This window comes from Enterobacter sp. Y17 (genome assembly GCF_019730495.1).
GTDB classification, from domain to species: domain Bacteria; phylum Pseudomonadota; class Gammaproteobacteria; order Enterobacterales; family Enterobacteriaceae; genus Enterobacter; species Enterobacter asburiae_B.
The window spans coordinates 57,672-114,940 of the sequence record NZ_JAASKP010000003.1 but is presented as its reverse complement, the minus strand read 5'-3'; the positions used below and the strand labels follow the sequence as shown (position 1 = coordinate 114,940).

Annotated in this window: 52 protein-coding genes and 3 tRNA genes (2 of these 55 cut by a window edge); 16 read left to right on the top strand and 39 right to left on the bottom strand. The window is 56.3% G+C overall.

Annotated features, from left to right (window positions below; genetic code table 11):
- Positions 1 to 130 carry the final stretch of a DUF4440 domain-containing protein gene (locus tag HCH49_RS16715; RefSeq protein WP_221703026.1) on the top strand. Its footprint begins 248 nt before the window's first position, so 130 of the gene's 378 nt are visible here — the last part of the coding sequence; its start codon lies beyond the left edge, outside the window; its stop codon occupies positions 128 to 130.
- A 52-nt stretch (positions 131 to 182) separates the two neighbouring features.
- Here HCH49_RS16715 and rpoS read toward each other — a convergent pair whose 3' ends face one another.
- From rpoS to cysG, 13 genes are all read right to left on the bottom strand, one after another.
- Positions 183 to 1,175 carry an RNA polymerase sigma factor RpoS gene (gene rpoS / locus HCH49_RS16710; RefSeq protein WP_008499600.1) on the bottom strand — a complete coding sequence of 331 codons (993 nt, stop codon included), beginning with the start codon at positions 1,173 to 1,175 and terminating at the stop codon, positions 183 to 185.
- A 59-nt stretch (positions 1,176 to 1,234) separates the two neighbouring features.
- Complete coding sequence (nlpD, locus tag HCH49_RS16705; RefSeq protein WP_033146405.1) at positions 1,235 to 2,359, bottom strand: murein hydrolase activator NlpD; 1,125 nt, start codon at positions 2,357 to 2,359, stop codon at positions 1,235 to 1,237.
- A gap of 116 nt (positions 2,360 to 2,475) precedes the next feature.
- Positions 2,476 to 3,102: a protein-L-isoaspartate(D-aspartate) O-methyltransferase gene (locus HCH49_RS16700; RefSeq protein ID WP_023333224.1), complete on the bottom strand. Its 627-nt coding sequence runs from the start codon at positions 3,100 to 3,102 to the stop codon at positions 2,476 to 2,478.
- On the bottom strand, positions 3,096 to 3,857 hold the full coding sequence (surE, locus tag HCH49_RS16695; protein WP_069303244.1) for a 5'/3'-nucleotidase SurE: 762 nt from the start codon (positions 3,855 to 3,857) through the stop codon (positions 3,096 to 3,098). The genes HCH49_RS16700 and surE overlap by 7 nt, the downstream gene beginning before the upstream one ends.
- Positions 3,838 to 4,887 (bottom strand): tRNA pseudouridine(13) synthase TruD, encoded by a 1,050-nt coding sequence (gene truD, locus HCH49_RS16690; RefSeq protein WP_033146407.1) that lies wholly within the window; start codon positions 4,885 to 4,887, stop codon positions 3,838 to 3,840. Before truD ends, surE begins: the two co-directional genes overlap by 20 nt.
- Positions 4,884 to 5,363: a 2-C-methyl-D-erythritol 2,4-cyclodiphosphate synthase gene (gene ispF / locus HCH49_RS16685; protein ID WP_221703025.1), complete on the bottom strand. Its 480-nt coding sequence runs from the start codon at positions 5,361 to 5,363 to the stop codon at positions 4,884 to 4,886. The genes truD and ispF overlap by 4 nt, the downstream gene beginning before the upstream one ends.
- Positions 5,363 to 6,073: a 2-C-methyl-D-erythritol 4-phosphate cytidylyltransferase gene (gene ispD, locus HCH49_RS16680; RefSeq protein ID WP_033146408.1), complete on the bottom strand. Its 711-nt coding sequence runs from the start codon at positions 6,071 to 6,073 to the stop codon at positions 5,363 to 5,365. Before ispD ends, ispF begins: the two co-directional genes overlap by 1 nt.
- A gap of 19 nt (positions 6,074 to 6,092) precedes the next feature.
- Entirely contained in the window at positions 6,093 to 6,404 is a 312-nt protein-coding gene (ftsB, locus tag HCH49_RS16675; protein WP_008499609.1) for a cell division protein FtsB, read from the bottom strand.
- A gap of 166 nt (positions 6,405 to 6,570) precedes the next feature.
- Positions 6,571 to 6,897, bottom strand: a complete 327-nt coding sequence (locus tag HCH49_RS16670; RefSeq protein WP_008499610.1) for a DUF3561 family protein — start codon at positions 6,895 to 6,897, stop codon at positions 6,571 to 6,573.
- Positions 6,898 to 6,955: 58 nt separating this feature from the next.
- Complete coding sequence (gene cysC / locus HCH49_RS16665) at positions 6,956 to 7,561, bottom strand: adenylyl-sulfate kinase (protein ID WP_028014242.1); 606 nt, start codon at positions 7,559 to 7,561, stop codon at positions 6,956 to 6,958.
- Positions 7,561 to 8,985: a sulfate adenylyltransferase subunit CysN gene (gene cysN / locus HCH49_RS16660; RefSeq protein ID WP_221703024.1), complete on the bottom strand. Its 1,425-nt coding sequence runs from the start codon at positions 8,983 to 8,985 to the stop codon at positions 7,561 to 7,563. Before cysN ends, cysC begins: the two co-directional genes overlap by 1 nt.
- Before the next feature lie 9 nt (positions 8,986 to 8,994).
- Positions 8,995 to 9,903, bottom strand: a complete 909-nt coding sequence (gene cysD / locus HCH49_RS16655; protein ID WP_010434549.1) for a sulfate adenylyltransferase subunit CysD — start codon at positions 9,901 to 9,903, stop codon at positions 8,995 to 8,997.
- Positions 9,904 to 9,912: 9 nt separating this feature from the next.
- Positions 9,913 to 11,271: a siroheme synthase CysG gene (gene cysG, locus HCH49_RS16650; RefSeq protein WP_039263355.1), complete on the bottom strand. Its 1,359-nt coding sequence runs from the start codon at positions 11,269 to 11,271 to the stop codon at positions 9,913 to 9,915.
- Positions 11,272 to 11,508: 237 nt separating this feature from the next.
- On the opposite strand from cysG, the gene HCH49_RS16645 reads away from it, so the two are divergent.
- Complete coding sequence (locus HCH49_RS16645; protein ID WP_221703023.1) at positions 11,509 to 12,552, top strand: aminopeptidase; 1,044 nt, start codon at positions 11,509 to 11,511, stop codon at positions 12,550 to 12,552.
- 116 nt (positions 12,553 to 12,668) lie between these two features.
- Here the strand turns inward: HCH49_RS16645 and cysH are convergent, their stop codons facing one another.
- The 3 genes from cysH to cysJ are packed head-to-tail and all read right to left on the bottom strand — an operon-like array spanning position 12,669 to position 16,936.
- Complete coding sequence (gene cysH / locus HCH49_RS16640) at positions 12,669 to 13,403, bottom strand: phosphoadenosine phosphosulfate reductase (RefSeq protein WP_221703022.1); 735 nt, start codon at positions 13,401 to 13,403, stop codon at positions 12,669 to 12,671.
- Positions 13,404 to 13,418: 15 nt separating this feature from the next.
- Positions 13,419 to 15,131 carry an assimilatory sulfite reductase (NADPH) hemoprotein subunit gene (gene cysI, locus HCH49_RS16635; protein WP_048979255.1) on the bottom strand — a complete coding sequence of 571 codons (1,713 nt, stop codon included), beginning with the start codon at positions 15,129 to 15,131 and terminating at the stop codon, positions 13,419 to 13,421.
- Positions 15,131 to 16,936, bottom strand: coding sequence for an NADPH-dependent assimilatory sulfite reductase flavoprotein subunit (cysJ, locus tag HCH49_RS16630; protein ID WP_219940181.1), 1,806 nt, complete (start codon positions 16,934 to 16,936; stop codon positions 15,131 to 15,133). The genes cysI and cysJ overlap by 1 nt, the downstream gene beginning before the upstream one ends.
- A 306-nt stretch (positions 16,937 to 17,242) precedes the next feature.
- Here cysJ and queD point away from each other — a divergent pair, with 306 nt between their 5' ends.
- A complete protein-coding gene (gene queD, locus HCH49_RS16625) occupies positions 17,243 to 17,605 on the top strand; it encodes a 6-carboxytetrahydropterin synthase QueD (protein ID WP_023309002.1) in 363 nt (120 codons plus the stop codon).
- Between the two features lie 28 nt (positions 17,606 to 17,633).
- On the opposite strand, the gene queE is transcribed toward queD, so the two are convergent.
- The 3 genes from queE to HCH49_RS16610 are packed head-to-tail and all read right to left on the bottom strand — an operon-like array spanning position 17,634 to position 20,626.
- Positions 17,634 to 18,305: a 7-carboxy-7-deazaguanine synthase QueE gene (gene queE, locus HCH49_RS16620; RefSeq protein ID WP_023333236.1), complete on the bottom strand. Its 672-nt coding sequence runs from the start codon at positions 18,303 to 18,305 to the stop codon at positions 17,634 to 17,636.
- 54 nt (positions 18,306 to 18,359) lie between these two features.
- A complete protein-coding gene (locus HCH49_RS16615; protein WP_087823267.1) occupies positions 18,360 to 19,067 on the bottom strand; it encodes an N-acetylmannosamine-6-phosphate 2-epimerase in 708 nt (235 codons plus the stop codon).
- Positions 19,067 to 20,626 (bottom strand): PTS transporter subunit EIIC, encoded by a 1,560-nt coding sequence (locus tag HCH49_RS16610; RefSeq protein WP_221703021.1) that lies wholly within the window; start codon positions 20,624 to 20,626, stop codon positions 19,067 to 19,069. Before HCH49_RS16610 ends, HCH49_RS16615 begins: the two co-directional genes overlap by 1 nt.
- 165 nt (positions 20,627 to 20,791) lie before the next feature.
- Between HCH49_RS16610 and HCH49_RS16605 the strand changes: the two genes are divergently transcribed.
- Complete coding sequence (locus HCH49_RS16605; protein ID WP_029741550.1) at positions 20,792 to 21,616, top strand: MurR/RpiR family transcriptional regulator; 825 nt, start codon at positions 20,792 to 20,794, stop codon at positions 21,614 to 21,616.
- 358 nt (positions 21,617 to 21,974) lie between these two features.
- Positions 21,975 to 23,084, top strand: coding sequence for an SDR family oxidoreductase (locus HCH49_RS16600; protein ID WP_087823265.1), 1,110 nt, complete (start codon positions 21,975 to 21,977; stop codon positions 23,082 to 23,084).
- 53 nt (positions 23,085 to 23,137) lie between these two features.
- Here HCH49_RS16600 and eno read toward each other — a convergent pair whose 3' ends face one another.
- From eno to rlmD, 5 genes are all read right to left on the bottom strand, one after another.
- On the bottom strand, positions 23,138 to 24,436 hold the full coding sequence (gene eno, locus HCH49_RS16595) for a phosphopyruvate hydratase (protein WP_023309012.1): 1,299 nt from the start codon (positions 24,434 to 24,436) through the stop codon (positions 23,138 to 23,140).
- Positions 24,437 to 24,527: 91 nt separating this feature from the next.
- Positions 24,528 to 26,156: a glutamine hydrolyzing CTP synthase gene (pyrG, locus tag HCH49_RS16590; RefSeq protein WP_221703020.1), complete on the bottom strand. Its 1,629-nt coding sequence runs from the start codon at positions 26,154 to 26,156 to the stop codon at positions 24,528 to 24,530.
- Positions 26,157 to 26,379: 223 nt separating this feature from the next.
- On the bottom strand, positions 26,380 to 27,171 hold the full coding sequence (mazG, locus tag HCH49_RS16585; protein WP_048976024.1) for a nucleoside triphosphate pyrophosphohydrolase: 792 nt from the start codon (positions 27,169 to 27,171) through the stop codon (positions 26,380 to 26,382).
- A gap of 67 nt (positions 27,172 to 27,238) precedes the next feature.
- Complete coding sequence (gene relA / locus HCH49_RS16580; protein ID WP_221703019.1) at positions 27,239 to 29,470, bottom strand: GTP diphosphokinase; 2,232 nt, start codon at positions 29,468 to 29,470, stop codon at positions 27,239 to 27,241.
- A gap of 51 nt (positions 29,471 to 29,521) precedes the next feature.
- The gene (rlmD, locus tag HCH49_RS16575; RefSeq protein WP_221703018.1) at positions 29,522 to 30,820 is read right to left on the bottom strand and encodes a 23S rRNA (uracil(1939)-C(5))-methyltransferase RlmD; all 1,299 of its coding nucleotides are present in this window, start codon (positions 30,818 to 30,820) and stop codon (positions 29,522 to 29,524) included.
- A gap of 57 nt (positions 30,821 to 30,877) precedes the next feature.
- On the opposite strand from rlmD, the gene barA reads away from it, so the two are divergent.
- Positions 30,878 to 33,637, top strand: coding sequence for a two-component sensor histidine kinase BarA (barA, locus tag HCH49_RS16570; protein WP_069303255.1), 2,760 nt, complete (start codon positions 30,878 to 30,880; stop codon positions 33,635 to 33,637).
- 95 nt (positions 33,638 to 33,732) lie between these two features.
- Here the strand turns inward: barA and HCH49_RS16565 are convergent, their stop codons facing one another.
- From HCH49_RS16565 to syd, 8 genes are all read right to left on the bottom strand, one after another.
- Complete coding sequence (locus HCH49_RS16565; RefSeq protein ID WP_221703017.1) at positions 33,733 to 34,872, bottom strand: glycerate kinase; 1,140 nt, start codon at positions 34,870 to 34,872, stop codon at positions 33,733 to 33,735.
- A 77-nt stretch (positions 34,873 to 34,949) separates the two neighbouring features.
- A complete protein-coding gene (gene gudD, locus HCH49_RS16560) occupies positions 34,950 to 36,287 on the bottom strand; it encodes a glucarate dehydratase (protein ID WP_221703016.1) in 1,338 nt (445 codons plus the stop codon).
- 15 nt (positions 36,288 to 36,302) lie between these two features.
- On the bottom strand, positions 36,303 to 37,643 hold the full coding sequence (locus tag HCH49_RS16555; protein ID WP_217071778.1) for an enolase C-terminal domain-like protein: 1,341 nt from the start codon (positions 37,641 to 37,643) through the stop codon (positions 36,303 to 36,305).
- Positions 37,643 to 38,998 carry a galactarate/glucarate/glycerate transporter GudP gene (gene gudP / locus HCH49_RS16550; RefSeq protein ID WP_023309021.1) on the bottom strand — a complete coding sequence of 452 codons (1,356 nt, stop codon included), beginning with the start codon at positions 38,996 to 38,998 and terminating at the stop codon, positions 37,643 to 37,645. Before gudP ends, HCH49_RS16555 begins: the two co-directional genes overlap by 1 nt.
- Positions 38,999 to 39,333: 335 nt before the next feature.
- On the bottom strand, positions 39,334 to 39,783 hold the full coding sequence (locus HCH49_RS16545) for a flavodoxin (protein WP_023294459.1): 450 nt from the start codon (positions 39,781 to 39,783) through the stop codon (positions 39,334 to 39,336).
- 24 nt (positions 39,784 to 39,807) lie between these two features.
- Positions 39,808 to 40,584, bottom strand: a complete 777-nt coding sequence (gene truC, locus HCH49_RS16540) for a tRNA pseudouridine(65) synthase TruC (RefSeq protein ID WP_023309023.1) — start codon at positions 40,582 to 40,584, stop codon at positions 39,808 to 39,810.
- Positions 40,581 to 40,910 carry a YqcC family protein gene (locus HCH49_RS16535; protein ID WP_221703015.1) on the bottom strand — a complete coding sequence of 110 codons (330 nt, stop codon included), beginning with the start codon at positions 40,908 to 40,910 and terminating at the stop codon, positions 40,581 to 40,583. Before HCH49_RS16535 ends, truC begins: the two co-directional genes overlap by 4 nt.
- A gap of 630 nt (positions 40,911 to 41,540) precedes the next feature.
- Positions 41,541 to 42,086, bottom strand: coding sequence for a SecY-interacting protein (gene syd / locus HCH49_RS16530; protein WP_167819059.1), 546 nt, complete (start codon positions 42,084 to 42,086; stop codon positions 41,541 to 41,543).
- A 69-nt stretch (positions 42,087 to 42,155) separates the two neighbouring features.
- On the opposite strand from syd, the gene queF reads away from it, so the two are divergent.
- The 5 genes from queF (at position 42,156) to xni (ending at position 48,590) form a co-directional block, all read left to right on the top strand.
- Complete coding sequence (gene queF / locus HCH49_RS16525; protein ID WP_039263341.1) at positions 42,156 to 42,998, top strand: NADPH-dependent 7-cyano-7-deazaguanine reductase QueF; 843 nt, start codon at positions 42,156 to 42,158, stop codon at positions 42,996 to 42,998.
- Between the two features lie 116 nt (positions 42,999 to 43,114).
- Positions 43,115 to 44,479 (top strand): nucleotide 5'-monophosphate nucleosidase PpnN, encoded by a 1,365-nt coding sequence (gene ppnN / locus HCH49_RS16520; RefSeq protein WP_023309027.1) that lies wholly within the window; start codon positions 43,115 to 43,117, stop codon positions 44,477 to 44,479.
- 514 nt (positions 44,480 to 44,993) lie between these two features.
- Positions 44,994 to 46,289: an HAAAP family serine/threonine permease gene (locus HCH49_RS16515; RefSeq protein WP_029741560.1), complete on the top strand. Its 1,296-nt coding sequence runs from the start codon at positions 44,994 to 44,996 to the stop codon at positions 46,287 to 46,289.
- Positions 46,290 to 46,354: 65 nt separating this feature from the next.
- Positions 46,355 to 47,722: an L-serine ammonia-lyase gene (locus HCH49_RS16510; protein WP_221703014.1), complete on the top strand. Its 1,368-nt coding sequence runs from the start codon at positions 46,355 to 46,357 to the stop codon at positions 47,720 to 47,722.
- Positions 47,723 to 47,834: 112 nt separating this feature from the next.
- Positions 47,835 to 48,590 carry a flap endonuclease Xni gene (xni, locus tag HCH49_RS16505; RefSeq protein ID WP_221703013.1) on the top strand — a complete coding sequence of 252 codons (756 nt, stop codon included), beginning with the start codon at positions 47,835 to 47,837 and terminating at the stop codon, positions 48,588 to 48,590.
- Between the two features lie 54 nt (positions 48,591 to 48,644).
- Here the strand turns inward: xni and rlmM are convergent, their stop codons facing one another.
- The 4 genes from rlmM to HCH49_RS16485 all read right to left on the bottom strand — a co-directional run bounded on the left by rlmM (position 48,645) and on the right by HCH49_RS16485 (position 51,667).
- On the bottom strand, positions 48,645 to 49,745 hold the full coding sequence (gene rlmM / locus HCH49_RS16500) for a 23S rRNA (cytidine(2498)-2'-O)-methyltransferase RlmM (protein WP_221703012.1): 1,101 nt from the start codon (positions 49,743 to 49,745) through the stop codon (positions 48,645 to 48,647).
- Entirely contained in the window at positions 49,738 to 50,133 is a 396-nt protein-coding gene (locus HCH49_RS16495; protein WP_023309031.1) for a DUF423 domain-containing protein, read from the bottom strand. The genes rlmM and HCH49_RS16495 overlap by 8 nt, the downstream gene beginning before the upstream one ends.
- 39 nt (positions 50,134 to 50,172) lie before the next feature.
- Complete coding sequence (gcvA, locus tag HCH49_RS16490; protein ID WP_023309032.1) at positions 50,173 to 51,090, bottom strand: glycine cleavage system transcriptional regulator GcvA; 918 nt, start codon at positions 51,088 to 51,090, stop codon at positions 50,173 to 50,175.
- A gap of 349 nt (positions 51,091 to 51,439) precedes the next feature.
- On the bottom strand, positions 51,440 to 51,667 hold the full coding sequence (locus HCH49_RS16485) for a YgdI/YgdR family lipoprotein (RefSeq protein WP_008499648.1): 228 nt from the start codon (positions 51,665 to 51,667) through the stop codon (positions 51,440 to 51,442).
- 192 nt (positions 51,668 to 51,859) lie between these two features.
- On the opposite strand from HCH49_RS16485, the gene csdA reads away from it, so the two are divergent.
- Together csdA and csdE are read left to right on the top strand one after the other, a co-directional pair.
- Positions 51,860 to 53,065 (top strand): cysteine desulfurase CsdA, encoded by a 1,206-nt coding sequence (csdA, locus tag HCH49_RS16480; RefSeq protein WP_047743884.1) that lies wholly within the window; start codon positions 51,860 to 51,862, stop codon positions 53,063 to 53,065.
- Entirely contained in the window at positions 53,065 to 53,511 is a 447-nt protein-coding gene (gene csdE / locus HCH49_RS16475; RefSeq protein ID WP_033146434.1) for a cysteine desulfurase sulfur acceptor subunit CsdE, read from the top strand. The genes csdA and csdE overlap by 1 nt, the downstream gene beginning before the upstream one ends.
- On the opposite strand, the gene tcdA is transcribed toward csdE, so the two are convergent.
- Together tcdA and mltA are read right to left on the bottom strand one after the other, a co-directional pair.
- Positions 53,502 to 54,308, bottom strand: coding sequence for a tRNA cyclic N6-threonylcarbamoyladenosine(37) synthase TcdA (gene tcdA / locus HCH49_RS16470; RefSeq protein WP_048979243.1), 807 nt, complete (start codon positions 54,306 to 54,308; stop codon positions 53,502 to 53,504). The two genes, csdE and tcdA, sit on opposite strands and share 10 nt — an antisense overlap.
- 75 nt (positions 54,309 to 54,383) lie before the next feature.
- Entirely contained in the window at positions 54,384 to 55,481 is a 1,098-nt protein-coding gene (mltA, locus tag HCH49_RS16465) for a murein transglycosylase A (protein WP_033146436.1), read from the bottom strand.
- Between the two features lie 208 nt (positions 55,482 to 55,689).
- On the opposite strand from mltA, the gene HCH49_RS16460 reads away from it, so the two are divergent.
- The 3 genes from HCH49_RS16460 to HCH49_RS16450 all read left to right on the top strand — a co-directional run bounded on the left by HCH49_RS16460 (position 55,690) and on the right by HCH49_RS16450 (position 56,008).
- Positions 55,690 to 55,766, top strand: a tRNA-Met gene (locus HCH49_RS16460).
- Between the two features lie 44 nt (positions 55,767 to 55,810).
- Positions 55,811 to 55,887: transfer RNA gene (locus tag HCH49_RS16455), tRNA-Met, on the top strand.
- Between the two features lie 44 nt (positions 55,888 to 55,931).
- Positions 55,932 to 56,008 (top strand) — tRNA-Met (locus HCH49_RS16450).
- 88 nt (positions 56,009 to 56,096) lie between these two features.
- On the opposite strand, the gene amiC is transcribed toward HCH49_RS16450, so the two are convergent.
- Positions 56,097 to 57,269, bottom strand: the 3' portion of a protein-coding gene (gene amiC, locus HCH49_RS16445; protein WP_033146437.1) for an N-acetylmuramoyl-L-alanine amidase AmiC. The gene runs 81 nt beyond the window's last position; 1,173 of the gene's 1,254 nt are visible here — the last part of the coding sequence; its start codon lies beyond the right edge, outside the window; it ends in the stop codon at positions 56,097 to 56,099.

Here is a 57,269-nt window from a genome sequence, read left to right as displayed (position 1 = left end):
GGTGCTCCACTACCAGGAGACGCAAACCCGGCCGGACCTGCCCGTCAACGTGCGCTGGTCAACCTCGGTGCTCAATCAGGAAGGCGATCGGATAGTGTGGCGTCTGCTGCACGAAACGGCTAAGCCGTAGCGCAAAAGAAAAAGGCCCGTCTCACGACGGGCCTTTTTTGACGAAAGGTTGCTTATTCGCGGAACAGCGCTTCGATGTTCAGACCTTGCCCCTGCAGGATTTCACGCAGGCGGCGCAGACCTTCAACCTGAATCTGACGAACACGTTCACGGGTCAGGCCAATTTCGCGGCCGACGTCTTCCAGTGTCGCAGCTTCATACCCCAGTAAACCGAAACGACGTGCCAGCACTTCACGCTGTTTGGCGTTCAGCTCGAACAGCCATTTGACGATGCTCTGCTTCATGTCATCGTCCTGCGTGGTGTCTTCCGGACCGTTGTCTTTTTCATCGGCCAGGATGTCCAGCAGCGCTTTTTCGGAGTCGCCACCCAGCGGGGTGTCAACGGAGGTAATGCGCTCGTTGAGACGCAGCATACGGCTTACGTCATCAACCGGTTTATCGAGTTGCTCAGCAATTTCTTCTGCGCTTGGCTCGTGGTCCAGTTTATGGGACAACTCGCGCGCGGTGCGCAGATAAACGTTCAACTCTTTGACGATGTGAATCGGCAGGCGGATCGTACGGGTCTGGTTCATAATAGCCCGTTCGATGGTCTGACGAATCCACCAGGTCGCGTAGGTTGAGAAACGGAACCCGCGTTCCGGGTCAAACTTCTCAACTGCGCGGATGAGACCTAAGTTGCCCTCTTCAATCAGATCCAGCAGAGCCAGACCACGATTGCCGTAACGGCGGGCAATTTTCACGACCAGTCGCAGGTTACTTTCAATCATGCGACGACGCGAGGCGACATCACCACGCAAAGCACGACGTGCGAAATAGACTTCTTCTTCGGCCGTTAGCAGTGGGGAGTAACCAATCTCCCCAAGGTAAAGCTGAGTCGCGTCCAGTACACGCTGTGTGGCACCCTGCGATAACAGCTCTTCTTCAGCCAAATCGTTATCACTGGGTTCCTCTTCTACTAAGGCTTTTTCGTCAAAAGCCTCTACTCCGTTCTCATCAAATTCCGCGTCTTCATTTAAATCATGAACTTTCAGCGTATTCTGACTCATAAGGTGGCTCCTACCCGTGATCCCTGAACGAGACACCCTGGCTGGCATGCCCCGTCAAATTATCGCTGCGGCAAATACTGCAGCGGGTTTACGGATTTCCCCTTGTAACGAATTTCAAAATGCAAGCGTGTAGAACTGGTTCCGGTGCTACCCATGGTAGCGATTTTTTGCCCCGCCTTAACTTCTTGTTGTTCCCGGACCAGCATTGTGTCGTTATGGGCGTAGGCACTCAGGTAATCATCGTTATGTTTGATGATAATAAGATTACCGTAACCGCGCAGAGCGTTACCGGCATACACAACGCGCCCGTCTGCGGTCGCGATGATAGCCTGTCCTTTACTCCCTGCGATGTCGATCCCTTTATTTCCCCCCTCGGAGGAAGAGAAGTTCTCGATAACCTTGCCGTCAGTTGGCCAGCGCCATGCAGAAATTGGCGAACTGGAGGTCATACTGCTGGCAGTCGGTTCAGTAGAGCTAACCACAGGTGCCGTAACCGGTGCTGTGACAACAGTCGCAGTACCTTTATTATTCGGCAACATTTTGTTAGCAGTCTGATCACCTGAATCCTCAGAATACGTAATTACAGGTTGTGAAGCAACCACCGTGGTGGATTTTTGTGCAGGCTTAACGCTGTTATTTTGAGCCGTCACATCGGCCGCTGAAACGGTGTTGCCAGGCGTAAGCGGCGTGCCCGTCGCGTTGCCAACCTGGAGCGTTTGCCCGACTTCCAGACCGTATGGGGCCTGGACGTTATTGCGCTGCGCGAGGTCACGGAAATCGTTCCCGGTAATCCACGCAATGTAGAACAGCGTATCCCCGCGTTTCACGGTATAGGTGCTGCCACCGGTATAGCTGCCTTTCGGAATGTTCCCATACTGACGGTTATAGACTATGCGGCCATTCTGGGTCTGAACAGGCTGTTCCACTGGCTGAATCTGCGTCGGCTGCGTCATTGGACGCTGAACCGGCTGGATTGGCGGATTTTGTTGCGCCGTAGAGGTACCCATTTTAGGCGGAGGAGTGATCAACATTCCGCCGGACGTGTTACCCGAGCCGCTGTTTCCGCCGACAGAACTGACGGGCGCAGGCGCGTTATTAGAACTTGTACAGCCTGCCAGCCAGAGCGAAACCAGTGATAATGCCGCAACACGGCTGATGGTGAATTTAGGGCTTCCCGCGCTCATTTATCCCCCAGGAATGTGTTAACTACCAGTGACTTAAAATTTACCGTGATGGCACGAATCTTTCGCGCCACACCATACGCTGAATTTGCCTTAATAACCCTGGATAATTCCGAGTCTCAGGCCAACTCCCCCTTTACCAGAGGCACAAAGCGCACGGCTTCCACGGTGTCGATAATAAACTCGCCGCCGCGCCGACGAACGCGCTTCAAAAGCTGCTGCTCGTCCCCGACGGGCAGAACAAGAATGCCCCCCTCATCCAGCTGCGACAACAGGGCCGCAGGAATTTCAGGCGGGGCCGCCGTCACGATGATCGCGTCAAACGGCGCGCGCGCCTTCCAACCCTGCCATCCATCACCGTGTCGTGTCGAAACATTATGTAAATCAAGTTGTTTCAGGCGACGACGCGCCTGCCACTGTAAACCTTTAATCCGCTCAACGGAGCATACATGATGAACCAGATGCGCCAGGATCGCGGTCTGATACCCCGACCCGGTGCCAATCTCCAGCACGCGGGAGTCAGGCGTCAGCTCCAGCAGCTCCGTCATGCGCGCCACCATGTAAGGCTGCGAAATCGTCTGGCCCTGTCCGATGGGCAGCGCCACGTTTTCCCACGCTTTGTGTTCAAACGCCTCATCTACAAATTTCTCACGCGGAACCTGAGCAAGCGCTTCAAGCACGTGCTCGTCGCGGATCCCCTGCGCGCGGAGTTGTTCCAGAAGAGTTTGTACACGTTTGTTTACCATTGCGCGTTCACTCCTGCGCGTTCCAGCCAGCTCGATACCACATCATGCGCGCTATACGCGGTTAAATCTACGTGCAGCGGGGTAACCGAAACATAGCCTTCCTCCACGGCGGCAAAGTCGGTATCCGGACCCGCATCGCACTTATCGCCGGGAGGGCCAATCCAGTAAAGCGTGTTGCCGCGAGGATCCTGCTGCGGGATCACCTGATCGGCAGGATGTCGGCTTCCGCAACGGGTGACGCGAATGCCTTTAATTTCATCGAGAGGAAGATCCGGCACGTTGATGTTGAGGATGCGCCCGGTACGCAACGGCTCGCGGCCGAGCGCCCGCAGGATCGAACAGGTCACCGCGGCGGCGGTGTCGTAGTGCGTGTGGCCGTTTAACGAGACCGCCAGCGCCGGGAACCCCAGATGGCGCCCTTCCATTGCGGCCGCCACGGTGCCGGAGTAAATCACGTCATCGCCGAGGTTAGGACCGGCGTTAATGCCGGAAACAACGATATCCGGACGCGGCCGCATCAGCGCGTTCACGCCCAGAAAAACGCAGTCGGTTGGCGTGCCCATCTGCACGGCAATATCGCCATTTTCAAAGGTAAAGGTGCGAAGCGACGACTCCAGCGTCAGAGAGTTAGACGCTCCACTGCGGTTACGATCGGGCGCCACGACCTGCACGTCCGCGAATTCGCGGAGGTGTTTCGCCAGGGTCTGAATGCCTGGCGCGTGGATCCCGTCATCGTTACTCAGCAATATTCGCATAATCACCCGAGGTGTTGATAAGTTCCCTGACAACACTGGTGGCAAAGCTACCTGCCGGTAGCCAGAAGCGTAACTCGACGGTCACGTCATCCCACCAGTTCCAGCTTAACTGCTGCGGGTAGAGCAGCATCGCGCGGCGTGCCGCCTCGACTTTTTCCCGCACCAGCAAGGATTGCAATTCTGGCGCATCCGCTACGGCTAACTGCTCGGCAGCCAGCGCGTCGCCCTGCGTTCCCCAGTCGCCCGTACCGGGCAGCGCGGCGGTAATCATCAGCGCTTTTGCGTCCACGCGCGACTGCACATCGGCCATTTCTTCGGCCGTTGCCACAAACCAGCTTCCGCGTCCCGCTAATTGTAGCGCATCGCCAACAACAACTTGATTCGCGTCCGGTTTTTTCAGCCTTTCGCTCACAATCTGATTAAACAACGCGCTGCGGGCCGCCGACAACCAAAAACTGCGTTTATTCCTGTCGCGCACCGGGGCATCGCTTTGCGCCCAGCGCAGCGCACCCTGCAGGTTGCTGCCGCCAATGCCAAAGCGCTGCGCGCCAAAGTAGTTCGGTACACCGCGTTCACTGATCGCGTTCAGACGTTTTTCAACATCTTCGCGGTGGGACACTTCACGCAGCACCAGCGTAAAGTCGTTCCCCTTCAACGCCCCCAGACGCAGTTTGCGCTTGTGGCGGGCGAATTCCAGTACCTTACAGCCTTCAAGCTCAAATTTGCTTAAATCAGGCATCGTATTGCCGGGAACGCGCGCGCAGAGCCACTGTTCCGTGACGGCGTGTTTATCTTTCTGTCCGGCAAAGCTCACTTCGCGGGCATGGATTTTGAGGAATTTTGCCAGCGCGTCGGCCACAAAGCGGGTATTGCAGCCATTTTTCAGAATACGCACCAGGATATGTTCGCCTTCGCCATCCGGCTCAAAGCCCAGATCCTCCACCACGAGGAAATCTTCCGGGCTGGCTTTCAGCACCCCGTTCCCCTGCGGTTTACCGTGCAGGTACGTCAGGTTGTCGAAGTCCGTCATTTGCTCGCCTTCAGCAGTAGCGCTACGGCTTCACAGGCAATCCCTTCGCCACGCCCGGTAAAGCCCAGCTTCTCGGTCGTCGTCGCTTTGACGTTCACGTCGTCCATATGGCAGCCCAGATCTTCTGCAATAAACACGCGCATCTGCGGAATATGCGGCAGCATTTTCGGGGCCTGGGCAATAATCGTCACGTCGACGTTGCCGAGGATGTAGCCTTTCGCCTGAATGCGGCACCACGCTTCGCGCAGCAGCTCGCGGCTGTCCGCGCCTTTAAATGCCGGGTCGGTGTCCGGGAACAGCTTGCCGATATCGCCCAGCGCGGCAGCGCCCAACAGCGCGTCGGTCAGCGCATGCAGTGCCACGTCGCCATCAGAATGCGCCAGCAGTCCTTTTTCATAAGGAATGCGCACGCCGCCAATGATAATTGGGCCTTCTCCGCCAAAGGCGTGTACATCAAAACCGTGTCCAATTCGCATTATGCCTTCTCCTGATGGGTCGAACGGGTAAGATAAAATTCCGCAAGCTGTAAATCTTCCGGACGCGTCACTTTAATATTATCAGCGCGTCCTTCGACAAGCTCAGGGTGGAAACCGCAATACTCCAGCGCGGAGGCTTCGTCCGTGATGGTCGCACCTTCTTTAAGCGCTCGCGTTAAGCAGCCGTGGAGTAATTCGCGGGGGAAAAATTGTGGCGTCAGCGCGTGCCATAAATCGACGCGATCGACGGTGTGGGCGATAGCCTGTTTGCCCGGCTCGGCGCGCTTCATAGTGTCGCGCACCGGCGCAGCCAGAATCCCGCCAACCTTGCTTGTTTCGCTTAGCGCCAGCAGGCGCGCAAGATCGTCCTGATGCAGGCACGGACGCGCCGCGTCATGTACCAGCACCCACGACGCGTTTCCGGCGGCCTGAATACCCGCCAGAACGGAATCGGCGCGTTCGGCGCCACCGTCAACGACGGTAATATGTGGATGATTTGCCAGCGGCAGCTGCGCGAAGCGCGCATCGCCAGGGCTGATAGCGATGATCACACGCGTCACCCGCGGGTGCGCCAGCAGCGCCGCCACGGCGTGCTCGAGGATCGTTTTATCGCCAATAGAGAGGTACTGCTTGGGACATTCTGTCTGCATGCGCCGGCCAAAACCTGCGGCCGGCACCACGGCGCATACGTCCGAAAAAGTTACTGCCATGTCGTAATCCTGGGCCTGATTATCGATTGTTTTGTGCTGAGCCCTGATTGCGTTTAGACGCATCCGGAACCAGACGATAAAAGGTTTCGCCCGGCTTAGTCATACTGAGTTCATTGCGTGCGCGTTCCTCAATCGCCTCTTGCCCGCCATTGAGGTCATCAATTTCAGCAAAGAGTTGATCGTTTCGCGCCTTAAGTTTGGCGTTTGTTGCCTGCTGAGCCGCGACGTCATCGCTCACCCGGCTATAGTCGTGCAGTCCGTTCTTACCGAACCACAGCGAATATTGCAGCCAGATTAGCAAAGCCAGCAACAGCAGCGTTAGTTTACCCATCCTGCCCCCTGAAAAACGGCATCATCATCCCAAGACTTCCCCAGAGCACTACGCCGGGGTAACAGAGATGCCGCAACATCGCGGGCAAATGTACCACATTTTTTCCGCAGAATCGTCCTGCTCAATATCGTTACACAGTTGGTTACGGTTTGAATTATGGCTGAAGTTAGCCCATGAGCCACAAAAATAACAGACCAAACATGAGAACCACCGTCACAATCGTGACCACGGTGCTGTAGAGGAGCTTACCGTTGAGCAGCGAGTGCAGCGCAATGCCGACGACAACCGCCACGGGCATCAACGCCAGAAAGAAAGGCCAGGTGTAGAGAAAGAAGAACAGCGTGTTGCCGCCGTAGATGAGAAACGGAATGCCAAGCGCCAGCAGCCATGAGACGAAGCCAATGATGGCCCCAGGAAATGACCAGGTCGTTTCGTCGTCGGTCGCTAGCGGCTCCGACCCGGTGGTGGTGATGTAATGTTCACTGTTGCGCATAGCTAATCCTGTGACCGTGACTGATCGTTCGGGAAGACAGCTCCCGAACGATACCGCCTCAGGATCTGATAATATCGTCCCGTCTGAGCAGGTCTAATAATTGGCTTACTAAATTTGTTACCAATTGTTGACCTTCCAGGTGAATTTCAGGCGATTCAGGCGCTTCGTATACCGAGTCAATTCCGGTGAAGTTGCGCAGTTCTCCGGCACGCGCTTTCTTGTATAGCCCTTTCGGGTCGCGCGCTTCGCAAATCTCCAGCGGCGTATCGACAAACACCTCGATAAAGCGATCCTGGCCCACGCGTTCGCGCACCATCTGGCGCTCGGCGCGGTGCGGAGAGATAAACGCGGTCAGCACCACCAGCCCGGCGTCAGCCATCAGGCTGGCGACTTCGCCCACCCGGCGGATGTTCTCTTTGCGGTCATCGTCGCTAAACCCTAAATCGCTGCACAGGCCGTGACGCACGTTGTCGCCATCCAGCAGGTACGTGCTTACGCCCTGCTGATGCAACGCCTCTTCCAGCGCGCCTGCCACCGTCGATTTACCCGAGCCGGACAGCCCGGTAAACCACAGCACAACCCCACGGTGACCGTGGAGCTGTTCGCGCTGGGCGACGGTGACCGGATGAGGATGCCAGACGACGTTCTCATCATGGGCAGCCATTACTTGCCTCCCAGCAGGTCGCGTGCGCCCCAGTGCGGGAAGTGTTTACGCACCAGCGCGTTCAGTTCCAGCTCGAAGGCGCTGAATTCAGACGTCGCGGCAGCCTGTTTAATCGGTTCGCGAACCATACCGGCCCCGACGGTAACGTTGGCCAGCCTGTCGATAAAGATAAGACCTCCCGTGACCGGGTTCTGCTGATACGGATCCAGCACCAGCGGTTCGTCGAAGGTCAGATCGACTAGACCAATGCCGTTCAGCGGCAGCTCGGTGACGTCACGCTGGGTCAGGTTGTTGATATCCACCTGGAACTGAATACCGTCCACGCGGGCGCGGGTTTTCTTGCCGGCAATTTTGATGTCATAGCTCTGGCCAGCGGTCAGCGGCTGTTCGGCCATCCACACCACGTCCACGGAAGCCCCCTGCACTGCCGCCAGCGTTTCCTGCGCGTCGACCAGCAGGTCGCCCCGGCTGATATCAATTTCGTCTTTCAGCACCAGCGTTACGGCTTCACCGGCGCCCGCTTCCTGCAGGTCACCGTCGAAGGTGACGATACGGGCGATAGTCGATTCCACGCCGGATGGCAGCACCTTGACGCGCTGACCTACCTTCACGGAACCTGACGCGAGGGTGCCTGAGAAGCCGCGGAAATCGAGGTTTGGACGGTTCACGTACTGCACCGGGAAGCGCATCGGCTGGGTATCGACCACGCGCTGAATTTCAACGGTTTCCAGCACTTCCAGCAGCGTCGGACCGCTGTACCACGGCATGTTCGCGCTCTGGGAGGCGACGTTATCCCCTTCCAGCGCCGAGAGCGGTACAAAGCGAATATCCAGGTTGCCCGGCAGCTGTTCGGCAAAGGTCAGATAGCTCTGGCGGATCTCCTCGAACTTCTCTTCGCTGAAGTTGACCAGATCCATCTTGTTGACCGCCACCACCAGGTGTTTGATCCCCAGCAGCGTCGAGATAAAGCTGTGGCGACGGGTCTGATCCAGCACGCCTTTACGCGCGTCCATCAGCAGGATCGCCAGGTCGCAGGTAGACGCGCCGGTCGCCATGTTGCGGGTGTACTGCTCGTGCCCCGGGGTATCGGCGATAATAAATTTGCGCTTCTCGGTAGAGAAGTAGCGGTAGGCCACGTCGATGGTGATGCCCTGCTCGCGCTCCGCCTGCAGGCCGTCCACCAGCAGCGCCAGGTCGAGTTTTTCACCCTGGGTGCCGTGACGTTTACTGTCGTTATGCAGGGAAGAGAGCTGATCTTCATAAATCTGGCGCGTATCGTGCAGCAGGCGGCCAATCAGGGTACTTTTCCCGTCATCCACGCTGCCGCAGGTCAGAAAACGCAGCAGGCTTTTGTGTTGTTGCGCGTGCAGATACGCTTCCACGCCGCCTTCGTTGGCAATTTGTTGAGCAATAGTGGTATTCATGGCGGCTCCTTAGAAATAACCCTGACGTTTCTTCAGCTCCATGGAGCCTGCCTGGTCGCGGTCAATCACGCGCCCCTGTCGCTCGCTGGTGGTGGACACCAGCATCTCTTCGATGATCTCCGGCAGCGTCTGCGCGCTGGATTCCACCGCCCCGGTCAGCGGCCAGCAGCCGAGGGTACGGAAGCGCACCATCTGTTGTTTGATCACTTCGCCCGGCTGCAGGTCGATACGATCGTCGTCGATCATCATCAGCATGCCGTCGCGCTCAAGCACCGGGCGCTCGGCGGCCAGATACAGCGGAACGATTTCAATGTTTTCCAGATAGATGTACTGCCAGATATCCAGCTCGGTCCAGTTGGAGAGCGGGAAGACGCGAATGCTTTCGCCTTTGTTGATCTGACCGTTGTAGTTGTGCCACAGCTCCGGACGCTGGTTTTTCGGATCCCAGCGGTGGAAGCGGTCGCGGAAGGAGTAGATACGTTCTTTGGCGCGGGATTTCTCCTCGTCACGGCGCGCGCCGCCGAAGGCCGCGTCAAAACCGTATTTGTTCAGCGCCTGCTTCAGCCCTTCGGTTTTCATGATATCGGTGTGCTTGGCGCTGCCGTGCACGAACGGGTTAATGCCCATCGCCACCCCTTCCGGGTTTTTATGCACCAGCAGCTCGCAGCCGTAGGCTTTCGCGGTACGGTCGCGGAACTCGTACATTTCGCGGAATTTCCAGCCGGTATCCACGTGCAGCAGCGGGAACGGCAGCGTGCCCGGATAAAACGCTTTACGCGCCAGATGCAGCATGACGCTGGAATCTTTACCGATGGAGTACATCATCACCGGGTTAGAAAACTCGGCGGCCACTTCGCGGATAATATGGATACTCTCCGCTTCGAGCTGCCGCAGGTGTGTAAGACGTTTTTGGTCCATAACCGTTCCTTAAGCCAAATTTACGACAGAAGAACCAAAGCCTTCTGTATCGGTTGTGTGTTGGAACCAGGCGAGCGTGCTGTGCAGCTGCACCACTTCACCCACCACGATCAGGGCGGGCATCGGGGCGTCTTTCGCCAGGGTTGCAAGATGTTCCAGCGTGCCCGTCGCAACGTGCTGATCGACGCGCGTGCCGCGAGAAATGACGGCAACGGGCGTCGTCGCCTCGCGACCGTGCTGAATAAGCTGTTCGCTGATGTCCGCCGCCTTCATCGTGCCCATGTATATCGCCAGCGTCTGGCGGCTCTGGGCGAGATGCGACCAGTCGAACGGCGTGCTGTCGGCCTTGTAGTGGCCGGTCACAAAGGTCACGCTCTGGGCGTAATCGCGGTGGGTCAACGGGATACCGGCGTAGGCCGTTACCGCAGAGGCCGCCGTGATGCCGGGCACCACCTGGAACGGTATGCCCGCTTCGGCTGCCGCCTGCAGCTCTTCGCCGCCGCGGCCGAAGATAAACGGATCGCCCCCTTTCAGGCGCACCACGGTTTTACCCGCTTTGGCGGCGTCAACCAGCATCTGGTTGGTGTCGTGCTGCGGCACCGAGTGCTCGCCAGCCCGTTTGCCGACGCAGATTTGCTCCGCGTCGCGACGGATCAGCTCGCGCACGCCGTCGGTGACCAGATGGTCGTAGAACACCACGTCCGCGTCCTGCAGCACCTGCAGGCCGCGCAGCGTCAGAAGCCCGGCATCGCCCGGCCCTGCGCCCACCAGAATGATCTCCCCGCCCGTACTGCCGGGGTTATCCAGTTCGTCCTCGAGAATTTTCTGCGCTGCCGTCTCATTACCGGCATGCATCAGGCTGGCAAAGCGGCCGCGAAACACGCGTTCCCAGAAGCGACGGCGTTCCGTTACGCTGGTCAGGCGCGTTTTCAGGTGGTTGCGCCAGTAGCTGGCTTTTTCCGCCATGCGCCCGAGGCTGGTCGGCAGCAGCGCTTCGATTTTTTCACGCAGCACGCGCGCCAGCACCGGTGCGGTACCGCCGGAGGAGATCGCCACCAGCAGCGGAGAACGGTCAACGATCGACGGGAAGATAAACGAGCATAGTGGCTGGTCGTCCACCACGTTCACCAGGCGGTAACGTGCCTGAGCGGCGTCGGAAATCCGCCGGTTCAGGTCGCGATCTTCGGTCGCCGCAATCACCAGCACGACGCTGTCGATTTGTGATTCGTCAAAATCCGCTTCTGCCACTACCCGCACCTGCGCCCCTGCGCGTTGCAGAAACGCGATTTTGCGATCGGCAATTTCACCCGTGCCAACAACCAGCACCGGCTTCTCTTTTATCGCGGCAAATAAGGGCAGATAGTCCACAAGCAACAACTCACTAACAACGAGGAATAAAGGGACTATAGGGGGCGGCTTAGACCGAATGAAATTACGAATTGGAATGAGTAGTTACTCAATGGAATAACGCCGTGAAAAAGCTAATACCAAAAAGTGCTTAACACGCGAAATTTCGGGCATTTAAGACCAATTCAAATTGTGTATGGACGATCACAGTTTCATACTAGGCGGGTTATTATTTTGCTCAGTTTTTAAGGACTCACTATGTTTTCCGCAACGCGCCACCGTATTGCTGCCCTGGCGCTCGGCGTTTGCTTTATTCTTCCTGCCCAGGCAAAAAACCAAGCTTATGGTGAAATCGCCACTATGCAGGCGCGGCATATTGCCACCGTCTTCCCTGGCCGCATGACCGGCTCGCCTGCAGAGATGCTCTCTGCGGACTATCTTCGCCAGCAGTTTGCCGGGATGGGCTATCAGAGCGATATCCGGTCGTTTCACAGCCGCTACGTCTATACCTCACGAAATAAAACGAAAAACTGGCATAACGTGACCGGCAGTACGGTTATCGCGGCGCATGAAGGTCGCGCGGCTGAACAGATTATTATCATGGCGCACCTTGATACCTACGCCCCGATGAGCGATGCCGATACGGATAACAACCTCGGCGGGCTGACGCTGCAGGGCATGGACGACAACGCGGCGGGCCTGGGCGTGATGCTCGAACTGGCCGAGCGGATGAAAGATATTCCAACCCAGTATGGTATTCGTTTCGTTGCCACCAGCGGTGAAGAAGAGGGCAAACTCGGCGCTGAGAATCTCCTTAAACGCATGAGCGCTGAGGAGAAGAAAAATACGCTGCTGGTGATCAACCTCGATAACCTGATCGTCGGCGATAAGCTTTATTTCAACAGCGGGCAGAGTACGCCGGGACCCGTGCGGAAACTGACGCGCGACCGGGCGCTGGCGATTGCCCGCAGTCATGGCGTTTTTGCCACCAGCAACCCTGGCGGTAACCCGGATTATCCGCGAGGAACGGGCTGCTGCAACGACGGGGAAGTCTTCGACAAGGCGGGCATTCCGGTGCTGTACGTGGAAGCGACAAACTGGGCATTGGGCAAGAAAGATGGCTATCAGCAGCGGGCTAAATCGAAAGCCTTCCCGGACGGGACAAGCTGGCACAACGTGATGCTGGATAATCAGCAGCACATTGACAGCGCGCTGCCGCAGCGGATTGAGCACCGCAGTCGTGATGTGGTGAAGGTCATGCTGCCGCTGGTGAAGGAGCTGGCGAAAGCGGGGAAAGCCTAGTGCTTATTTTCCCCTCACCCCTGCCCTCTCCCCTAAGGGGCGAGGGAGAAAAGACGGCTCCGAGCAATCCCCTCTCCCCTTAGGGGAGAGGGTTAGGGTGAGGGGGGGATAAGGAATCATCCTTCGTGCAGCCCGCACTCGCGCTTCAGCCCAAAGAATCGCGTCTCTTCTTCCGCCATTCCCGGTTCCCATTTGCGCGTGGTGTGGGTGTCGCCCACCGACAGATAGCCCTGGTCCCACAGCGGATGGTACTTCAGCCCGTGTTTTTGCAGATACTGATACACCGTACGGTTATCCCAGTCGATAATCGGCAGCACTTTAAATACCCCGCGCTGGACCGCCAGCACCGGTAAGGTTGCACGGCTGCCGGACTGCTCGCGGCGCAGCCCCGCAAACCACGTCTGCGCATTGAGATCTTTCAGCGCCCGGTTCATCGGCTCAACTTTGTTGATCTCATTGTATTTCTCAATGCCCTCTACGCCCTGTTCCCAGAGCTTACCGTAGCGCGCCTCCTGCCAGGCCGCGCTTTCCGTCGCACGGTACACTTTGAGGTTCAGCTTGAGCTTGTCCGTCAGCTCGTCAATAAACTGGTAGGTTTCAGGAAACAGGTAGCCGGTATCGGTGAGGATCACCGGAATGTCCGGACGGATCTGATTCACCAGATGCAGGCTGACCGCCGCCTGAATACCAAAGCTCGACGAGAGCACATAGTCTCCCGGCAGGTTTTCCAGCGCCCACGCCACACGCCCTTCGGCGTCCAGCTTTTCAAGGTGGGCATTGGTTTCTGCCAGCGCCAGAATGCGTTCGACTTTAGGCAGATCGTTAAGGGCGTTTAGATCGAGTACGGACATAATTACCTCTCGTGGTTACTCCCAGAAATCCCTTGCGGGATCGAGCACCGGGCGAATGATGCCCGCACGCACCGTAAAGTCGCCGAAGCCTTCACCCGCTTCGCGCTCTTTCGCCCAGCGCCCGACAAGCTCGTCGATGGAATCAAGGATTTCCGGCTCGGTAATGTTCTCGCGGAACATACGCGGAATGCGCGTGCCGATACGGTTACCGCCCAGGTGCAAGTTGTAACGACCCGGCGCTTTCCCCACCAGACCCAGCTCGGCCAGCATCGCGCGGCCGCAGCCGTTCGGGCAGCCGGTGACGCGCATAACAATATGCTCGTCCGGAATACCGTGTTTTTCCAGAATCGCCTCCACTTTGTCAGTGAATGACGGCAGGAAACGTTCCGCTTCGGCCATCGCCAGCGGACAGGTCGGGAACGACACGCAGGCCATGGAGTTTTCACGCTGCGGCTTAACCGCATCCATTAACCCGTGATCGCGCGCCAGCTTCTCGATCTTCGCCTTCTGGCTTTCCGGCACGCCGGCAATAATGAGATTCTGGTTAGCGGTAATGCGGAATTCGCCTTTATGGATCTTAGCAATTTCCAGCAGACCGGTTTTCAGCGGACGGCCCGGATAATCCAGAATACGGCCGTTTTCGATAAACAGCGTCAGGTGCCATTTATTGTCGATACCTTTCACCCAGCCAATGCGATCGCCGCGACCGGTGAATTCGTAAGGGCGGATCGGCTCAAATTTGATGCCCGCACGACGCTCCACTTCCTCTTTGAACGTCTCAACGCCCACGCGCTCCAGGGTGTATTTAGTTTTCGCGTTTTTACGGTCGGTACGGTTGCCCCAGTCGCGCTGCGTGGTCACTACCGCTTCCGCCACGGCCAGCGTGTGCTCCAGCGGCAGGAAGCCGAACTCGCTCGCGGTGCGGGCGTAGGTTTTCTTATTACCGTGTTCAATGGACAGGCCGCCGCCCACCAGCAGGTTAAAGCCAATCAGCTTGCCGTTTTCAGCAATCGCCACGAAGTTCATGTCGTTGGCGTGCAGGTCGATATCGTTCTGCGGTGGGATCACGACCGTGGTTTTAAACTTACGCGGCAGATAGGTCTGGCCAAGGATCGGTTCTTCGTCCGTGGTCGCGACTTTTTCCTGATCGAGCCAAATCTCCGCATAGGCGCGGGTGCGCGGCAGCAGGTGCTCAGAGATCTTCTTCGCCCACTCGTACGCTTCGGCGTGCAGCTGGGACTCATACGGGTTCGAGGTGCAAAGCACGTTACGGTTCATGTCGTTGGCGGTCGCCAGCGCGTCCAGCCCGACCGAGTGCAGCATCTGATGCACCGGCTTGACGTTCTTCTTCAGAATGCCGTGGAACTGGAAGGTCTGACGGTTGGTCAGGCGGATGCTGCCGTAAATCGTGTTTTCACCGGCAAACTTGTCGATGGCCTGCCACTGTTTGGTGGTGATCACCCCGCCCGGCAGACGGCAGCGCAGCAGCATCGCATGACGCGGCTCCAGCTTCTGTTCGGCACGCTCGGCGCGGATGTCGCGATCGTCCTGCTGGTACATGCCGTGGAAGCGGATCAGCAGGAAGTTGTCGCCTTTGAAGCCGCCGGTGAGACCGTCATTCAGATCTTCAGCAATGGTGCCGCGCAGATAGTTGCTTTCCAGCTTCATGCGCTCGGCGTCTGTCAGTTTACCTTCGACCACCAGTGGCCCTGGATGTTTTTCGCTCATTAGTAGACATCTCGCTGATAACGGCGCTCAACGCGCAGCTCACTTAAAAATTCATCCGCCGTTTCGGCATCCATACCGCCGAATTCGGCAATCACTTCCAGCAGTGCCTGCTCAACGTCTTTCGCCATGCGATTGGCGTCGCCGCAGACATAAATGTGGGCACCGTCATTGATCCAGCGCCACAGCTCTGCGCCCTGTTCGCGCAGTTTGTCTTGTACGTATATTTTTTCTTTCTGGTCGCGGGACCAGGCCAGATCGATGCGGGTCAGTACGCCTTCTTTCACATAGCGCTGCCACTCAACCTGGTAGAGGAAATCCTCGGTAAAGTGCGGGTTGCCGAAGAACAGCCAGTTTTTACCCGGCGCTTCATCTGCCGCGCGCTGCTGCATGAAGGCGCGGAACGGCGCAATGCCGGTGCCTGGGCCAATCATGATGACCGGCGTTTCCGGGTTCGTCGGCAGGCGGAAGTTGTCGTTGTGCTCGATAAAGACGCGCACTTCGCCCTCTTCTTCGACGCGATCCGCCAGGAAGCTTGATGCCCCACCCGCACGGGCGCGGCCTTCGATGTCGTAGCGCACCACGCCGACGGTAATATGCACTTCACTCTCCACTTCGGCCTGCGAAGAGGCGATGGAGTACAGGCGCGGCGTCAGCGGTCGCAGCAGGCCGATCAGCGCATCCGCATCCAGCTGAGCCGGAGAGAAACGCACCATATCGACAATTGGCGTCGTCGCGGCGTAATGCTGCAGCTTCGCCTTGTCGCCCACCAGCGGCAGCAGGGATTCGCTGCGCGTTAAGGTGGCATAATTTTCGACGATATTCGGGGTGTTCACCGTCAGCTCGAAATGCCACTGCAGCGCCTCTGCAAGCGGCTGGATTTTGCCGTCAACGGTGACGGGCTCGTCACCCTTCAGCCACAGCAGCTCAACCAGCTCTTTCACCAGAGCCGGATCGTTCTGATACCAGATACCCAGCGCGTCGCCCGGCTGATAGCGCAGGCCAGAGTCGCCGAGATCGATCTCGATATGGCGCACGTCTTTTTCCGAATCGCGGCCGGTGATTTTCTGGTTCACCGACAGGCTCGCCGTCAGCGGCGCCTCTTTGGTGTACGGGCTGGTGTGGATGTCGTTGACGGCCCCCGTCGCGGTGAACGCGGCCTGCGCCGACGTCTCTTTCGGCACGCGCGCTTTCAACACCTCAACGATGCGCGCACGCCATTCGGCGGCGGCGGTCTGGTATTCAACATCTGCGTCAACGCGGTCCAGCAGGCGCTCCGCGCCCAGCTCCGCCAGCCTGCTGTCGAAGTCTTTACCGGACTGGCAGAAGAATTCATACGAGGTATCGCCCAGGCCAAATACGGCAAACGCCGTGGCATCCAGCTTCGGCGCTTTTTTCGAGAACAGGAACTTATGCAGGGCCACCGCTTCTTCAGCAGGTTCACCTTCACCCTGCGTAGAGGCGACCACCACCAGCAGTTTTTCTGACGCGATTTGCTTAAATTTATAATCCCCGGCGTTGACCAGGTTCACGTTCAGTTTGGCGGCCAGGAGGTCGTCACGCAGCGCTTCGGCCACGCGGCGCGCATTGCCCGTCTGCGAGGCGGAAATCAGGGTAATGGCCGGAATTTCAACGGCCGTTACCGGTGCACCCGCCACAGCGCCAGGCTGCTGATTGAGCATTCCCCAGAAATAACCGGAGACCCAGGCAAGCTGAGTGGGAGAAAAATCAGAGGTGGCAGCCTGAAGGCGCGCCAGTTGCTCCGGGTTCAGGGGAAGCAAATTTGAAGGTGGGGCCTGTGTTGTCATGCGTCGTTATGTTCCAGTAGCCAAGCGGACTTTAAGCGAATAAATCCAAACTGAAGATAAGGTTAACGGCGAGGATAATAACAATTAAAGAAGGGATGGAAATAATAAATAACCAAATGGACTAACCTGTTTTAGTTGTCATACTTAGCGATAAAACCGATTAATTAACCCTCTGAAAATTATCGATAAAAGCATCAAAAAACGCCTGTTAACGAGACGCCAGGCTTCAGAGCCGTTTTAGTTAATGCTAAAAATTGTGCTTTCCGGTACTATGCGGCGGTTTTTTCCGCATTACTGAGAGCGATCATGTCCACCACACTGTTTAAAGATTTCACCTTCGAAGCCGCCCACCACCTTCCGCATGTCCCTGAAGGGCATAAATGCGGCCGTCTGCACGGGCATTCGTTCATGGTGCGTCTTGAGATCACCGGTGAAGTTGATCCGCATACCGGTTGGATCATGGATTTTGCCGAACTGAAGGCGGCGTTTAAGCCGACCTACGATCGTCTGGATCATTACTACCTGAATGATATCCCGGGCCTTGAAAACCCGACCAGCGAAGTGCTGGCGAAATGGATTTGGGATCAGATGAAGCCGCTGGTACCGCTGCTGAGCGCGGTGATGATTAAAGAGACCTGTACCGCCGGCTGTATCTATCGCGGGGAGTAAAAAAAGCCCGGCTAAACCGGGCTTTTTTTTAGGCAATATTCAGGTATTTGTGCGTCTGCATCGACAGGCGCCAGTTGCGCGCAATACAGGTTTCAATGCACAGGCGCGTCGCGTCGTCTTTCTGGCTGATCGGCTGTAGCGCAATGACGCGCTGCTTTTCATCCGTCAGCGTTGCCAGCAGTTCATCCAGCGCTTCGATATCACGCACGCGCCCAACCGGGTGCTTAATCTCATCCGCGCGTTCCAGCGCCTGAGACAGCACGTCATACCCGCCGCGCATATTCACTTTTGGCGATACCGTCACCCAGGTGGTGTGTGAACAGCGCACTTCATGGGTGCCGCTGGTTTCAATCTGGCAGCTGTAGCCGTTCTTTTCGAGCAGCTCGGTCAGCGGCGTCAGATCGTGGATGCAGGGTTCACCGCCGGTGATCACGACGTGGCGCGCCGTCCAGCCCTGACGACCAATAATGGCCAGCAGATCTTCTGAACTGCCCGCGCCCCACTTATCGCTCTCTTTGGTTTTCGCCAGAATGCTAAACAGCGACACTTCCCGATCTGCGAGCTTATCCCACGTATGTTTGGTATCACACCAGGCACAGCCAACCGGGCATCCCTGTAAACGAATGAAAATAGCGGGAACGCCGGTAAAGTAACCCTCGCCTTGCAGGGTCTGGAACATCTCGTTAATCGGGTACTGCATAGTCATCTCAGTAAAGGGGATAAACGATAAGTATCGCAGATCCCCGCCTGATGGTCATGCTCCATCGGTGCTTTGCGCGCCAATCGCCGCCATAAAACGCTCGGTAATTTGCTGTGGACGGGTGATGGCGCCGCCGACGACGACCGTATGCGCGCCCAGCGCCAGGCATCTGGCCGCGCGTTCAGGCGTATCCACGTTGCCTTCGGCAACCACGGGAACCGTCACGGCAGCCAGCACGCCCTTCAGGAACGCGCAGTCATTTTCCGGAAGCGAATGGCCCGCCGTTTCCGCCGTATAGCCGTAAAGCGTGGTGCCGACGCAGTCAAAGCCAAGCGCCTGCGCCGTCACGGCTTCGCCCACGGTGGAAATATCCGCCATCAGCAGTACCGCGGGATAGCGCGAGCGGATGCGCGCGACCAGCGTTTCCAGGGATTCTCCACCGGGACGCTCCCGCGCCGTTGCATCAAGCGCAATGATTTCCGGAGAGACGGTCATGAGCTCATCCACCTCTTTCATCGTGGCGGTGATAAACACCTCGCTTTCCGGGTAATCCCGTTTGATGATGCCGATAACAGGCAAAGAGACCTGCTGCTTAATGGCCTTGATATCCACCACGCTGTTGGCACGAATGGCGGCGGCTCCGCCCTGCGCCGCCGCCAGCGCCATGCGCGACATAATAAACGGGCTATGCAGCGGTTCATTTTCCAGCGCCTGACAGGAGACGACCAGTTTTCCCTTCAGGTTATCCAGTACAGTTTTCATTACGATAAGATCTCTTCCACTTCGTTTTTGATAATCGTGACGTGCGGGCCATAAATGACCTGAACCCCGTTACCGCGCACGATAACGCCGCGCGCGCCGGTGGCTTTCAGCGCCGCGTCATTCACTTTGCTGCCGTCCTTCACCGTGACGCGAAGCCGCGTGGCGCAGCAGTCCACCTCTTCCAGATTCTCTTTTCCGCCTAATCCCGCGATCACCGCAACGGCGCGCTCGCTCTGCGAAAAGGTCACCTCATTGGCCATCGCCTCCTTTTCCCGACCCGGCGTGGCAAAATCAAAACGGTTAATCAGATAGCGGAAGGTGAAGTAGTAAAGGAAGAACCACGGCACGCCCACCAGCGGAACGAACATCCAGTTAGTTTTGGCCTCTCCCTGCAAAATGCCGAACAGCACGAAGTCAATAAAACCGCCGGAGAAGGTTTGCCCGATAGTGATATGCAGCATGTGCGCGAGCATGAACGCCAGCCCGTCAAACAGCGCATGAATGACGTAAAGCACAGGCGCAATAAACAGGAAGGAAAACTCGATAGGCTCGGTAATCCCGGTCAGGAACGAGGTTAACGCCGCAGAGAGCAGCAGCCCGGCAACGCGCTTTTTGTTCTCCGGTTTTGCCGTGTGGTACATCGCCAGACACGCGCCGAGCAGGCCAAACATCATCGTAATAAAGCGCCCGGACATGAAGCGCGACGTGCCCTCATAGAAATGCTGCGTGTTCGGGTCGGCCAGCTGGGCGAAGAAGATCCGCTGTGTGCCCTCAACGAGGTGACCGTTGACAATCTCGCTGCCCCCGAGCGCGGTGGTCCAGAACGGCAGATAGAAGATGTGGTGCAAACCAAACGGGCCCAGCATGCGTAAAATGAAGCCGTACAGCAGGGTGCCCAGATAGCCGGTGGCATCCACCAGCCCGCCGAGACCAAAAATCAGTTTCTGAAAATGCGGCCAGACCACCGTCATGAGCGCGCCGACGAGTATCGCCGCCAGCGAGCTGATGATGGGAACAAAGCGCGAGCCGCCAAAGAACCCGAGGAACTGCGGAAGCACAATTTTATTAAACCGATGATGGAGCGTGCAGGTCACCAGACCAATCACCACGCCGCCAAACACGCCGGTTTCCAGCGTCTGGATCCCCAGCGTCATGCCCTGCCCAACTGCACCCGGGTTCTCGTGCGCCAGTTTGCCGGTGAGGATCAGCAGCGCGTTGATGGTGGCATTCATCACCAGAAACGCGAGTAGCGCCGCCAGCCCAGCCGTGCCCTTATCGCTTTTTGCCAACCCGACGGCTACCCCAACCGCAAACAGCACCGAGAGGTTTGCAAACACGATTGAACCGGCGCTGCTCATGATAGTGAAAATGGCCTGCAGCCAGCCCACATCTAAAAACGGATAAGCCGCCAGCGTATTGGGATTCGATAACGCGCCGCCTATCCCCAGCAGCAGGCCCGCCGCGGGCAGCACGGCGATAGGCAACATAAAGGATTTACCAAAGCGCTGCGCTTTTTCAAACCATCCCCCCGAAGAAGCACCACTGAACATTTGCATCATTTTTTCATCTCCCCTTTAAGTGATGAAAATTTTTACCACATAAATATCACCCAGTGAAAATTATCATCAAAAACCAGGAAGCCGATCATACTTTTTCAAAATGACTGGCATCTTTCCCCTCCTTTCCGCCACACTAGTCGCAGCGAAACACATTAAGGACGTGGCATGTCGGACCATGAAAATCTGCTGCTGAAGCTCCGCCAGGAGGCTTCCGGGTACAGCCCAACGCAACAAAAACTCGGTGAGTTTGTCCTCAGCGATCCTGCCCGGGTGCTCTACCTGACGATCACTGAACTGGCGCGCGAGAGCCACACCAGCGAAGCCAGCGTCACGCGCCTTTGCCGGACGCTGGGCTGCAAGGGCTATAACGAATTTAAAATGGCGCTTGCGCTGGATATTCAGCAGGGCCAGCCCGCGCGTCAGGCGGGGGATGAGATTGATAACGTCGTGGATGAGTCGGTGCAGGCTTTGCAGGATACCGCCAGACTCCTCGACCGCACGCTGCTTGAAAAAGCGGCGCTGGCGCTGCATCAGGCGCAATCCGTGCAGATTTATGGCGTCGCGGCCAGCGCGATCCTCGGCGAGTATCTGCATTACAAGCTGCTGCGGCTGGGAAAACCCGCACAGCTGTTTAGCGATATGCACCGCGCGGCCATGAATGCGACAACGCTTTCGAAAGATACGCTGGTTGTGGCCATCTCCAGCTCGGGTTCAACGCGGGATTTACTCCACGTGGTGAAGCTTGCCCGCAAGCGCGGCGTTAAGGTTCTGGCGCTCAGCAATACGCCCCGCAGCCCGCTGGCGTCTCTGAGCGACATGCAGCTGGTTGCCGCCAAACCAGAAGGCCCTCTAAGTGCAGGCGCGCTCAATGCTAAGGTTGGAGTGATGCTGCTGGTCGAGCTGCTGACCACATCCATGATTGCGCTGGATGGTCATTACGGCGACGTTAGCCAGCAAACAGCCAGCGCCACGCTTCCCCTTTTGCTCTGAAAATCATTCGCAGGCTAAATAAATCGGCCTGCGACTTATGTTGTCTGATTTGAGTTAAGTGGTATTTAAAACATTTATTGAATAAATGTTTGGTGTAACAAATTATTATATTTATTACATTTTGAATTACGTTCACTATTAGGTACAGACTTCATAAAAACAATTAAATTCAATGAGTTAAAATTTAAATCTTAATAGAGTGAATTTTTACCCTTGCGATACTGTCCAATATATCCACCTGATTTCCTTTCCTTAAAATAAGCTTAAGACGCCATTGATTTCGGCGTTTTATTATTTAAATGCCGTTTACTTTTGCACGCCTACAATCCGCCTCATCAATCATAATGAGACGGTATTAATGAAGATGTTATTGATTACAGGCGTGACCGGATTTCTGGGTGGTGCAGTTCTTGAAAAAATCCTAACCAGCGATCAACCCGCAAAACTCCTTTTACTTGCGCGCGCCAGCGATCCGCAGAGCGGGCTGGAGCGCGTGCTGGAGAACATGCGCAAGTTCAACGTTCCCGAGGACAAACTGGCCTCCTTGAAGGTGGATAATATTCTGATTGGCGACCTCAGCCAGTCGGATGCCTTCCTGAACGATCCCCGTCTGGATCGGGTCACGCACGTGGTTAACTGTGCGGCCGTGGCCTCATTTGGTAATAACCCGCTGATCTGGAAGGTCAACGTTGAAGGTACGCTCGCGCTGGCGCGCCGTATGGAGCAGGTCACGGGCCTGCAGCGTTTCCTCCACGTCGGCACCGCAATGTCATGCACGCCGGAGCAAGATTCACTGGTCGCCGAAAGCGCTGAATTCAGAGAGAATGCTGAACACCTGGTGGAATACACGTTTTCGAAGTCAACCATCGAACAGCTGATGCGCCAGGAGTGCCCTAACCTGCCGCTGCTCATCGCCCGTCCGTCCATCGTCGTCGGCCATACCCGTCACGGCTGCACGCCGTCGAGCAGCATTTTCTGGGTCTTTAGCATGGGCCTGATGCTGCAGAAGTTTATGTGCTCAATGGAAGACCGGATTGACGTTGTTCCGGTGGATTATTGCGCCGACGCGATGTTAATGCTGCTCAACAGCAACGCTCGTCCGGGAGAAGTGGTGCACATTTCTGCGGGAGAAGAGAACAGCGTTCGCTTTGCGGATATCGATCAGGCAATGGCGCAGGCGCTGGAGAAAGCCCCCGTCGGGGATAAATATGCGCAGGTCAGCTACGAAACGCTGGTCAGAATGCGCCGCGAGCTGAAACATATTTTTGGGCCGTGCAACGAACGTCTGATGCTGAAAGCCATGCGTTTATACGGTGCATTTGCCACGCTTAACGTGCGCTTCAGCAACGATAAGCTGCTGAGCATGGGGATGCCGAAGCCGCCCCGGTTTACGGATTATATCGCCCGCTGCGTGCAAACCACCCAGGGGCTGACCATTCCGGAGCAAATGGCGGTCGATTTTAAATAGCCAAAAAAAATGCCAGTCATTCGACTGGCATTTTCATTTTAAGGCTTAAGCAATTATGCCTGGCCTTTGATCTCTTTCAGACCGTTGTATGGTGCTTTTTCGCCCAGCGCTTCTTCGATACGAATCAGCTGGTTGTATTTAGCAACACGGTCAGAACGGCTCATAGAACCGGTTTTGATCTGGCCTGCAGCGGTACCTACAGCCAGGTCGGCAATGGTAGCGTCTTCAGTTTCGCCAGAACGGTGAGAGATAACAGCGGTGTAGCCAGCGTCTTTCGCCATTTTGATCGCAGCCAGAGTTTCGGTCAGAGAACCGATCTGGTTGAATTTGATCAGGATGGAGTTAACGATGCCTTTCTCGATGCCTTCTTTCAGGATCTTGGTGTTGGTTACGAACAGGTCGTCACCAACCAGCTGGATTTTGTCGCCCAGTACTTTAGTCTGGTATGCGAAGCCAGCCCAGTCAGACTCGTCCAGACCGTCTTCGATAGACACGATTGGGTACTGTTTGGTCAGGTCTTCCAGGAAGTGAGTGAACTCTTCGGAGGTGAACGCTTTGTTGCCTTCGCCAGCCAGAACGTATTTACCGTCTTTGTAGAATTCAGATGCTGCACAGTCCATCGCCAGGGTGATGTCTTTGCCCAGCTCGTAGCCAGCAGCTTTAACTGCTTCTGCGATAACGGCCAGCGCTTCTGCGTTAGAACCCAGGTTTGGCGCATAGCCACCTTCGTCACCAACAGCAGTGTTCATACCTTTAGCTTTCAGAACTTTAGCCAGGTTGTGGAACACTTCAGAACCCATACGTACCGCTTCTTTCAGGGATTTCGCGCCAACTGGCTGAATCATGAATTCCTGAATATCAACGTTGTTGTCTGCGTGCTCACCACCGTTGATGATGTTCATCATTGGTACAGGCATGGAGTATTTGCCTGGGGTGCCGTTCAGTTCAGCGATGTGCTCGAACAGTGGCATACCTTTCGCAGCAGCAGCCGCTTTGGCGTTCGCCAGAGAAACAGCCAGGATTGCGTTCGCACCGAAGTTAGATTTGTTTTCAGTACCGTCCAGATCGATCATGATCTTGTCGATGCCAGCCTGGTCTTTGGCGTCTTTGCCAAGGATTGCCTGAGCAATCGGACCGTTTACAGCGCCAACCGCTTTCAGTACGCCTTTGCCCAGGAAGCGGGATTTGTCGCCATCGCGCAGTTCCAGCGCTTCGCGAGAACCAGTAGAAGCGCCTGATGGAGCAGCAGCCATACCAACGAAACCACCTTCCAGGTGAACTTCGGCTTCAACGGTCGGGTTACCACGGGAGTCGATGATTTCACGACCGATGACTTTAACGATTTTGGACATTAGATTTTCCTCAGTACAAGTTAAACTAAAACTCCAGACAAACAACGCGTACCAAAGGTACGCGTTGCCGTTCTAACTTTTTTTACTTCGCCTAACGCTTCTGGTAGTCGCTGGCGGCCTTCACGAAGCCTGCAAACAGCGGATGCCCGTCACGTGGCGTTGAAGTAAATTCCGGGTGGAACTGGCAGGCGACAAACCACGGATGGTTTGGCACTTCAATGATCTCGACTAACTGATCATCCCCGGAGCGGCCCGCAACACGCAGGCCCGCGGCTTCAATAGGTTTCAACAACATGTTGTTGACTTCATAGCGGTGACGATGGCGCTCGGTGATGACCGGCTCGCCGTACAGCTTGCGAACCACGCTATCGTCAGACAGCTGGCAGGCCTGTGCGCCAAGACGCATGGTGCCACCCAGATCGCTCTTCTCGGTACGGACTTCGACGTTACCTTCTTCGTCACGCCATTCAGTGATAAGCGCCACAACAGGGTACTTACAGTCTGGCACAAATTCCGTAGAGTTCGCGTTTTCCATTCCCGCTACGTTGCGCGCAAATTCGATCAGCGCAACCTGCATACCCAGACAGATGCCGAGGTATGGAATATTGTTTTCACGCGCATAGCGCGCGGTGGCGATCTTGCCTTCTACACCACGGTAGCCGAAGCCGCCAGGGATGAGGATAGCATCCAGATCTTTCAGGATTTCAACGCCACGCGTTTCAACATCCTGCGAATCAATCAGCTTGATGTTCACGGAAACACGGTTCTTCAGACCACCGTGTTTCAGCGCTTCGATCACTGACTTATAGGCATCCGGCAGTTCAATGTACTTGCCGACCATACCGATAGTCACTTCCCCTGCCGGGTTGGCTTCTTCATAAATAACCTGTTCCCATTCAGACAGGTTCGCTTCCGGACAGTTCAAGCTGAATCGTTTACAAATATAATCGTCCAGGCCCTGCGATTTCAACAGGCCCGGGATTTTATAAATGGAATCGACATCTTTCATTGAAATAACGGCTTTTTCAGGCACGTTACAGAACAATGCAATTTTCGCACGTTCGTTTGCCGGAACCGCACGATCGGAGCGGCAAACCAGGATATCTGGCTGAATACCAATGGAGAGCAGCTCTTTCACAGAGTGCTGAGTCGGCTTGGTTTTCACTTCACCAGCGGCGGCCATGTACGGCACCAGAGTCAGGTGCATGAACAGCGCGTGCTCACGGCCGATATCTACCGCCAGCTGACGAATCGCTTCCAGGAATGGCAGGGATTCGATATCACCCACGGTACCGCCGATTTCAACCAGCACCACGTCGTGGCCTTCGCCACCCGCAACAATGCGTTCTTTGATTGCGTTAGTGATGTGCGGGATAACCTGAACGGTTGCACCCAGATAGTCACCACGGCGCTCTTTACGCAGAACGTCGGAGTAGATGCGGCCAGTCGTGAAGTTATTACGACGGGTCATTTTGGTGCGGATGAAACGCTCGTAGTGGCCAAGATCCAGATCGGTTTCAGCGCCGTCTTCAGTAACGAACACTTCCCCGTGTTGGATTGGGCTCATGGTGCCCGGATCGACGTTGATGTACGGATCCAGTTTCATCATGGTCACATTGAGGCCACGGGCTTCAAGAATGGCTGCGAGGGAGGCTGCGGCAATGCCTTTACCCAGAGAGGATACGACCCCGCCGGTCACAAAAATATAGTTCGTTGTCATGCTGAACCTGAGAAGTTAGGGTGAAACGATGGAATAACCAGGACGGGAAAGTAGTATACCCGAACACGGCGAGCGCCACAAACTTTCATTCTCCGTCTCCATTCCAGGCCATGACAAACATAAGGAGTGAGAAAATAGCCCCTTTTGGGTAAATGTTTTTGACGCAAATCAAGCGCTTGTCATTTAAAAAATCACACAGATTGCGCTTGATCGCAAAATCTCGTTAGAGATCAGATTCCTGGCGCTTTACTTCTTGCCAGACTTCTTCCATCGCGTCGAGGTCAATTCCGCTCATTTCCAGGCCTCGCGAGGCGACAATCCGCTCAACTTCGCGAAAGCGTCGTTCGAATTTTAGGTTGGCTTTTTGCAGGGCGGTTTCCGCTTTTACACCCAGATGGCGAGAAAGGTTGACGGTTGCAAACAGCAGGTCGCCCATCTCCTCCTCAAGCTTTGCTTCATCCACCACCGCCTGCTGCGCTTCGTGCATGACTTCGTCAATCTCTTCGTGCACTTTATCCAGCACCGGGCCGAGGGAGGTCCAGTCAAAACCGACGGCGGAGCAGCGTTTCTGGATTTTATGCGCGCGCATCAGCGCGGGCAGGCTCAGCGGAATATCATCCAGCGCCGAGTGCTGGGATTTTTCCGCTCGCTCGGCGCTTTTGATCTGCTCCCAGCGGGCCAGCACCTCAGCGCTGTTCCCTGCGGTGGCATCGCCGAAGATATGGGGATGACGGCGCTCAAGCTTGTCGCTGATGGCAGCGCAGATATCGTCAAAGTTAAAGCGCCCCTCTTCCTGCGCCATTTGCGCATAGAACACTACCTGGAACAGCAGGTCGCCCAGCTCGCCGCGCAGGTCGTCAAAATCTTCGCGGGAAATGGCGTCCAGCACCTCGTAGGTCTCTTCGAGGGTATAAGGCGCAATGGTGGCGAAAGTCTGCTCTTTGTCCCACGGGCAGCCGTTTTCCGGGTCGCGCAGGCGTTTCATGATGCCGAGCAGGCGGTCGATTTGAGTCATAGTGTTTTCCATTAAAAAAACAAGCCGGGTGGCGGCAAAGCCTTACCCGGCCTACAGAAGAGTGTGTTTAACCGCCGTGCAGACGACGCGCGTCAATCACATCCGGCACCTGGTTCAGTTTACCGAGCACGCGGCCCAGCACCTGCAGGTTGTAGATTTCGATGGTCATATCGATGGTGGCAAGCTGCTCGCGGGTATCGCTGCGGCTGGCGACCCCCAGCACGTTGACCTTCTCGTTGGCGAGAATGGTCGTGATGTCGCGCAGCAGGCCGCTGCGGTCGTTGGCAGTGACGCGCACCACCAGCGAGTAGCCGGCGGAATAGCTCTCACCCCAGACCGCTTCCACGATGCGCTCCGGCGCATGCGACTGCAGCTCGGCAAGCTGGTCGCAGTCGGAACGGTGAATCGAAATCCCGCGTCCCTGAGTGATAAAGCCGACGATATCGTCGCCCGGAATAGGCTGACAGCAGCGGGCAATGTGGTGCATCAGGTTGCCCACGCCCTCGACCACCACGCGGCCGTTGTCTTTGCTGCGCTGCTGCGGCGCATAGGTTTTCTGCTGCAGCTGCTTCAGCGCCGCCGCGTCCTGCTCTGCCGCGCTTGGCTTATTGAACTGCGCCTGCAGGAAGTTCACCATCTGATTCAGACGGATATCACCGCCGCCAATGGCCGCTAGCAGCTCGTCAAGCTCGTTGAAGTTGTAGCGCGGCAGCAGGAATTTCTCCGCCTCTTTCAGGCTTATCCCGATATGCTCCAGCTCGTCGTCGAGGATCTGGCGACCGGCAAGGATGTTCTTGTCACGATCCTGTTTACGGAACCAGGCGTGAATTTTCGAGCGCCCGCGGCTGGTGGTGACGTAGCCCAGGTTAGGGTTAAGCCAGTCACGGCTCGGGTTGGGCTGCTTCTGGGTAATGATTTCAATCTGGTCACCCATCTGCAGTTGATAGGTGAACGGTACGATACGTCCGCCAATTTTCGCCCCGATGCAGCGGTGCCCCACATCGCTGTGGATGTGGTAGGCAAAATCGAGCGGCGTAGAACCCGCCGGCAGGTCGACAACGTCCCCTTTTGGGGTAAAGACGTAGACGCGATCGTCAAAGACCTGGCTGCGCACTTCGTCGAGCATCTCGCCGGAGTCTGCCATCTCTTCCTGCCACGCAATCAGCTTGCGCAGCCAGGCAATGCGGTCTTCGTGGCCAGAACGCGCTCCGCCGGAGGTGCCTTCTTTGTATTTCCAGTGCGCGGCCACGCCCAGCTCGGCGTCTTCGTGCATCTGTTTGGTGCGGATCTGAATCTCGACCGTTTTGCCGCCAGGGCCAAGCACAACGGTATGGATAGACTGATAGCCGTTCGGTTTGGGGTTGGCGACATAGTCATCAAACTCATCGGGCAGATGACGGAAGTGAGTGTGTACTATCCCCAGCGCGGCGTAGCAGTCCTGCAGACGCTCCGCCACGATACGCACGGCGCGCACGTCAAACAGCTCGTCAAACGCGAGGTGTTTCTTCTGCATTTTGCGCCAGATGCTGTAGATATGCTTAGGCCGGCCGTAGACTTCGGCGCGCACGTTCTCTTCTTTCATCGCCTGGCGCAGCCCGCCGACAAATTCCTCGATATAGTGCTCGCGGTCGATACGGCGCTCATGAAGGAGTTTGGCAATACGTTTATATTCCGCCGGGTGCAGATAGCGGAAGCAGTAATCTTCCAGCTCCCATTTCAGCTGACCAATCCCTAAGCGGTTCGCCAGCGGCGCGTAGATATTTGTACACTCTTTGGCCGCCAGCACGCGCTCGTCTTCCGGCGCATCCTTCACTTCACGCAGGTGGGCAATACGCTCGGCAAGCTTGATGACCACGCAGCGGAAATCATCCACCATGGCCAGCAGCATCCGGCGAACGTTATCGACCTGCTCAGAGGAGACGGAATCGGTGTGCGCGGCTTTAAGCTGGCGGATGGCCGCCATATCGCGCACGCCGTGGATCAGCGCGACGACGGATTTCCCGACGCTGTCGCGCAGCACGTCTTCGCTGACCACGTCCGCATCCGCGAGGGGGAAGAGAAGCGCGGCCTGCAGCGTTTCAATATCCATGTTCAGCATGGATAAGATTTCCACCATCTCCACGCCGCGCCACAGGAGAAGATCGGCGTCGGGATGCCCCTGCGTGGTGCGCAGACAATAGGCGCAGGTTTCGGTTAAGCGTTCACACGACTGCTGGCTGGAAATTCCCAGACTTGCGATCCATTTTTGTGGGTCAAATTCCCCAGCTTTATTGAGATGTGCACTTCTTACCGCAACCATTGTCCTCTCCTTTAGGGACCTGGGCCTGTCGAAGTCGACAAGCCAAACAAATTAGATGTGCTCGAACAACACCATCGATTCCAGATGTCCAGTGTGCGGGAACATGTCCAGCATTGCCAGACGCTGAATCTGGTAACCCGCGCTGATTAATGCCTCGCTGTCCCGGGCAAGCGTTGCCGGGTTACAGGAAACATAGACCACACTCTTCGGCTCGAGTTTAATAATATGTGCCATCACACCCGGGGCACCGGCACGCGCCGGGTCGAGCAAAATTTTATCAAAGCCCTGTTTTGCCCACGGCTGTTGGGTGACATCTTCTTCAAGATTTTGATGAAAGAATGTCACATTTTGCAAGCCGTTCTGCTGCGCGTTCTCCTGCCCTTTAGCCACCAGCGCCTCGACGCCTTCCACGCCGACGACGCTGGCCGCTTTTTGCGCCAGCGGCAGCGTGAAGTTGCCCATTCCGCAGAACAGATCGAGCACCCGATCGCTTTTCTGAACATCCAGCCACGTCAGCGCTTTCTCAACCATCAGTTGGTTAACACCGTCATTCACCTGAATGAAATCCCGCGGGCTGAACGTTAAGCGTAGCCCGTTTGACGCATACCAGGGCGCCTCACCGGTAACCTGCTCAAGTATCTCGCTTTGTGGTGCAAGGAAAAGCGCCAGGTCGTGGGAATGCGAAAAGCGTTCCAGTTTTTCGCGATCTTTTTTCGACAACGGCGCGGTATGGCGCAGCACCATCAGCGGTCCATTGTTGGCCATGACCAGTTCGACATGCCCGAGGTGGCGAACGCCGTCCAACCCGGAGAGACAAATGCGCACCTCCGGAAGCAATGCCTCAAGATGGGGCACCAAAATGGGGCACTGCTGCACATCGACGATGTCACTGGAACCGGCCTTGCGAAACCCCATCTCCAGCCGCGCCGTTTTTGGCTGATAGCTGAGGCTCAGGCGCGCGCGTCGCCGATAGCCCCAGGGCGCATCGGCGAGAATTTCGTTAACGTCATGTTTAAGCTGACGCGCCAGCGCGCGGCTTTTGCTTTTTTGCTGTAATTCTGTGCTCGCATGCTGTTGCTGGCAGCCTCCGCAAACGCCAAAATGTGGGCATCGCGGCTTCACGCGCTCCGGGCTATCGTTGAGGCGACGCTTAACCTGTCCGCGCGCGAACTGGCGTTTATCTTCCGTCAGCGTAATTTCTGCTCGTTCTGTCGGCAATAAACCTGTTATAAACAGAGCTTTACCGTTGTGACGTGCCACTCCCTGACCAAACGGATCGAGGTCCGTGGCTTCAACAGTAATGATTTGACGCGTCGTCACGCGTCGCTTTGCAGAGTAGAATTGCGCCATCGCCGAGATTTTTCTCACATAAACATAATTATCTTAATTGTCCCATAACGGAACGCCATGACCAACTACAGCCTGCGCGCGCGCATGATGATTTTGATCCTCGCCCCCACCGTTCTCATCGGTTTGCTGCTGAGTATCTTCTTTGTTGTGCACCGCTATAACGATTTGCAGCGACAGCTTGAGGATGCAGGCGCCAGCATTATCGAACCGCTTGCCGTTTCCAGCGAGTACGGCATGAACCTGCAAAACCGCGAATCCATTGGCCAGTTAATCAGCGTGCTCCACCGCCGTCACTCGGACATCGTACGCGCCATTTCCGTTTACGACGAACATAACCGCCTGTTTGTCACCTCGAATTTTCATCTCGATCCGGCAGCCCTGAAGATCCCGGACGGTACACCATTCCCGCGCCACCTCACCGTCTTGCGGCGCGGCGATATCATGATCCTGCGCACGCCGATCGTGTCGGAAAGCTATTCCCCCGATGAGTCAGCGCAATCCGACGCCAAATCCAGCAACAATATGCTGGGATACGTGGCGCTGGAGCTGGATCTCAAGTCGGTCCGGCTACAACAGTACAAAGAAATTTTTATCTCTGGCGTGATGATGCTGTTCTGCATTGGCATTGCGCTGATCTTCGGCTGGCGCCTGATGCGCGACGTGACGGGCCCCATCCGCAACATGGTTAATACGGTTGACCGCATCCGCCGGGGACAGCTCGACAGCCGGGTGGAAGGGTTTATGCTGGGCGAGCTGGACATGCTGAAGAACGGCATCAACTCAATGGCCATGTCGCTGGCGGCGTATCACGAAGAGATGCAGCACAACGTTGACCAGGCCACGTCCGACCTGCGCGAAACGCTGGAGCAGATGGAGATCCAGAACGTTGAGCTGGATCTGGCGAAAAAGCGCGCCCAGGAAGCGGCACGTATTAAGTCGGAATTCCTGGCCAATATGTCGCACGAGCTGCGTACGCCGCTCAATGGCGTGATCGGCTTTACCCGCCTGACGCTGAAAAGCGAGCTCAACCCGACTCAGCGCGATCACCTGCACACCATTGAACGCTCGGCCAACAACCTGCTGGCGATCATCAACGACGTGCTGGACTTCTCCAAGCTGGAAGCGGGCAAGCTGATCCTGGAAAGCATTCCCTTCCCGCTGCGCAGTACGCTCGATGAGGTGGTGACGCTGCTCGCGCACTCGTCGCACGACAAGGGCCTTGAGCTGACGCTCAACATTAAAAACGACGTGCCGGATAACGTCATTGGCGATCCGCTGCGCCTGCAGCAGGTCATTACCAACCTTGTCGGGAATGCGATTAAATTCACCGAAAGCGGTAACATCGACATCCTGGTAGAAAAACGCTCCATCAGCAGCAATAAAGTGCAGATTGAAGTCCAGATCCGCGATACCGGCATCGGTATTCCTGAGCGGGATCAGTCGCGTCTGTTCCAGGCGTTCCGTCAGGCGGACGCCAGTATCTCCCGCCGTCATGGCGGTACCGGCCTGGGGCTGGTGATCACGCAGCGCCTGGTGAACGAGATGGGCGGCGATATCTCTTTCCACAGCCAGCCGAATCGCGGTTCAACCTTCTGGTTCCATATTAATCTGGACCTCAACCCGAACGTTTTGACCGATGGCCCGGTGACGGACTGCCTGAAAGGCAAGCGCCTGGCCTACGTCGAACCTAACGCGGCGGCAGCGCAGTGTGCGCTCGATATTTTAAGCACCACGCCGCTGGAGGTGGTTTACAGCCCAACCTTCTCAGCGCTTGCCGTTGAGCATTACGATATTCTGCTGATGGGGATCCCGGTCACCTTCACCGGCGAACTGACCATGCAGCAGGAGCGGCTGGCGAAAGCCGCGTCAATGACCGACTATCTGCTGCTGGCGCTACCCTGCCACGCCCAGATAAATGCGGAGGAGTTGAAAAACGACGGAGCCGCCGCATGTCTGCTGAAGCCGCTCACCTCGACCCGCCTCCTGCCCGCGCTCACAGAGTATTGCCGTCTTAGCCAGCATGCTCTCCCGCTGATTAACGACGAGCAAAAATTGCCGATGAGCGTGATGGCGGTGGATGATAATCAGGCCAACCTGAAGCTGATTGGCGCATTGCTTGAGGACCAGGTTCAGCACGTTGAGCTCTGCACCAGCGGCGCGCAGGCGGTTGAACAGGCGAAGCAGATGCAGTTCGATTTAATCCTGATGGATATTCAGATGCCGGGCATGGATGGCATTCGGGCCTGCGAGCTGATCCACCAACTGCCGCACCAGCAGCAAACCCCGGTCATTGCGGTCACCGCGCACGCGATGGCCGGTCAGAAAGAGAAGCTGCTGAGCGCCGGAATGAATGACTATCTGGCGAAGCCCATCGATGAAGAGAAACTTCATAACCTGCTGTTACGCTATAAGCCGGGTCACATTAGCGGGACGTACACGGTTTCCAGCGAGCCGGTTGAAATCAGCGTCAACCAGAACGCGACCTTTGACTGGCAGCTCGCGCTGCGCCAGGCGGCAGGTAAACCCGATTTAGCCCGCGAAATGCTGCAAATGCTGGTCGCGTTTCTGCCGGAAATTCGCAATAAGGTAGAAGAGCAGCTGGTGGGTGAAAATCCGGAAGCGCTGCTGGAAGCGATCCACAAGCTGCACGGCAGCTGCGGGTACAGCGGCGTGCCGCGGCTGAAAAATCTTTGCCAGCTGCTGGAGCAGCAGCTGCGTGCCGGCACGCCGGAATCGGAGCTTGAACCGGAGTTTCTGGAGCTGCTGGATGAGATGGATAACGTAACGCGCGAAGCGACGAAGTTGCTGGGAAGCTGAGATAAAAGCCCGGTGGCGCTACGCTTACCGGGCCTACGATTGCGGGTGCGGCCTGATGCCCTCACCCCGATCCTCTACCACAGGGAGAGGGAGAACTACATTCCCTGCCCCACTTTCAGCACCGCCGCGATATTCCTGGCGGCCATCCTGACGTTCTCGCTGGCATTTTCCAGCGCATCTTCCAGCGAGCAGATGGTGTAAATCACGCTAAACACCGCATCAATGCCGTGATCGTGTACCACGCCAACGTCCGACGTCAGGCTGCCTGCAATGCCGATGACGGGTTTGTTAAAGCGTTTCGCCACTTTCGCAACGCCCACCGGAACTTTGCCGTGGATCGTCTGGCTGTCGATGCGGCCTTCTCCCGTGATCACCAGATCCGCATCGGCCACCTGGTCGGCCAGGTGTAGCGCATCGGTCACGATCTCAATGCCCTGGCGCAGCTCCGCGCCGCAAAAGGCGTACAGCGCGGCCCCCATGCCACCCGCCGCGCCGCCGCCAGCCAGGTTTAGCACATCGATATCCAGATCCCGGGCGATGACTCTCGCATACTGCGCCAGCGCGTTGTCCAGGGTGACGATCATCTCAGGCGTGGCCCCCTTTTGCGGGCCAAATACGGCTGACGCGCCATCCTTACCGGTGAGCGGATTCGTCACATCACAGGCGACCTCTATCCGGCACTCCGCCAGACGTCTGTCCAACCCGCTCAGGTCGATACGCGCGAGTTTTCCCAGCTCGCCCCCGCCCTGCCCAAGGGGCTGCCCGCTGTCGTCCAGCAGCTTTGCCCCCAACGCCTGCACCATACCTGCTCCGCCGTCATTGGTGGCGCTGCCGCCAATGCCGATGATGATATGCTTAACGCCCGCATCCAGCGCGTGACGAATAAGTTCGCCCGTGCCCCATGAGGTGGTTTTCAGGGGATTACGCTGCGAAGGGACGACCAGCTCCAGGCCGCTTGCCGCCGCCATTTCAATAAAGGCACTTTGCTCGTCACCGGATAAGCCATAAAACCCTTCCACGCGCTGACCCAGCGGGCCGGTCACCGGAACATGCACAATGCGTCCCTGCGTTGCCGCGATCATCGCCTCAACCGTCCCTTCGCCACCGTCCGCAACCGGCAGTTTGACGTAAACCGCCTCGGGAAAGATCTCGCGAAAACCACGTTCTATCGCTGTCGCAACCTCAAGCGCACTCAAACTTTCCTTATACGAGTCCGGTGCGATAACAATTTTCATAAGCCATCCTTACGCATAGTCGTTACGTTAAGCATACACCACGTAAAAGACCGCTTGTGGGATCGGTCCCAATGCGTTTATCGTACCATGCACGGGCGTTTATTGTCGAATGTCCAGTCGGGGATCAGATACTGCATCGCCATCGCATCGTCACGCGCGCCCAGACCGTGTTTTTGATACAGCTCATGGGCTTTCATGACCTGGTCCATATCCAGTTCAACCCCCAACCCCGGCGTGGAAGGCACCTGCACCATGCCACCTTTGATCTCAAACGGCTGCTTAGTCAGACGCTGATTACCCTCCTGCCAGATCCAGTGCGTGTCGATAGCGGTAATCGTGCCCGGCGCGGCGGCGGCAACGTGCGTGAACATCGCCAGCGACACGTCGAAGTGGTTGTTGGAGTGCGAGCCCCAGGTCAGGCCAAACTCGTGACACATTTGCGCCACGCGCACCGACCCCTGCATCGTCCAGAAGTGCGGGTCCGCCAGCGGAATATCGACGGACTGCAATGACAGGGTGTGTCCCATCTGACGCCAGTCGGTGGCAATCATATTGGTCGCGGTCGGCAGCCCCGTGGCGCGACGGAATTCCGCCATAACTTCACGGCCCGAGAAGCCCTGTTCAGCCCCACACGGATCTTCCGCATACGCCAGCACGCCTTTCAGCTGTTTGCCAATTTTGATCGCTTCATCAAGCGACCACGCGCCGTTCGGATCCAGCGTCACGCGCGCCTGCGGGAAACGTTTTGCCAGCGCGGTAACGGCTTCCGCCTCTTCCTCACCGGCAAGCACGCCGCCCTTCAGTTTGAAATCATTAAAGCCATATTTTTCGTACGCGGCTTCCGCCAGGCGCACCACCGCATCCGGGGTCATCGCCTCGTCGTGGCGAAGTCGGTACCAGTCGCATTGTTCATCCGGCTGGCTCTGATAAGGCAATGGCGTCAGCCTGCGGTCGCCGACAAAGAACAGATAGCCCAGCATTTCCACTTCGCTGCGCTGCTGCCCCTCGCCCAACAGCGACGCAACGTTAACGCCCAGATGCTGACCCAGCAGATCCAGCATCGCGGATTCAATCCCGGTCACCACGTGAATGGTGGTGCGCAGGTCGAAGGTCTGCAGGCCACGCCCTCCGGCATCGCGATCGGCAAAGGTATTGCGCACGGTGTTGAGGACATTTTTATACTCACCCAGCGCTTTGCCCACCACCAGCGGAATGGCATCTTCCAGCGTCTGGCGGATCTTCTCCCCGCCCGGAATTTCGCCCACGCCCGTATGCCCGGAATTGTCTTTGATAATGACAATATTGCGGGTAAAGAATGGCGCATGCGCGCCGCTCAGGTTCATCAGCATGCTGTCATGGCCCGCAACCGGAATGATTTGCATGGAAGTGACGACAGGGGTCGTAAAAGTACTCATCGTGTAATCCTTTTATCAGTGACGTCCAAAAACAGGGCGCTTACGGTCAAATGTCCAGCCGGGGATCAGGTACTGCATCGGGCCCGCGTCGTTACGCGCGCCGCCCGGTAGCTTTTTATACGCTTCATGGGCTTTATGGATCTGATCCCAGTCAATCTCCACGCCCAGCCCCGGCGCATCCGGTACGGCAATCTTGCCATTGATGATTTCCAGCGGATTTTTCGTCAGGCGGGCTTCCCCTTCCTGCCAAATCCAGTGGGTATCGATGGCGGTCGGGTTACCCGGCGCCGCCGCGCCAACGTGGGTAAACATCGCCAGCGAAATATCAAAGTGGTTGTTAGAGTGACAGCCCCAGGTCAGCCCCCAGTCATCGCACAGCTGCGCCACGCGCACTGCACCTGAAAGCGTCCAGAAGTGAGGGTCCGCCAGCGGAATGTCGACGGCGTTCAGCATCACTGCATGACCCATTTCACGCCAGTTGGTGGCGATCATATTGGTCGCGACAGGCAGCCCGGTGGCGCGACGAAACTCGGCCATGACTTCACGGCCCGAGAAGCCCTGCTCCGCGCCACAGGGATCTTCCGCATAGGTCAGGACATCCCCCAGCCCTTTGCACAGGCTAATCGCTTCCTCCAGCAGCCAGGCGCCGTTGGGATCGACGGTGATCCGCGCATCAGCAAAGCGTTTTTTCAGCGCCCGGGCCGTATCAATCTCCTGCTCGCCGGGCAGCACGCCGCCCTTCAGTTTGAAATCCTTAAAGCCGTAGCGATCCTGCGCAGCCTCGGCCAGCCGCACCACCGCGTCGCTGGAGAGCGCTTCCTGGTGGCGCAGGCGATACCAGTCGTGATCGCCCGTGGATCGGGCCAGATACGGGAGATCGGTCTTATTGCGATCGCCCACGTAGAACAGATAGCCCAGCACGGTGACCGCATCACGCTGTTTGCCGGGCCCCAGCAGCTCGCAAACCGGAACATTGAGCGCCTTACCCAGCAAGTCGAGCAGAGCGGCCTCCAGCGCGGCGACCGCGTTGACCCGCAGTTCAAACGTCCAGGCACCTTTACCGAACGTATCAAAGTCTGCCGACTGATTGCCCTTATGCACCCGCTGAACCACCTTGTTCAGACGGGCGACCTCCTGGCCCACCACCTGCGGAATGGCATCGACCAGCGTCTGGTAGATCACCTCCCCACCCGGGGCCTCGCCCACGCCGGTATGCCCTGCGCTGTCTTTCAGCACGACGATATTACGGGTAAACCAGGCGCTATGCGCCCCGCCGATATTGAGCAGCATGCTGTCCTGCCCGGCCACCGGGATGACCTTCATCTCCGTGACGGTTGGGCTCGATTGCGTTGTCATTATCCACGCTCCGCAACAGGTTTAAGTTCGACGCGTTTGATATCCCCAACCAGCACCAGGTAACTCAGCACCGCCACCAGCGCATGCACACCTACGTAGATTAGCGCACCGTTGAAAGAGCCGGTGGTGCCGACGATGTAGCCGATAGCGATGGGCGTAACAATCCCGGAGATGTTGCCGAACATGTTGAACAGGCCGCCGCTCAGGCCGCTGATCTCTTTCGGTGCCGTATCCGCCATCACCGCCCAGCCCAGCGCGCCAATGCCTTTGCCGAAGAAGGCCATCGCCATAAAGCCGATAATCATCCATTCGGCGTTGACGTAGTTACAGAACACCATGGTCATGGAGAGCAGCATGCCGAGCACAATCGGGGTTTTACGCGCGATGTTCAGCGAGCCGGTACGGCGCATCAGCCAGTCGGAAATCACTCCGCCGAGCACGCCGCCGACGAAGCCGCAAATTGCCGGGACCGACGCGACAAATCCCGCTTTCAGAATCGACATGCCGCGTGCCTGCACCAGGTATACCGGGAACCAGGTGATGAAGAAGTAGGTTAAGGCGTTAATACAGTACTGGCCCAGATAGATGCCGATCATCATGCGCGAGCCGACGAGCTGCTTGATCTGCGCCCATTTCTGGCTGAACGGGACTTTTGCTTTTGCCGATTTCTGATCCATATTGATCAGCGCGCCGCCTTCCGCGATGTACTCCAGCTCTTTTTTGTTCACGCCAGGATGCTGGTTGGGTTCGTGGATCACTTTCAGCCAGACGAAGCTGATGACGATCCCAAGCCCGCCCATGAAGAAGAAGACGTGCGACCAGCCCACCTCATGCGTCAGCCAGCCCATGATTGGCGCGAAGATCACCGTCGCGAAGTACTGTGCGGAGTTGAAAATCGCCACCGCCGTTCCCCTCTCCTGCGCCGGGAACCAGGCAGCGACAATACGGCTGTTCCCCGGGAAGGAAGGTGCTTCCGCTAAGCCTACCAGGAAGCGCAGCGTGAAGAGCGCCACGATAATGCCGAAGCCGCTGAAGATATCGACGAAACCCTGCAACAGGGTAAACATTGACCAGATAAAGATGGACCAGAAATAGACGCGTTTAGATCCAAAACGGTCCAGCAGCCAGCCGCCAGGAATTTGCCCGATGACGTAGGCCCATGAGAATGCGGAGAAAACGTAACCCATGCCCACCGGATCAAGGCCGATATCTTTTGCCATTTCCGAACCGGCAATCGACAGCGTGGCGCGGTCACCATAGTTAAAGGATGTGACGATAAACAGCATCACCACTATCCAGTAGCGGGCATTAGTGCGCTTTTCAGCGCTGCTCGCTGCGTGGCTTAATGTACTCATTGTTGCACTCCTGAAACATAGCTTTCGCCTGGTTCATTCTGTACAGCACCGGTAGGGTAATCAGAATGAGATTGGTGTTTTGTCGTTTTGGTACGGCCTGACGCCGTTTTATAGTGACCGGAAAAGTATATGAAGGAGTGCCTCATCACCTCACCGTGCAGAAACACAGTATTAAAGGGTGTATGAGAGGTTGTTTATGGCATAAGCCCAGGGGAATGGAAGGTGGTTCACGGAATTGGCGTTTGGTGCGGGGTGTATCGCCGGGTGGCGGCTATGCCTTACCCGGCCTGAAAAACCCGCAGGCCCGCGCAAGCGAAGCGCCGCCGGGCAGAGTGTTATTTGAGAAGGGAGGCCCAGTTCTCCACCCACGGGTTCGATTCGCTTTCGGGTTCAGGATGCTCACCGGCATCAATCAGCAGCATCTCGCCGACGCGCTGGGCGCTCTGCTCCTGAAGGAGCGCATCGAACTGCTTGCCGCCGCCGCAGAAGTTGGCGTAAGAGCTGTCGCCCAGGGCAATGATGCCGTAGTGCACGTCTGGCTGATAGCCAAGCTGGTCTTTAATGCCCTGAAACAGCGGCACGATGCTGTCCGGCAGATCGCCCTGCCCGGTGGTGGAGGTCACCACCAGAATGTACTTATCTTTATACTTTTCCCAGTCTGCCAGTTCCGGGTCTTCATAGACCGTGGCTTTATGGCCCTGGCTGGCGAGTATTGCTTCAGCCTCTTCCGCTACCAGCAGCGAGTTGCCGTACATTGTGCCGACAAAAATGCCTACTTCAGCCATGATATTTTCCCATAATGAATGCGTTTACCGTTCATCCTGAACGTTGCCCGATACAAACTCAACCCTTTCATTTTCGGGGAGTTGTCCCAGCCAGCCAAACTGTGACAGCGCCTGCATCCAGACGTCGTCCAGCCCAGCACGGATAGTCAGCGGCTCGCCGGTAAACGGGTGCGTCAGGCTCAGCTCGCTGGCGTGCAGCATCAGACGATGGCAGCCAAAGTGTTCGGCCGCACTGCGGTTCTGGCGCAAATCACCGTGTTTGCTGTCACCAATAATCGGGTGGCGCAGGTGCGCAAGATGGCGTCGCAGCTGGTGCTTACGCCCGGTTTTAGGCAAAAGCTCAACCAGGCTGTAGCGTGTGGTCGGGAATTTGCTGGTTGCAACCGGCATTTCGGTCGTCGCCATGCCGCGATAATCCGTTACTGCGGGCTGCGGACCTTTGTCATCGCGGGCAAATTTATCGGCGATCTTGTCCAGCTCCTCCACCAGCGGATAGTCCAGCGTGGCGGCTTCCGTCAGCCAGCCGCGCACGATCGCGTGGTAGCGCTTTTGCATCTGATGCTGTTCAAACTGCTGTGACAGCAGACGCCCCGCCTCGCTGGAAAGCCCCATCAGCAGCACGCCGGAAGTCGGCCTGTCGAGACGATGGGCGGTAAAAACATGCTGACCAATCTGGTCGCGAACGGTCTGCATCACCACCACTTTCTCATCGCGATCGAGCCAGCTGCGGTGTACCAGCCAGCCTGACGGTTTATTCACCGCCACCAGCCACTCGTCCTGATAGAGGATCTCAAGCGTCATGCATCTTCACCGGCAAACAGGGCATCCAGTTTTTCCAGTTCGACCAGCATCACGTCGCGCGCAGGGTGCGTCGCCTCGAGCGCCATTTCATAGTAGGGAGAGACCGCAAACGCCTGCGGAAGCGGGTGACCGCCCTCAATCAGGGCGTGCATGCGCGGAATTAACACCCACTGCAGCCATTCAAACGGGGCCAGCGTATCCAGGCAGAAGGGCTGAGTGCTCGCGAACGCTTCTGGCTGCGGCGCGGTCTCCTGCCACAGCTGATGTTGGCGCAAAAGGGCTTCGATGGCGTGCAACTGAGCACGAACGCTATCGTGTTGCGTCATAGTAACCTCAACTGAAAAAGTGAACGGCGCGCAGCATAGCATTGCGGAAGGCAGAAATAAAAAAAGGGAGCACTGTAAAAACAGTGCTCCCGGTTCGTTTCGCAGCATTCCAGCTACAATTCGTGCTCCCTGCTCATCCGTGACAACTTTTCCTGACGCCCGAAGGCCTGGTCATCCGTAAGCCGATGCATCCTGCACACATCTTCCTGACGTGTTTGTCTCATCCTGAAACGTCCTGGCCTTCCTGACCCACCGACCATCCTGACCGGCTCTCGTTCTCCTTCCTGGAGGTGTCCCTTACGCATCCTGCGTTATCCACTTCGCTTCATCCTGAAGCCTTCCTGAAGCGCCATCCTGACGAGTCCTGTGTGAGAAACGCCATCATCCTGATGTTCGTTTCTCGTGTCGGCGTCCTGTCGACAGAAATAGAATCCGCTATTCCGCTTCGTCTTACAACCCACCCTTTCTGGGTTGTAAGCCGTAAGAAATCCCTAAAAACAATACGATGAACAGGTAATTCATTGAAAAACAGAGCGATATTAATCTGAATTAAATGAGGTAATACTGAATCTTCAGCGATCTCTCACAAACGTTGTAAGAGATCTCTCACACGAGCTATAGCATCATGGATTACAGAAATGGCTCAAGTCGGGTAAGGAAATCTGCAAGAGAGGGGGCGAGAGTCTCGCGATTGCGGGTGCCGATAGTCTCTTTAACCACTTCACCTGACAGGTTACAGACGGAGATAACGTCCAGTTCGCTGTCCAGGGTGGCAATAAAGAGCGTCGGAGATAGCTTCAGGCGTTTTTGCGTGACCAGATGACCAATCAGGTTTTCCTGAACACGCTGCAGATCGTCTTCGCTCCAGGTCTGCAACAGCGTCAGCGTGATATCAGCAAAGCGCGCAGGCATATCCCCTGCGAACTGCGTGGTATAAAACGCATGAACTGCTGGTTGTACCACAATGTCCATTGCCCGCTCAACCGCATTTACATTTTGCTCGCCGTCGAAAGGTTTTGGCTGCCAGATAACGTAATCGTCGACTGAAGAGATAATGCACGGCGAAGGTACGCCATACAAATCAGCACTTTGCGGCCATGTCTGGTCCTTTTCATGCCATGCGTCGCAATAGCGGGTCGTGAAGGCAGTGAGGGCATTTGCAGTTTCGATGTCCACCGATTTCTCTCTTCTTGTCAGACAGGATAAACTCAGGCCATAAGTGTACCTGTAAAGTGGCTATGAAACATGTCTTACGAAAATCATCAGGCGTTAACCGGCTTAACGCTGGGGAAATCGACCGATTACCGCGATACCTACGATGCAAGCCTGCTGCAGGGCGTGCCGCGCAGCCTGAACCGCGATCCTCTGGGCCTGCATGCGGATGCCTTGCCGTTTGTCGGCGGTGACATCTGGACGCTGTACGAACTCTCGTGGCTTAACGCGCGCGGTCTGCCGCAGGTGGCGGTGGGCCACGTTGAGCTGGATTACGCCAGCGTTAATCTCGTGGAATCCAAAAGCTTTAAGCTCTATCTCAACAGTTTTAACCAGACAAAATTCAGCAGCTGGGACGACGTTCAGCACACCCTGGAACGTGATTTAAGCGCCTGCGCGCAGGGAAAGGTGAGCGTTTCACTGTATCGCCTGCACGAACTGGAAGGGCAGCCGGTCGCCCACTTCAACGGGACCTGCATCGACGATCAGGATATCGAGGTGGAGAATTATGAATTCAGCGCCGATTACCTCGAAAACGCGGCGAGCGGAAAGGTGGTCGAAGAGACGCTGGTCAGCCACCTGCTGAAATCCAACTGCCTGATCACCCACCAGCCGGACTGGGGTTCGGTGCAGATCCAGTACCGAGGCCCGAAAATTGACCGGGAAAAGTTGCTGCGCTACCTGGTGTCGTTCCGCCATCACAACGAATTTCACGAGCAGTGCGTGGAGCGTATCTTTAGCGATATTCAGCGTTTCTGCCAGCCAGAAAAACTGAGCGTTTACGCGCGCTACACCCGCCGCGGCGGTCTGGACATCAACCCGTGGCGCACCAACACCGATTTTGTGCCAGCAACGGGGCGGCTGGTGCGTCAGTAATATAAATATTTTCACAATATGCGCGGTATCTTCCGCGCTTTAGGTTGTGAAACGTCACGCGCCAGGGCTATTGTAATCAACAGGGAAAGACGATAATCGTCCCGTAAGGAGCTCACTTGATTACACATATTAGCCCGCTTGGCTCAATGGATATGTTGTCGCAGCTGGAAGTGGACATGCTTAAGCGCACGGCCAGCAGCGATCTTTATCAACTGTTTCGTAACTGTTCACTTGCCGTACTGAACTCCGGAAGCCTGACAGATAACAGTAAAGAACTGCTGTCCCGCTTCGAAAGCTTTGATATCAACGTGCTGCGCCGCGAGCGTGGCGTGAAGCTTGAAGTCATCAACCCGCCGGAAGAGGCCTTTGTCGACGGCCGTATCATTCGTTCACTTCAGGCTAACCTGTTTGCCGTGCTGCGTGACATCCTGTTTGTTAACGGGCAGATCCACAACGCAGGCCGTTTCCAGCATCTCGACCTGGAAAGCTCGGTCCATATCACCAACCTGGTGTTCTCCATTTTGCGTAACGCCCGTGCCCTGCACGTTGGCGAAGCGCCGAACATGGTCGTCTGCTGGGGCGGTCACTCCATTAACGAAACCGAATACCTTTATGCGCGTCGGGTGGGCACCCAGCTCGGCCTGCGCGAGCTGAATATCTGTACCGGCTGCGGTCCGGGTGCGATGGAAGCGCCAATGAAAGGTGCCGCAGTGGGACACGCGCAACAGCGTTACAAAGAGGGACGGTTTATCGGCATGACCGAGCCGTCGATCATTGCCGCTGAGCCGCCTAACCCGCTGGTTAACGAGCTGATTATCATGCCGGATATCGAGAAACGTCTTGAAGCGTTTGTCCGTATCGCCCACGGCATTATCATCTTCCCGGGCGGCGTGGGGACAGCGGAAGAGCTGCTCTATCTGCTGGGTATTCTGATGAATCCGGCCAACAAAGATCAGGTTCTGCCGCTGATCCTGACCGGTCCAAAAGAGAGCGCCGACTACTTCCGCGTGCTGGACGAGTTTATCGTGCACACGCTGGGCGAAGCCGCGCGTCGTCACTATCGCATCATCATTGACGATGCCGCGGAAGTGGCGCGCCAGATGAAAAAAGCGATGCCGTTGGTAAAAGAAAACCGTCGCGATACCGGCGATGCGTACAGCTTTAACTGGTCAATCCGTATCGCGCCGGATCTGCAGATCCCGTTCGAGCCAACGCACGAAAATATGGCGAACCTGAAACTCTATCCGGACCAGCCGGTGGAAGTCCTGGCTGCCGATCTGCGTCGTGCCTTCTCCGGGATTGTGGCGGGCAACGTCAAAGAGATGGGCATCCGCGCTATTGAACAGTACGGTCCGTACAAGATCCACGGCGACCCGGAGATGATGCGTCGCATGGACGACATGCTGCAGGGCTTTGTCGCTCAGCACCGCATGAAGCTGCCGGGCTCAGCCTATATTCCTTGCTACGAAATCTGCACATAACGCTCAACAGCATCTCATCAAAGCCGGGTCGCCCTGTTGCGCGTCCCGGCTTTTTTTATTACGAGGTAATTCATACGCATCACTTATGTCTTTTACAAACTATGCGCAAACGCAAACGATTACCTTGTTTTTTCAACCGTAAATTATCAGCCTTAATCCAAATTACCTGCCAGAAAATACTAAAAACCCATTTCTTTACAGCTAAAGACACCTATATCACGGGCCAGTCTTTCAGCTCACATGTCGTTGGTGGTAGCCTTCGCGCCCGTAAATTCTCTTTGACGTTTTTTTAACAGATAAATGGTCTAAAGATGCCCACATCATAAGTGGATTATTGCATTTGGGATCAGGATCACTGATAGATTCATAACTAGAATGTATCTTTCCGCCCGCCAATAGTTACGGGCGAAAATTATTAAAAAACCGTCACTGAACGAATTTCATATTACCGTCAGGCACTTTTTCATCGGATTTGACTAAAAACCTGACAATTTGCTTCCTCCAGGAGATACAGATGGAAACCACTCAAACCAGCACCGTTGCTTCGATTGAATCCCGAAGTGGTTGGCGCAAAACGGATACCATGTGGATGCTTGGCCTTTACGGCACAGCAATCGGCGCTGGTGTACTGTTCCTTCCTATCAACGCAGGCGTCGGCGGTCTGATCCCGCTGATCATCATGGCTATCATTGCTTTCCCGATGACCTTCTTCGCACACCGCGGTCTGACCCGCTTCGTGCTGTCCGGTAAAAACCCGGGCGAGGACATCACTGAAGTTGTTGAAGAGCATTTCGGCGTTGGCGCAGGTAAACTGATTACCCTGCTCTACTTCTTCGCGATTTACCCTATCCTGCTGGTCTACAGCGTGGCGATCACCAACACCGTTGAAAGCTTCATGATGCACCAGCTGCACATGACGCCGCCGCCGCGTGCGATTCTGTCGCTGATCCTGATCGTGGGCATGATGACCATCGTTCGCTTCGGTGAGCAGATGATTGTGAAAGCAATGAGCGTACTGGTCTTCCCGTTCGTTATTGCTCTGATGGTACTGGCTTGCTACCTGATCCCACAGTGGAACGGTGCAGCGCTGGAAACCCTGTCCCTGAGCAGTGCATCGGCAACCGGTAACGGCCTGCTGATGACCCTCTGGCTGGCAATTCCGGTGATGGTGTTCTCCTTCAACCACTCTCCAATCATCTCTTCTTTCGCTGTGGCGAAACGTGAAGAGTACGGTAATGGCGCAGAGAAGAAGTGCTCCAGCATCCTGGCGCGCGCTCACATCATGATGGTACTGACCGTAATGTTCTTCGTCTTCAGCTGCGTACTGAGCCTTTCCCCGGTGGATCTGGCGGCAGCGAAAGAGCAGAACATCTCTATTCTGTCTTACCTGGCGAACCACTTTAACGCACCGGTCATTGCGTGGATGGCACCAATCATCGCGATTATCGCCATCACCAAATCCTTCCTGGGCCACTACCTCGGCGCGCGTGAAGGCTTCAACGGTATGGTGATTAAATCTCTGCGCGGTAAAGGCAAGAGCATTGAAATCAACAAGCTGAACAAAATCACTGCGCTGTTCATGCTGCTCACCACCTGGGCGGTAGCAACGCTGAACCCAAGCATCCTGGGCATGATTGAAACCCTGGGCGGCCCGGTCATCGCGATGATTCTGTTCCTGATGCCGATGTACGCGATTCAGAAAGTCCCTGCTATGCGCAAGTACAGCGGTCATGTGAGCAACGTCTTTGTGGTTATCATGGGTCTTATCGCAATCTCTGCGATCTTCTACTCCCTGTACACCATGTTCTGATTATCACCCGCGCCGTCTTCGGACGGCGCACTCCTCCCTCTCTGACTGAAAGCAATGGACGCATCATGATTAGCGTATTCGATATCTTCAAAATCGGTATTGGTCCTTCCAGCTCTCACACCGTCGGACCAATGAAAGCCGGTAAGCAGTTCACGGATGACTTGATTGCACGCGGCATCTTGCATGACATTACCCGCGTGGTTGTCGATGTATACGGCTCGCTTTCCCTGACCGGGAAAGGCCACCATACCGATATCGCCATTATCATGGGCCTGGCGGGAAACCTGCCGGACACCGTTGATATTGATGCGATCCCTGGCTTCATCCAGGATGTGAACACCCACGGTCGCCTGCTGCTGGCGAACGGTGAGCATGAGGTTGAATTCCCGGTTGACCACTGCATGAATTTCCATGCGGACAACCTGTCGCTGCACGAAAACGGCATGCGCATTACCGCGCTGGCCGGCGACAAAGCGCTATACAGCCAGACGTATTACTCTATCGGCGGCGGCTTTATCGTCGACGAAGACCACTTTGGTCAAACCAATACCTCTTCTGTAGAAGTGCCGTATCCGTACAAAACGGCGGCGGATCTTCAGCGTCACTGCCAGGAGACGGGCCTTTCCCTCTCCGGTCTGATGATGAAAAACGAGCTGGCGCTTCACAGCAAAGAGGAGCTCGAACAGCACTTCACTAACGTCTGGGAAGTGATGCGCGGCGGTATCGAGCGAGGGATCACCACCGAGGGCGTTCTGCCGGGCAAGCTTCGCGTGCCGCGTCGTGCTGCTGCGCTGCGCCGTATGCTGGTGAGCACCGACAAAACGACGACAGACCCGATGGCCGTCGTAGACTGGATCAACATGTTCGCGCTAGCGGTGAACGAAGAGAACGCTGCCGGGGGCCGTGTGGTCACCGCGCCGACTAACGGCGCCTGCGGTATCGTTCCGGCGGTGCTGGCGTACTACGACAAGTTTATCCGTGAAGTGAACGCGAATTCGCTGGCGCGCTACCTGCTGGTCGCCAGTGCGATTGGTTCGCTGTATAAGATGAACGCGTCTATTTCCGGTGCGGAAGTGGGCTGTCAGGGTGAAGTCGGCGTGGCGTGCTCCATGGCGGCGGCGGGTCTGGCCGAACTGCTGGGTGCAAGCCCGACACAGGTGTGCATTGCTGCGGAAATCGGCATGGAACATAACCTTGGGCTGACCTGTGACCCGGTTGCCGGACAGGTACAGGTACCGTGCATCGAACGTAACGCGATTGCCTCCGTGAAGGCGGTGAACGCGGCACGTATGGCGCTGCGCCGCACCAGCGAGCCGCGCGTTTGTCTCGATAAGGTTATCGAAACCATGTACGAAACCGGTAAAGATATGAACGCCAAATACCGCGAAACCTCTCGCGGCGGCCTGGCGATGAAGATCGTAACCTGCGATTAAGCCCCTCAGGAAGCCTCGTTTTGCGAGGCTTCTTCCTGTTTTCCCCACCATTCATAGTTTCACGCTGCTGACAGTGTTACCCTTCACGCATGAGATAGAAGGGAGATTATCTGTGGCCGTTCATTTACTTATCGTCGATGCTCTTAACCTGATCCGCCGTATCCATGCGGTACAGGGGACGCCTTGTAAAGACACCTGCCTGCACGCGCTGGAGCAGCTTATCCGCCACAGTGAGCCCACCCACGCGGTCGCGGTATTTGATGACGAAGCCCGCAACACGGGCTGGCGTCACCAGCGTCTGCCCGACTACAAAGCCGGACGCGCCCCGATGCCGGACGATCTTCACGCTGAATTGCCCATGCTGCGCGCTGCATTTGAACAGCGGGGCGTTCCCTGCTGGGGTGCACAGGGAAATGAAGCCGACGATCTCGCGGCCACTCTGGCCGTAAAGGTGGCAAGCGCCGGGCATCAGGCCACTATCGTTTCAACTGACAAAGGCTACTGCCAGCTGCTCTCGCCGACTATCCGCATTCGCGACTATTTTCAAAAACGCTGGCTGGACGCGCCGTTTATTGCCAGCGAGTTCTGCGTCTCGCCTGAGCAACTGCCGGATTACTGGGGGCTGGCAGGCATCAGCAGCTCTAAGGTTCCGGGTGTCGCCGGTATTGGGCCGAAGAGCGCCGCGCAGCTGCTGACCGATTTTCAGAGTCTGGAAGGGATTTACGCCCGTCTGGATGAAGTGCCGGAAAAGTGGCGCAAGAAGCTGGAGGAGCATAAAGAGATGGCGTTTATCTGCCGGGAAATCGCAACGCTACAGACGGATTTGCAGCTGGACGGGAATTTACAGCAATTGAGATTAGAGCGTTAACGCTTTTCTGTAGGCCCGGTAAGCGTAGCGCCACCGGGCAAAACAAAGCACGTACTATCGCTCGTCGCGACGTCCGCCAACCGCAGCCCACCAGCGACGAATATGTACCGTCACCTCTTCACGGTCGTGATACAGCTGACGCGCCTGGATCTCCACGTTAATACCGTGCTCGTCCATCTGCTCCTGAATGTAGGCCAGGTTCTGCGATACTTCCTCATAGCGCTTTTTCATCGGCAGCTTGAGGTTGAAAATGGTCTCACGACACCAGCCGTTCACCAGCCAGGAGGCCATCAGCGCGGCGACTTTTGCCGGCTTCTCAACCATATCGCACACCATCCACGAGATGTTGTTACGGTTCGGGCGATAGCGGAAACCGTCTTCCCGCAGCCAGGTAACCTGCCCGGTGTCCATCAGGCTTTGCGCCATTGGACCGTTATCAACGGACGATACCCACATATTGCGTTTCACCAGCTGATAGGTCCAGCCGCCCGGGCACGCGCCAAGGTCGACGGCGTACATGCCGTTTGCTAGACGTTCATCCCACTCATCCGCCGGGATAAAGACGTGGAACGCCTCTTCCAGCTTGAGCGTGGAACGGCTTGGCGCATCGGACGGGAAGCGCAAACGCGGAATGCCCATAAAGAAGGGAGAGTTGTTGGTGGTGTACGAATAGCCTGTATAGCAGCAGCCTGGTGCGATAAAGAAGATATGCACCACCGGACGCTTCGGCGTTTCGTAGTTCGTCAGCACGCCTGCATCACGCAGCGCCGTACGCAGCGGCACGGTGAACTTACGGCAGAACTTCATCAGCTCTTTACTTTCGTTGGTATCCGCCACTTCAACGCGCAGATCGCCGCCCTTCTCCACCACGCCCTGCAGCATGCCGACAATTGGCGTGATGCGGTCTTCCGGCGGAAGATCCTTCAGCAGCTCACCCGCGACAAACATCTGGCGAGCAAAGATCAGCGAGCTGAACGGCAGCTCGCGCGCCAGCTTGTCTGCGTCTTCAGGCTGATAGCACTCGAATACCACATAGCCCGCGTTTTCTTTTACGCGGGCAAAGCCGAAGACTTCGCGCTTCGCCGCTTTATCGGTAATTTCCGCGGCGCACTCTTTCTCAAACCCCGGGCGACAATATAAAACAACCTTATTCATGAACAACGCCCTTGCGTTTCAGACGGATAGCTCCGATAAACATTAATACCCAACCCGCCAGGAAGCTGAAGCCGCCGACAGGTGTAACGAACGCCCACAGGCGCAAATGTGAGAGCGCAAGGCAGTACAAGCTACCGCTGAACAACACGGTACCCAGCGCCATAAACACGCTGCTCCAGTAAAACCAGATACTGATACGACGCTGCATCGCCACCGCCAGCCCAAAAATAGCCAGCGTGTGGAACGCCTGATATTCAAGGCCGGTCTGGATCCAGCCCATCTCTACTGCGCCTAAAGACTTGCTTAATACATGTGCGCCAAAGGCGCCCAGTGCAACAAAAATAAAGCCACTCACCGCGGCAAAAATCAGCATGAATCGGCTGGTCATGTTTAAGTCCTGAGTTGATGCGTGCCCGGCACACAAACGTTATTGCTCATACCTGAAGCGGAATTTTTCTTGCTCGGTTGCCGCTTTCGCCAGTATCCACTGCCGGAAGGCGGCTATTTTACCCAGTTCTGCCTGACTGTCATGACAAACCAGATAAAACGCATTCTTGCTGACCAGTACATCATTAAAAGGGCAAACCAGGCGGCCTGCCTCAATTTCGGACTGCGCCATGACGTTGTTCGCCAACGCCACGCCCTGCCCGTGTATGGCAGCCTGTAACACCATCGCACTGTGGCTAAAAATGGGTCCCTGCTGCACGTTAATATGTGTAAGACCTAATTGACGGGTATAAGTTTGCCAGTCGCGGCGAGAGGCATCATGCAAAAGCGTATGCTGAGCCAGATCGGCGGGTGACTTCAGCGCCTTCTCACCTGTTAACAGCAGAGGAGAACAGACCGGCAGGAGATATTCTGCGTATAATTTTTCAACGCGCAAGCCCGGCCAGTTACCGCGACCATAAAAAATGGCGACATCTACGTCATCGGCCAACTTGTCCTCCTGACGATCTACCGCCTGGATTCGAACGTCGATCCCCGGATAAGCTGAGTTAAAGCTTGAGAGTCTGGGCACCAGCCAATGAATGGCAAAACTGGGCAATAAACTGACGGTCAGAGCACCTTTTGCACTGCGAGCCTGCAGCTTACGCGTGGCTTCCGTAAGCTGGGAAAAAATCTCTTTAATATCCTGAAAATAGCTCTGCCCCTCTTCGGTCAACAGCAACGAACGGTTGCGTCGACGAAACAGCTTAAGGCCCAGAAAATCCTCCAGAGACTTGATTTGGTGACTTACTGCGGCCTGTGTCACAAAAAGCTCATCTGCTGCGCGGGTAAAGCTCAGATGACGTGCTGCTGCATCAAAAACTCGTAATGCATTAAGAGGTGGCAATCGCTTTGACATGGTTATCTGGCTTAGATGTTAACGGATTTTAACAAACAGGAAACAACGTTTAACCTATTAGTTTTTTTTATCTGAGCCATTATAATTTGTCCGTTGAGGAACTACCAGCAAATACCTATAGTGGCGGCACTTCCTGAGCCGGAACGAAGAGCTTTTTTCGGAATGCGTGTTCTGAAGGGCTTTTGGCTTACGGTTGTGATGTTGTGTTGTTGTGTTTGCAATTGGTCTGCGATTCAGACCACGGTAGCAACGCTACCAATTTTTCACTTCCTGTACATTTACCCTGTCTGTCCATAGTGATTAATGTAGCACCGCCAATTTGCGGTGCTTTTTTTTCGCCTGCGATCTGTTAATGCTCGATCTCTTTCATCTCTTTAACGTCCGTGCGGTTGATCTGCTGCTTGTTCCCGTTAGCATCTTTGTACGAAATCATCCCGGTATCATTATCGGTAGTCGGTTTCCCTTCCGAAACGATAGAACGACCATCGTTGGTGTGCATCACGTAGTTATTACCGGAACAGGCGCTCAGGGCAAAAGTAAACGCACAGGCAGAAATGATTGCAGCTGTCTTATTCATGATTATTCTCCTTTAGCAATTAATGCTATTCAAACCTCGATTTATAACAGGCTAAAACATCCGCCTAACAGTATTTAGCATAACCTGCTTTTTTGAGGCCGTAAGGATAAGCAGACAATTCTGATAGATATCAACCTCCTTGCCCTGCCGCTGAAATTGCGCGACGATCGCTAAATTGAAATGAGGAATCCCATGAACGCTTTCAGTCCTGCGCAGTTCCGCGCACAGTTTCCGGCCCTGGCCGATGCCGGTATTTACCTGGATAGCGCCGCCACCGCCCTGAAGCCACAGGCGGTGATTGAGGCCACGCAGCAGTTCTACAGCCTGAGCGCCGGGAACGTGCATCGCAGCCAGTTTGCCGAAGCGCAGCGATTAACCGCGCGCTATGAAGCCGCACGCGATCAGGTCGCACGCCTGATCAATGCCGAAAGCGGGAAAAACATCGTCTGGACGCGCGGCACGACCGAAGCCATCAATATGGTGGCCCAGTGCTACGCGCGCCCGCTGCTTCAGCCGGGCGATGAGATCGTCGTCAGCGAGGCGGAACATCACGCCAACCTGGTGCCATGGCTGATGGTGGCAGAGCAAACGGGTGCACGCGTGGTGAAGCTTCCACTGGGTGCAGACCTTCTTCCCGACGTTGCCCGTCTCCCAGAGCTGATTACCCCCCGCAGCCGCATTCTGGCGCTCGGACAGATGTCGAACGTCACGGGTGGTTGCCCGGACCTGGCTCAGGCTATTCGCATAGCCCATGCCAGCGGGATGGTGGTGATGGTCGACGGCGCTCAGGGCGTGGTGCACTTCCCCGCTGATGTGCAGGCGCTTGATATCGATTTCTATGCCTTCTCTGGTCATAAGCTCTACGGGCCAACCGGTATTGGGGCGTTGTACGGCAAGCCTGAACTGCTGGCAAAAATGACGCCGTGGCTCGGTGGCGGCAAAATGATCACCGAAGTGTCGTTCGATGGCTTCAAAACTCAGGATGTTCCCTATCGACTGGAAGCCGGTACGCCGAACGTGGCGGGGGTGATTGGCTTAAGCGCAGCGCTGGAGTGGCTGGCAGAAACAGACATCGTTCAGGCAGAAAGCTGGAGCCGGGGGCTGGCGACGCTGGCAGAGGAAGAGCTCAAAAAGCGCCCGGGTTTCCGCTCGTTCCGCGTTCAGGACTCAAGCCTGCTCGCCTTTGATTTTGCGGGCGTTCACCATAGCGACATGGTGACGCTGCTGGCCGGGTACGGCATTGCCCTGCGTGCCGGACAGCACTGCGCCCAGCCGCTGCTGGCGGCGCTTGGCGTTAACGGTACGCTGCGCGCCTCGTTTGCGCCGTACAATACCCAAAGCGATGTCGACGCGCTGGTTGCCGCCGTTGACCGCGCCCTTGAAATACTGGTGGATTAATGACTAGCGCTGCTTTAGCCGGACATCCGTTTGGCACGGTCATCACAGAAGAGACCTTAAAACAGACCTTCGCCCCGCTCCAGCAGTGGGAAGATAAATATCGACAGCTGATCCTGCTGGGTAAACAGCTCCCGGCCCTTTCAGACGATCTTAAAGCACAGGCGAAAGAGATTGCAGGCTGTGAAAACCGCGTCTGGCTGGGCGTGAGCGTCTCCGGCGGGAAGCTGCACTTCTTCGGCGACAGCGAAGGCCGCATCGTCCGGGGACTGCTGGCCGTATTGCTGACCGCTGTGGAAGGGAAAAGCGCGGCGGAATTGCTGGCACATTCGCCGCTGGCGTTATTTGATGAGCTGGGGCTGCGCGCGCAGCTCAGCGCCTCGCGCGGTCAGGGGTTGATCGCGCTCAGCGACGCGGTACTGGATGCCGCACGTCAGGCTCAGGCCTGACGTTCCGCCTTCGCCAGCATTTTCTTGAGGGCGTGAGACACCGCCACAAAGCCGAAGGAGGCGGTCACCATGGTGGCCGCACCAAAACCTGAGGCGCAATCCATTCGTTTTGGCCCTTCCGCCGTGCTTTTCATCGCGCAGACTGAGCCATCCGCCTGCGGGTAGACCAGCGCTTCGGTCGAGAACACGCAGTCGACGCCGAGCTTGCCTTTGCTGTTCTTCACCACGTTAAAATCGCTCTTCAGGCGCTCGCGCAGCTTGGCCGCCAGCGGATCCTGGATCGTTTTCGCCAGGTCGGCCACCTGGATCTGCGTCGGATCGATTTGCCCGCCCGCGCCGCCCGTCGTGACCAGCGGCACCTTGTAGCGACGGCAGTATGCGATCAACGCCGCTTTTGGCCGCACGCTGTCGATGGCGTCAATCACATAGCTATAGCCTTTGCTCATGTACTCCGCGACGTTATCTGCCGTCACAAAGTCGTCGATCACCGTCACGCGGCACTCCGGGTTGATCAAACGGATACGTTCCGCCATGACCTCAGACTTCGCCAGGCCGACGTTATCGCGCAGGGCGTGGATTTGACGGTTGGTGTTGGTGACGCAAACGTCATCCATGTCAATCAGCGTGATTGCGCCAATACCGGTTCTCGCCAGCGCTTCTGCCGCCCACGACCCCACACCACCAATGCCCACGACGCAGACGTGCGCATCCGCAAACAGCTGCAGGGCTTTTTCACCATATAAACGTGCCGTCCCGCCAAAACGCTGGCGCCAGGCGTCGCTGATTACCACAGACATAAAACCTCAGATGTAAAAAGGGTGAGGTTTTCCTCACCCTGAACAGTAATCCGTATTGCGCTCAGAATACCACAATCAGCCGCTGAATACGTTTCCAGCTCCCGGAGCTGCCTTCAGTACCCACACGCGTCCGTAGTGGTTATACCAGCCCGCGCGATGGCCTGCGTCAGGGCCAATGCCCTGATAGATGTCAAAGTGCTGGCCTTTAATCGCCCCGCCGACGTCCAGCGCCACCATCAGACGCAGCTCATACTGACCGTTGAACTTGCCGTTATTGTCCAGCAGAGGAACCTCAGCCAGCAGCGTGGTGCCTGCAGGAATAATCGAACGATCCGATGCTACCGACGCGCGGCCAATCAGGGGAACTGCACTCGCTCCTTTCACCGGCGCGAAGTTTTGCGGTTTGAAGAAGACGAACGACGGGTTCTGCTCCAGCAGCTCGCGCACCTCGGCTTCGCTGTGTTTCTCGCCCCACTCGCGGATCGCCTGCATCGACATATCTTCTTTCTTCACTTCACCGCGGTCGATCAGCACTTTACCGATGCTGCGATAGGCGTGGCCGTTTTTACCGGAATAACTGAAGAAGTTAAGCGGCGACCCGTCGCCAAAATCAATGTAGCCGCTGCCCTGAACGTCCATGATGAAGTTATCCATCAGGGAGTTGCTGTAGGCCAGAACGTAGTTTTCGCTCAGCGCACCGGCGTAGATCTCAGCGCGAGACGGCAGACGACCGCGTTTTGGCGGCATACGATAGATAGGATACTGGAACTCGCCCTGACGCGAGTGTCGTGCCTGGATAACCGGGGTGTAGTAACCGGTAAACTGGACGTTGCCGTAGTTATCGGCCCCTTCCATCTGCCAGGCGTCGATACCAAACTGGCGCATGTTGCGCGTATCGCCGCCTGCTTTAAGCCAGTCCTGGACCGCGTTATACACGCTACTCTGGGCGCCATACAGACGCGGCGACGCGTTGCGGATCTGGTAGACCTGCTCGGAGAAATCACCGGCATTAATCGGTGCGCCGACGGCATCAGGCTGATTAACTAAAGAGAAAGGCTGGGATAACTTCCCGTCTTTATACTGTTGACCGCGATCGGTCGGTTTGGAAGAACAGGCCGCAAGAATCGCTACCATTGCGCCCGCCATCAGATACTTCGCCCAACGTCCTTTCATTATATCTCGTCTTTAAGTTGCCCATTTCCGCGTGATGAAGATAACAAACCGCCAGGGCTAATGAAATGCGATCGCATGCCCTTTGGCAAATTTTGCGCAAAAAATAGTCCGAACAGAGCCATGTCGTTCAATTTGCATACAAAATCATGATTTATGTGAAAAAGGGGTTGCATCACAAACCTATCCGAGTATAGTGCGCATCCACGGACGCGGGGTGGAGCAGCCTGGTAGCTCGTCGGGCTCATAACCCGAAGGTCGTCGGTTCAAATCCGGCCCCCGCAACCAATTAAAATTTGATGAAGTATCTTCTACGACAGTAGAAAGACGGACGCGGGGTGGAGCAGCCTGGTAGCTCGTCGGGCTCATAACCCGAAGGTCGTCGGTTCAAATCCGGCCCCCGCAACCAATCAAATTTGAAGAAGTAAGTTTCTACACGAGTAGAAAGACGGACGCGGGGTGGAGCAGCCTGGTAGCTCGTCGGGCTCATAACCCGAAGGTCGTCGGTTCAAATCCGGCCCCCGCAACCAACACTTCTGAAAACAATAAACACCCTCAAGGGTGTTTTTTTGTATCTGTCGTTTGTGAATTTGCCGGGCGTTTACCCGGCTGAAAGCGTTATCCGCGTCGCGCCAGCGTCGCCCCGTCAGAGAAATACGCCCGTATCCCCGCCAGAATCGACTCCGCAACGTCCTGCTGGAATTTTGCCGTCTTGAGCTTACGCTCCTCTTCGACGTTACTGATAAAGGCGGTTTCGACCAGAATGGACGGGATATCCGGTGCCTTGAGTACCGCAAACCCGGCCTGTTCAACGCTGTTTTTATGCAGCTTATTGATGTTGCCCAGCTTGCCCAGCACCGCTTTACCAAACTTCAGGCTGTCGTTAATGGTCAGCGACTGCACCATATCGAACATAGTGTGGTCGACGTAGCGGTCGCCGCTTTTGCTCACGCCACCAATCAGGTCAGAGGCGTTCTGGCTGTCAGCCAGGAATCTTGCTGCGGTACTGGTCGCGCCTTTGGTTGAGAGCGCAAACACCGACGAGCCGCTTGGCTGGCGGCTGGTAAAGGCATCCGCATGGATCGACACGAACAAATCGGCGCGCTGCTTCTGCGCTTTCGCCACCCGGACCTTCAGCGGGATAAAGATATCTTCATTGCGCGTCATATAGGCGCGCATATTGCCTTCTTTATCAATCAACGCCTTCAGGCGGCGGGCAATTTGCAGCACCACGTCTTTTTCACGCGTGCGGTATTTACCCACCGCGCCGGAGTCTTCGCCGCCGTGGCCGGGATCGAGCATGATCACAATCGGACGATCGCGCCCTGCTTTTCCGGGTTGCGGACCGCTTTGCGCAGGCGGCACCTGACGCTGAAGATCGCCCTTGTTGTAGTCCTCCAGCAGAGCGAGAAGCGGATCCTGGATATCCGTTGCGTTGGCCGGGTAGAGATCCATCACCAGACGCTCTTTAAAGGTCGCGACGGGCGCCAGGGCGAACAGCTGCGGCTTAACGTTCTGTTTAAGCTCAAACACCATGCGCACGGTTTGCGGATCAAACTGCCCGACGCGCGCCGATTTAATAAACGGATCGTCGCCGCGGATCTGCGCCGCCATCCCTTTCAGCACGGAGTTGAGGTTAACGCCTTCGAGATCCACCACCACGCGTTCAGGGTTGCTGAGGGCAAATTGCTTATATTTCAGCACGCGATTGGATTCGACCGTCACGCGCGTATAGGTCGACGACGGCCAGACGCGCACCGCCACCACCTGACTCGTGGCGGCAAGACCGAC

Bases quoted from the DNA above. Each gene is read 5' to 3' on its own strand.
- rpoS (WP_008499600.1), bottom strand. From the start codon at position 1,175: ATGAGTCAGAATACGCTGAAAGTTCATGATTTAAATGAAGACGCGGAA.
- nlpD (WP_033146405.1), bottom strand. From the start codon at position 2,359: ATGAGCGCGGGAAGCCCTAAATTCACCATCAGCCGTGTTGCGGCATTA.
- HCH49_RS16700 (WP_023333224.1), bottom strand. From the start codon at position 3,102: ATGGTAAACAAACGTGTACAAACTCTTCTGGAACAACTCCGCGCGCAG.
- surE (WP_069303244.1), bottom strand. From the start codon at position 3,857: ATGCGAATATTGCTGAGTAACGATGACGGGATCCACGCGCCAGGCATT.
- truD (WP_033146407.1), bottom strand. From the start codon at position 4,887: ATGACGGACTTCGACAACCTGACGTACCTGCACGGTAAACCGCAGGGG.
- ispF (WP_221703025.1), bottom strand. From the start codon at position 5,363: ATGCGAATTGGACACGGTTTTGATGTACACGCCTTTGGCGGAGAAGGC.
- ispD (WP_033146408.1), bottom strand. From the start codon at position 6,073: ATGGCAGTAACTTTTTCGGACGTATGCGCCGTGGTGCCGGCCGCAGGT.
- ftsB (WP_008499609.1), bottom strand. From the start codon at position 6,404: ATGGGTAAACTAACGCTGCTGTTGCTGGCTTTGCTAATCTGGCTGCAA.
- HCH49_RS16670 (WP_008499610.1), bottom strand. From the start codon at position 6,897: ATGCGCAACAGTGAACATTACATCACCACCACCGGGTCGGAGCCGCTA.
- cysC (WP_028014242.1), bottom strand. From the start codon at position 7,561: ATGGCTGCCCATGATGAGAACGTCGTCTGGCATCCTCATCCGGTCACC.
- cysN (WP_221703024.1), bottom strand. From the start codon at position 8,985: ATGAATACCACTATTGCTCAACAAATTGCCAACGAAGGCGGCGTGGAA.
- cysD (WP_010434549.1), bottom strand. From the start codon at position 9,903: ATGGACCAAAAACGTCTTACACACCTGCGGCAGCTCGAAGCGGAGAGT.
- HCH49_RS16645 (WP_221703023.1), top strand. From the start codon at position 11,509: ATGTTTTCCGCAACGCGCCACCGTATTGCTGCCCTGGCGCTCGGCGTT.
- cysH (WP_221703022.1), bottom strand. From the start codon at position 13,403: ATGTCCGTACTCGATCTAAACGCCCTTAACGATCTGCCTAAAGTCGAA.
- cysI (WP_048979255.1), bottom strand. From the start codon at position 15,131: ATGAGCGAAAAACATCCAGGGCCACTGGTGGTCGAAGGTAAACTGACA.
- cysJ (WP_219940181.1), bottom strand. From the start codon at position 16,936: ATGACAACACAGGCCCCACCTTCAAATTTGCTTCCCCTGAACCCGGAG.
- queD (WP_023309002.1), top strand. From the start codon at position 17,243: ATGTCCACCACACTGTTTAAAGATTTCACCTTCGAAGCCGCCCACCAC.
- queE (WP_023333236.1), bottom strand. From the start codon at position 18,305: ATGCAGTACCCGATTAACGAGATGTTCCAGACCCTGCAAGGCGAGGGT.
- HCH49_RS16615 (WP_087823267.1), bottom strand. From the start codon at position 19,067: ATGAAAACTGTACTGGATAACCTGAAGGGAAAACTGGTCGTCTCCTGT.
- HCH49_RS16610 (WP_221703021.1), bottom strand. From the start codon at position 20,626: ATGATGCAAATGTTCAGTGGTGCTTCTTCGGGGGGATGGTTTGAAAAA.
- HCH49_RS16605 (WP_029741550.1), top strand. From the start codon at position 20,792: ATGTCGGACCATGAAAATCTGCTGCTGAAGCTCCGCCAGGAGGCTTCC.
- HCH49_RS16600 (WP_087823265.1), top strand. From the start codon at position 21,975: ATGAAGATGTTATTGATTACAGGCGTGACCGGATTTCTGGGTGGTGCA.
- eno (WP_023309012.1), bottom strand. From the start codon at position 24,436: ATGTCCAAAATCGTTAAAGTCATCGGTCGTGAAATCATCGACTCCCGT.
- pyrG (WP_221703020.1), bottom strand. From the start codon at position 26,156: ATGACAACGAACTATATTTTTGTGACCGGCGGGGTCGTATCCTCTCTG.
- mazG (WP_048976024.1), bottom strand. From the start codon at position 27,171: ATGACTCAAATCGACCGCCTGCTCGGCATCATGAAACGCCTGCGCGAC.
- relA (WP_221703019.1), bottom strand. From the start codon at position 29,470: ATGGTTGCGGTAAGAAGTGCACATCTCAATAAAGCTGGGGAATTTGAC.
- rlmD (WP_221703018.1), bottom strand. From the start codon at position 30,820: ATGGCGCAATTCTACTCTGCAAAGCGACGCGTGACGACGCGTCAAATC.
- barA (WP_069303255.1), top strand. From the start codon at position 30,878: ATGACCAACTACAGCCTGCGCGCGCGCATGATGATTTTGATCCTCGCC.
- HCH49_RS16565 (WP_221703017.1), bottom strand. From the start codon at position 34,872: ATGAAAATTGTTATCGCACCGGACTCGTATAAGGAAAGTTTGAGTGCG.
- gudD (WP_221703016.1), bottom strand. From the start codon at position 36,287: ATGAGTACTTTTACGACCCCTGTCGTCACTTCCATGCAAATCATTCCG.
- HCH49_RS16555 (WP_217071778.1), bottom strand. From the start codon at position 37,643: ATGACAACGCAATCGAGCCCAACCGTCACGGAGATGAAGGTCATCCCG.
- gudP (WP_023309021.1), bottom strand. From the start codon at position 38,998: ATGAGTACATTAAGCCACGCAGCGAGCAGCGCTGAAAAGCGCACTAAT.
- HCH49_RS16545 (WP_023294459.1), bottom strand. From the start codon at position 39,783: ATGGCTGAAGTAGGCATTTTTGTCGGCACAATGTACGGCAACTCGCTG.
- truC (WP_023309023.1), bottom strand. From the start codon at position 40,584: ATGACGCTTGAGATCCTCTATCAGGACGAGTGGCTGGTGGCGGTGAAT.
- HCH49_RS16535 (WP_221703015.1), bottom strand. From the start codon at position 40,910: ATGACGCAACACGATAGCGTTCGTGCTCAGTTGCACGCCATCGAAGCC.
- queF (WP_039263341.1), top strand. From the start codon at position 42,156: ATGTCTTACGAAAATCATCAGGCGTTAACCGGCTTAACGCTGGGGAAA.
- HCH49_RS16515 (WP_029741560.1), top strand. From the start codon at position 44,994: ATGGAAACCACTCAAACCAGCACCGTTGCTTCGATTGAATCCCGAAGT.
- HCH49_RS16510 (WP_221703014.1), top strand. From the start codon at position 46,355: ATGATTAGCGTATTCGATATCTTCAAAATCGGTATTGGTCCTTCCAGC.
- rlmM (WP_221703012.1), bottom strand. From the start codon at position 49,745: ATGAATAAGGTTGTTTTATATTGTCGCCCGGGGTTTGAGAAAGAGTGC.
- HCH49_RS16495 (WP_023309031.1), bottom strand. From the start codon at position 50,133: ATGACCAGCCGATTCATGCTGATTTTTGCCGCGGTGAGTGGCTTTATT.
- gcvA (WP_023309032.1), bottom strand. From the start codon at position 51,090: ATGTCAAAGCGATTGCCACCTCTTAATGCATTACGAGTTTTTGATGCA.
- HCH49_RS16485 (WP_008499648.1), bottom strand. From the start codon at position 51,667: ATGAATAAGACAGCTGCAATCATTTCTGCCTGTGCGTTTACTTTTGCC.
- csdA (WP_047743884.1), top strand. From the start codon at position 51,860: ATGAACGCTTTCAGTCCTGCGCAGTTCCGCGCACAGTTTCCGGCCCTG.
- csdE (WP_033146434.1), top strand. From the start codon at position 53,065: ATGACTAGCGCTGCTTTAGCCGGACATCCGTTTGGCACGGTCATCACA.
- tcdA (WP_048979243.1), bottom strand. From the start codon at position 54,308: ATGTCTGTGGTAATCAGCGACGCCTGGCGCCAGCGTTTTGGCGGGACG.
- mltA (WP_033146436.1), bottom strand. From the start codon at position 55,481: ATGAAAGGACGTTGGGCGAAGTATCTGATGGCGGGCGCAATGGTAGCG.